Here is a 57,671-nt window from a genome sequence, read left to right as displayed (position 1 = left end):
TGGAGCTGGAAGTCCAGGTGCGCAGCAAGATCGAGAAAAAACTCACCGGTTTCCAGAACTATCTCAACAGCATCATCGACTCGATGCCCTCGGCGCTGATCGCCCTGGATGAACAGCTCTATGTCACCCAGTGGAACCAGGAAGCCACCGCACTTTCCGGCACGCGCCTGGATGAAGCGCTGAACCAGCCGATCTACCTCGCTTTCCAGCCGCTCAAACCCTACCTGCCGCAGATCAAGGCCACGGTCGAGCAACACACGGTGGAGCGCATCGAGCGTGTCACCTGGGTCAAGGACGATGAATCCAAGCATTACGCCCTGACGTTCTATCCACTGATGGGCGGCGCCGGGCGCGGTGTGGTGATCCGGATCGATGACATCACCCAGCGCCTGTCCCTGGAAGAAATGATGGTGCAGTCGGAGAAGATGCTCTCCGTCGGCGGCCTTGCTGCGGGTATGGCCCATGAAATCAACAACCCGCTGGGGGCGATCCTGCATAACGTGCAGAACATCCGCCGCCGGCTGTCCCCCGACCTGCCCAAAAACCTGGAACACGCCGAACAAGTGGGCATCGAACTGCAGACGGTCAACCGTTACCTGCAAAGCCGCGAAGTCCCACAATTGCTCGACGGTATCCAGCAGGCCGGCGCGCGGGCGGCGAAAATCGTCACCCACATGCTCAGTTTCAGCCGGCGCAGCAATCGGCAGATGGCACCGTGTGATTTGCCGGCGCTGATCGACCAGGCGGTGGAAATCGCCGGCAACGACTTTGACCTGGCGATCGGCTTCGACTTCAAGGGCCAGGCGATCATCCGCCAGTTCGACCCGCAGCTCGGCCCGGTGCCCGGCACCGCCAACGAGTTGGAACAGGTGCTGCTCAACCTGCTGAAAAACGCGGCGCAGGCCATTCACCAGCGCGAAGACGACCGCGAGCCGGGGCGCATCATCCTGCGCACCCGCCTCAACCCGCCCTGGGCGGAGATCCAGGTCGAAGACAACGGCATCGGCATGAGCGAGAACGTGCGCAAACGCACCTTCGAGCCATTCTTCACCACCAAGGAAATCGGCCAGGGCACCGGGCTGGGGTTGTCGGTGTCGTACTTCATCATCACCAATAACCACAAAGGGCAGATGGAAGTGCATTCCACCCTGGGCCAAGGCACCTGCTTCACGTTGCGCCTGCCCCTGGCCGGCAGCCAATTGTCCCCCGCTGAACTTACCCAACTGGAGCACTGATCATGGGCTTTCGCCTGTCGAAGATTTACACCCGTACCGGCGACCAGGGTGAAACCGGGCTCGGCGACGGTCGCCGCGTGCCCAAGGACCACCCGCGGGTGGAAGCCATCGGCGAAGTCGACACGTTGAACAGTCAGCTGGGCTTGTTGCTGGCCGGCCTTGAAGAGCAAAGCGGCAAGCATCCGCATCTGAAGGATGTGATCGAAGTGCTGACGCCTTGCCAGCATCGTCTGTTCGACCTCGGCGGCGAGCTGGCGATGCCGGTGTACAAAGCGCTGAACGCGGCGGAGGTGAATCGGCTGGAGGCAGCGATTGATCGCTGGAACGAAGAGGTCGGGGCGCTGGAGAACTTCATCTTGCCCGGTGGCTCAGCGCTGATCGCCCAGGCCCACGTGTGCCGCAGCGCAGCACGCAGTGCCGAGCGCCGCTGTCAGCACCTGAATGCGGTTGAACCGTTGGAGGGGGTGGCTTTGGCGTATATCAACCGGCTGTCGGATTTGCTGTTTGTCGCGGCGCGGGTGATTGCCAAGCGCCAGGGTGTGGCGGAGATTTTGTGGCAGGCGGCGGCCAAACCCCACTGATTATCAGGTGTCTGGTCTGGCGCCATCGCGGGCAAGCCCACTCCCACATTTGGATTTGTGAACACCTTCCAATGTGGGAGTGGGCTTGCCCGCGATGAGGCCAGCAAACGCTAGATCAATCTTGCGGCCAGAACGCCCGAATCCCTGCCACACCTTGGGCGCCGGCATCCCATGCCTGCTCGCGCTCAGCAGGCCCAACGCCACCCAACAGATACACCGGCTTGCTGAACCCGCGGATCAGCTCTGCCGCCTGTTCCCAACCCAACGGTTGGGCATCGGGATGGGTCTGGGTCGGCTGCACCGGCGACAGCGTGACAAAATCCACGTCCATCAATTCCGCCAGCGCCAGTTCCTCGGCGTTATGGCAAGACGCCGCCAACCAGCGATCCTTCGGCAGCGGTCGGCCCTTGCTTGCGTATTTGCGCAGTTGTGCCGAGGTCATGTGCCAACCGGCTGCGGGAAAATCCCCCAGCCATTCGAACGGGCCCTTGAGCATCAGTTGCGCCTTGCCGGCACACAGGCCCACGGCGTCTACCGCCAGGTCACGGTACTTGGGGTCGTAACCGTTAGGGGCGCGCAGTTGCACCAGCTTGATGCCGCCCGCGATGGCTTTCTGGATACCGCGCAACAGCGGCGCGGTTTCCAGCTCGCCCGGTGTGATCAGGTAGTCGCCGGGCAACCGTGCGGCGGCAACGATCGGCGCATTGGCCGCCGGGAACTCATAGTTGAGCAGGTCACGCGCCGCGACCCATTCCAGGGGTTGACCTTCGGCGCCGTGTGGCTCGCCGGTAAAGGCCGAGACTTCCCAGACATCCAGCAACACCTGCTTATCCGGGTAATCATGCTGCACCTTGATCAACGGTCGCGCCGTGGTGACCTGGATGCCCAGCTCTTCCTGCAACTCGCGGGACAGCGCCGTGGCGACCGACTCGTCGGTCTCCACCTTGCCGCCGGGAAACTCCCAGAGGCCGCCCTGATGTTGGGTATCGGCGCGGCGCGCCAGCAGGATTCTGCCGTCGACGCCGCGGATCACCGCTGCTGCTACATGCACTCGTTTCACCGCGTTTATCCTCCGGGCTTCAGGTACGGTATTCCGCGTTGATCTTCACGTACTCGTGGGACAGGTCCGTGGTCCAGATGGTTTCGCTGCACTCGCCGCGACCCAGCTCGATGCGGATGGTGATTTCTTCCTGCTGCATCACCGCCGAACCCTGGGCTTCGGTGTAGCTCTCGGCGCGGGCGCCACGGCTGGCGATGCACACGTCACCGAGGAACACGTCGATCTTGCTCACGTCTAGGTCCGGCACGCCGGCACGGCCGACGGCGGCGAGGATACGGCCCCAGTTCGGGTCGGAGGCGAACAACGCGGTCTTGATCAGCGGCGAGTGCGCCACGGTGTAACCGACATCCAGGCATTCCTGGTGGTTGCCGCCGCCGTTGACTTCAACCGTGACGAACTTGGTGGCGCCCTCGCCGTCACGCACGATGGCCTGGGCCACATCCATGCACACTTCGAACACCGCTTGCTTCAACGCGGCGAACAGCGGGCCGCTGGTGGAGGTGATTTCGGGCAGGTTGGCCTGGCCGGTGGCGATCAGCATGCAGCAATCGTTGGTGGAGGTGTCGCCGTCGATGGTGATGCGGTTGAACGACTTGTTGGCGCCGTCCAGCATCAAGCGCTGCAGCACGTCGCGGGAGACTTTGGCGTCGGTGGCGATGTAGCCAAGCATGGTGGCCATGTTCGGGCGGATCATGCCCGCGCCCTTGCTGATGCCGGTGACGGTGATGGTCACGCCGTCATGTACAAACTGACGGCTCGCGCCCTTGGGCAAGGTGTCGGTGGTCATGATGCCGGTGGCGGCGGCCGCCCAGTTATCCACAGACAGGTCATCCAGCGCGGCTTGCAGGGCGCCTTCGATTTTTTCCACCGGCAGCGGCTCACCGATCACACCGGTGGAGTACGGCAGCACCTGGCTGGCGTCGACGCCGGCCAGTTGTGCCAGTTTGGCGCAGGTCCGCGCGGCGGCGACCAGGCCAGGCTCGCCGGTGCCGGCGTTGGCATTGCCGGTGTTGGTCAGCAGGTAACGAATCGGACCGGCCACGCGCTGCTTGGCCAGGATCACCGGCGCGGCGCAGAAGGCGTTGAGGGTGAACACACCGGCGACGGTCGAGCCTTCAGCACAGCGCATCACCACGACATCCTTGCGCCCCGGGCGTTTGATGCCGGCCGAAGCGATACCGAGTTCAAAACCGGCAACCGGGTGCAATGTGGGCAAAGGACCAAGACCAACAGCCATGAATGCGCTCCTTAAAAATAGATGATGTCTGTGCCGTCGCGTTCGACGGTGGGAATTAATGGCAAAACGCCGCGACGGCTGATGCCGGTCGCGGCGCGGGGTGTTGCAGCGTCAGGCGAAAATCTTAGTTGATTTCGCCGTGGCAGTGTTTGAACTTCTTGCCCGAACCGCACCAGCACAGCTCGTTACGGCCCAGCTTCTGCTCGTTGCGCACCGGAGTTTGAGCCAGGGCCACATCGACCTCTTCGCCCAAGACCTCAGGCGCCTCAAGACCTGGCGCTTCCTCATGCTGGAACTGCATGCGCGCCGCCAGTGCCTCGGCTTCCTCACGCAGGCGCGCTTCTTCCTCGACCGGGTCTTCGCGACGCACCTGAACGTGGGACAGCACGCGAATCGAATCGCGCTTGATCGAATCCAGCAGTTCGGAGAACAGCGTGAACGACTCGCGCTTGTACTCCTGCTTCGGGTTCTTCTGGGCGTAGCCACGCAAGTGGATACCGTGACGCAGGTGATCCATGGTCGACAGGTGGTCTTTCCACAGGTCGTCCAGCACGCGCAGTACGATTTGTTTCTCGAAGGTGCGCAGCGCTTCGGCACTCGCCTGCTCTTCTTTCTCGTTGTACGCGGCCAACAGCTCGGTCATCAGCTTCTCGCGCAGGGTTTCTTCGTACAGGTGATCGTCTTCGTCCAGCCACTGCTGAACCGGCAAGTCGACACCGAAGTCGCTCTTCAACGCGGCTTCCAGGCCGGCAACATCCCACTGCTCTGGCAGGGACTGTGGCGGAATATGCGCGCTGACGGTGGCGTTGAGCACGTCCTGACGGAAATCGGCGATGGTCTCGCCAATGTTGTCGGCGGCCAGCAACGTGTTACGCATGTGATAGATCACTTTACGCTGTTCGTTGTTGACGTCATCGAACTCGAGCAGTTGCTTACGAATGTCGAAGTTGCGGCCTTCGACCTTGCGCTGGGCCTTCTCGATGGCGTTGGTCACCATGCGGTGCTCGATCGCTTCACCGGACTGCATGCCCAGGGCTTTCATGAAGTTCTTCACCCGATCCGAGGCGAAGATACGCATCAGGCTGTCTTCCAGGGACAAGTAGAAACGGCTGGAACCGGCGTCACCCTGACGACCGGCACGCCCACGCAACTGGTTGTCGATACGGCGCGATTCGTGACGCTCGGACGCGATCACCTGCAGGCCGCCGGACTCCAGCACCGCCTGGTGGCGTTTCTGCCAGTCGGCTTTGATCTGGGCGATCTGCTCGGGAGTCGGGTTGTCCAGGGAAGCCACTTCCACTTCCCAGTTGCCGCCCAACAGGATGTCGGTACCACGACCGGCCATGTTGGTAGCGATGGTCAGCGCGCCGGGGCGACCGGCCTGGGCGATGATCTCGGCTTCTTTTTCGTGGAACTTGGCGTTGAGGACCTTGTGCTCGATGCCTTCCTTGTTGAGCAGGTTGGACACGTGCTCAGACGTTTCGATCGTCGCGGTACCCACCAGGATCGGACGCCCCTGGGCCATGCCGTCCTTGATGTCGTTGATGATCGCCGCGTATTTCTCTTCGGCGGTCAGGAACACCAGGTCGTTGAAGTCTTTACGCGCCAGCGGCTTGTTCGGCGGGATGACCACAACCGACAGACCGTAGATCTGGTGGAATTCGAACGCTTCGGTGTCGGCCGTACCGGTCATGCCGGACAGTTTGTTGTACAGACGGAAGTAGTTCTGGAAGGTGGTGGAAGCCAACGTCTGGCTTTCGGCCTGGATGTTGAGCACTTCCTTGGCTTCGATGGCCTGGTGCAGGCCCTCGGACAGACGACGACCCGGCATGGTACGCCCGGTGTGTTCGTCAACCAGAACGACCTGGCCGTCCTGGACGATGTATTCGACGTTGCGATGGAACAGCTTGTGCGCGCGCAGGCCGGCATACACATGGGTCAGCAGGCCCAGGTTGTGGGCCGAGTACAGGCTTTCGCCCTCGGCCAGCAGGCCGATCTGGGTCAGCATGTCTTCGACGAACTGGTGACCGGCTTCGTTGAGTTCGACCTGACGGGTCTTCTCGTCGATGGTGAAGTGACCTTCTTTGGTCACCACGCCTTCCACTTCCTCGATGTGCTGCTCCAGGCGCGGGATCAACTTGTTGATCTCGGTGTACAGGCGCGAGCTGTCTTCGGCCTGGCCGGAGATGATCAGCGGGGTACGGGCTTCGTCGATGAGGATGGAGTCGACTTCGTCGATCACGGCAAAGTTGAGTTCGCGCTGGAATTTTTCTTCCATGCTGAACGCCATGTTGTCGCGCAGGTAGTCGAAACCGAATTCGTTGTTGGTGCCGTAGGTGATGTCGGCAGCGTAGGCCGCACGCTTCTCTTCCGGCGGCTGGAACGGCGTCACGACGCCGACGGTCAGGCCGAGGAATTCATACAGCGGGCGCATCCAGTTGGCGTCACGGCGGGCCAGGTAGTCGTTCACCGTCACAACGTGCACGCCCTTGCCGGACAGCGCGTTGAGGTAAACACCCAGGGTCGCCACCAGGGTCTTGCCTTCACCGGTACGCATTTCGGCAATCATGCCTTCATGCAAGGTCATGCCGCCGATCAGCTGGACGTCGAAGTGGCGCATGCCCATGACACGCTTACCGGCTTCACGGGCGACCGCGAAGGCTTCGGGAAGCAACTTGTCGAGGGTTTCACCTTTGGCTATGCGGGCCTTGAACTCTTCGGTCTTGGCGCGCAATTGCTCGTCCGAAAGGGCAACCATCTGCTCTTCGAAGGCATTGACCAGCTGCACCGTCTTGAGCATGCGTTTGACTTCGCGCTCATTCTTGCTTCCAAAAAGTTTCTTTAACAAAGGCGCAAACATATCGGCAGGTTCTTCCACACATAGGGATGGAGGGCGCACCGTGAGTGGCCCGAGCGGCCCTCACGGGCGCATGCGAACGCGCATTCTACCCGGAATCGTGGGTGAGGAAAGTGGCGTTGTTCCCCAATGCAGGCATGAGCCCGTGAGAGGGCCCATTTAAAATAAGGGCTTTTACCGGAACTTCAACCCATGGAGTGCATTGATTTCGCAGATAAAGCCCCGCCAATGCATTGCCTGGGGGTCCACAGGCGCTTTCTGCTAAGATGGCGGCTCTGTTACTTAAGGTGTCTGATCATGGCGTTTCGCCCTCTTACAGCCCGCGCGCCCAGCGTGTTGCTTCGCGAAGCCAAGCCGTTGAAAGCCATCTTCAGCCATGCGCAACGCCTGGGCCACCTGCAACGCCTGGTTGAAAGCCAATTGCAACCGGCAGCGCGGGAACATTGCCATGTCGCCTCGTGGCGCGAGGGCAACCTGCTGCTTATTGTCACAGACGGCCATTGGGCGACACGCTTGCGCTATCAGCAAAAACGCTTGCAGCGACAATTGATGGCGTTTGACGAATTTGCCAGCCTGACGCGTATCCAATTCAAGGTGCAACCGCCGACCGTTCCGCAAGGCGCGGCGGGGCACACCATGGATTTATCGGCGAATGCGGCCGAAACCATTCAGGCAACGGCCGACGGCATCAGCGATCCGGGTTTACGCGCGGCGCTGGAACGCCTCGCCGCGCACGCCAAGCCCAAAGCCTGATCGGCTATCTACGCTTGCTGCCGCCCAGCAACGACCCCAGCAAGCCCCGCACCAATTGGCGCCCCACCTGATTGGCGGCCTGTTGCATGGCTGACTTGAGCGCCTTGCCAGCCGCAGTCCCGAGGAATGCCCCGGCTCTGTCGGTAAAGCTCGGTTCTTCGCTCACCGGCTTGGCTTCTTCGGCTTCGGCCGGGCCCAACGCCTTGCGCGCCATCAGCACTTCATAGGCCGATTCGCGGTCAATCGGCTTGTCATAGCGGCCCTGCAACGGCGAACTGGCAATCAGGGCGGCGCGTTCGGCGTCGCTGAGCGGGCCGATCCGCGATTGCGGTGGCGCGACCAACACGCGCTGGACGACTTCCGGCGTGCCCTTTTCCTGCAAAGTGCCCACCAGTGCTTCACCAGTGCCCAGCTCTGTCAGGACCGACAACGCATCAAATGTCGGATTGGGCCGAAAACCGTCCGCCACCGCGCGCAGTGATTTCTGCTCTTTGGTGGTGAATGCGCGCAGGCCATGCTGGATACGCAAGCCAAGTTGCGCCAACACGCTGTCAGGCAAGTCCCCGGGCGATTGCGTGACGAAATACACACCCACGCCTTTCGAGCGAATCAACCGCACCACCTGTTCGAGGCGGTCCTGCAAGGCCTTGGGCGTATCGGCAAACAATAAGTGCGCTTCGTCGAAAAACAGCGCCAGCAGCGGTTTATCGGCATCGCCGCGTTCGGGCAACTGCTCGAACAGTTCAGCCAGCAGCCATAAAAGGAAGGTTGCGTACACCTTGGGGGCTTCGTGAACCAGGCGGCTGGCGTCGAGCAGGTGGATACGCCCGCGACCATCGCTGGCGGGGTGCAAAATATCCTCGAGCTGCAGCGCCGGCTCGCCGAACAACGCTTCCGCGCCCTGCTGCTCCAACACCGCCAGGCGCCGCAACAGCGCCTGGCTGGAGCCGGTGGTCATCAGCGCCGCATCTTCACCCAGCAGTTCCGGGTGGTAGCGCAAGTGATTGAGCAGCGCCTTGAGGTCCTTCAAATCCAGCAGTAACAGGCCTTCGCGGTCCGCCACCTTGAAGGCGGCATACAACGCTGACTGCTGGCTGTCGGTGAGCTCCAGCAGGCTGCCGAGCAGCAACGGCCCCATTTCACTGATGGTGGTACGCAATGGATGACCGGACTGACCGTGAATATCCCACAGCGTGACCGGATACGCCTTGGCCGTGTAATTCAGGAAAGGCATGCCGGCGATGCGCTCGGCCACCTTGCCCTGGGGGTTGGCCGCAGCGCCGAGACCACAAAGGTCGCCCTTGATATCCGCGGCGAATACCGCCACGCCCGCATCGCTGAACGCTTCTGCCAGGCGTTGCAGGGTGACGGTCTTGCCAGTGCCCGTGGCACCGGCAACCAACCCGTGACGATTGGCCAGGCGCATGGCCTGGGCGATGGGCTGGCCATCAAGGCCGGCGCCGATAAGGAGTTGCGTGGAGTCAGGCATTTCGTCACCTATGGTTAATCTTTCGTGCCGCAAGGTCGATACACATCAATGTAAGACCCACAAAGTCTAAAAACAGATCAGACAGCTCCTACAGGGACCTCACAGGGCTATCGCCAGAAATATCACACCTTTTTTGACGCTACCATTCTGCGCATCCTATAAGGACGCATTTTGGATATTAAGACCTTAGCGGACCCTTCAGGCCATGAATAAAAACCTGCGTTTCAGCCACAAAATCCTGCTTGCTGCCTCCCTTATCGTCATCGCCGCCTTCGCGCTGTTTACGCTTTATAACGACTACCTGCAACGCAACGCAATTCGCGAAGATCTCAACAATTACCTGCATGAAATGGGTGATGTCACTGCCAGCAACATTCAAACCTGGCTCACCGGGCGCATTGTCCTGGTGGAAAACGCGGCACAAAATATTGCGATCAATCCCGACCCCAAGGTGGTCGCCAGCCTGCTGGAACAGAAAGCCCTGACCTCCTCGTTCATGGCAACCTACGTGGGCGACAGCCAGGGCGCGTTCACTATCCGCCCCGACACCAAGATGCCGGACGGTTTCGACCCACGCGTTCGTCCTTGGTACAAAGGCGCCCAGAGCAGCAATGGTTCGACCCTGACCGAACCCTATATCGATGCCGCGACGGGGCAATTGATCATTTCCATCGCGACCCCCAGCGCCCAGGGCAGCCAGAGCATCGGCGTGGTCGGCGGCGACCTGAGCCTGCAAACCCTGGTGGACAACATCGGCGCGCTGAACTTCGGCGGCATGGGCTATGCGTTCCTGGTCAGCGCCGACGGCAAGGTGCTGGTACACCCGGACAAAAACCTGGTGATGAAAACCCTGGCCGACGTCTACCCGAAACACACGCCGAAGATCAGCGGCGACTTCAGTGAAGTCGAGGCCAACGGCAAGGACAACATCGTGACCTTTACACCGATCAAGGGCCTGCCGTCGGTGAACTGGTACCTCGGTATTTCCGTGGATAAAGCCACCTCCTTCGCCATGCTCAGCGAATTCCGCACCTCGGCGATCATCGCCACGATCATTGCCGTGGTAATCATCATCGCCTTGCTCGGCATGCTGATCCGAGTGCTGATGCAACCGCTGCACGTGATGACTCGCGCCATGCAGGACATCGCCGATGGCGAGGGCGACCTGACCCGTCGCCTGAGCATCCAGAATCACGACGAATTCGGCATCCTGGGTAATGCGTTCAACCGCTTCGTGGAGCGGATTCATACGTCGATCCGCGAAGTGTCCTCGGCCACCGGGCAGGTCAATGAAGTCGCCCTGCGGGTGGTCAGCGCGTCCAACTCGTCGATGATCAACTCCGACGAGCAGGCCAACCGCACCAACAGCGTCGCCGCGGCCATCAACCAATTGGGGGCCGCCGCCCAGGAAATCGCGCGTAACGCCGCACAAGCCTCGAACCAGGCCAGCGATGCGCGGCACTTGGCCGAAGACGGTCAGCAGGTGGTTGAACGCAATATCAAGGCAATGACCCAGTTGTCCGCGATGATCAGCGCTTCCAGCAGCAACATCGAAGCACTTAACAGCAAAACGGTGAATATCGGGCAAATCCTCGAAGTGATCACCAGCATCTCTCAGCAAACCAACCTGCTGGCGCTCAACGCCGCCATCGAGGCGGCGCGCGCCGGGGAAGCCGGACGTGGGTTTGCGGTGGTGGCCGACGAAGTGCGTAACCTGGCGCACCGCACCCAGGAATCGGCACAACAGGTGCAAACGATGATCGAGGAGCTGCAAGTCGGCGCCCGGGATTCGGTCAGTACCATGAGCGAAAGCCAGCGCCACAGCCTCGACAGCGTGGAAATCGCCAACCTGGCCGGCGAACGCTTGAACAGCGTGACCCAGCGCATCGGCGAGATCGATGGGATGAACCAGTCGGTCGCCACCGCCACCGAGGAGCAGACCTCGGTGGTCGAGTCGATCAACATGGACATCACCGAAATCAACACGCTCAATCAAGAAGGCGTGGAAAACCTGCAATCGACCCTGCGCGCCTGCGCCGACCTGGAACAGCAGGCGGCACGGCTGAAGCATCTGGTGGGCAGTTTCCGTATCTGACTGACACCACAGAACCTTGTGGGAGCACAGGTCCGCCTTGCGCCCACATTGACCTTTATCAACTTGAGCGCGCGCGCCCCCAATTCCGATCGAACATCTATCATTACCTCAGGTCCACGTAAGGAGAGCTACGGATCGGAGGAATGTTCATCGTGCATATCGCGGACATCACCATGTTCTACGCCCCCGCCAGCGGTGGCGTACGCACTTATCTCGACGCCAAGCACCGGCGTCTGACGCTCAAACCCGGCATTCGCCACAGCCTGTTGGTCCCCGGCGCACACTTGAGCGAACGGGATGGGATATTCAAGGTGCCGGCCCCCGCCCTCCCCTTCGGCAAGGGCTACCGCTTCCCCCTTCGGCTCGCGCCTTGGCGAAATGTCCTGCACGATTTACAGCCCGATCTGATCGAAGTCGGCGACCCGTACCTGACCGCCTGGGCGGCGCTGGATGCACGACGCCAACTGGATGTGCCCGTCATTGGTTTTTATCACTCGGATCTGCCGCTGCTGGTGAGTAACCGCATGGGGTCGTGGTTTACCCCGAACGCTGAAGCCTACGTCAGCAAACTCTATGGGAATTTCGACCGGGTACTGGCGCCCAGCCAAGTGATGGCTGACAAGCTCATCGGGCTTGGGGTGAATAATGTCTTCGTGCAGCCGCTGGGGGTCGACCTGCAAACGTTCTGCCCGGACGTCCGCGACCCGGGCTTGCGCGCCGAACTGGGGATCGGCGCGGATACCCGGCTGCTGATCTTCGCCGGGCGCGGTTCCAAGGAAAAAAACCTGCCGCTGCTGCTCAACTGCATGAAACGCCTGGGGGACAACTACCACTTGCTGCTGGTGGGCTCCGGCATGCCGGCCAGCGTGCCGGACAACGTCACCGTGATCGATGGGTTCCGCCCCGCCCAGCATGTCGCCCGGCTGATGGCCAGCGCCGACGCGCTGCTGCATGGCGGCGATCAGGAAACCTTCGGCCTGGTAATACTGGAGGCCATGGCCTGCGGCATACCGGTGGTCGCCGTGGCGGCCGGCGCATTTACCGAGATCATTGACGAGCGCTGCGGCCTGCTGTGTACGCCCAATAATCCACGAGCCATGGCCGATGCGGTGCGCGAGCTGTTCGGTGCCGACAGCCGTCGCCTGGGCGCGCAGGCTCGGCGTCATGTCGAACAGCATTACGCCTGGGAGACGGTCGTCGACAGCCTGTTGACGCACTATTATGCGGTGCTGGGCAGCCACAAGCCGATGCTTGCCCATGGATGAGCGCTCGGTGCTGCTGGTGCTGCACGATGTAGCGCCGCAGACCTGGGCCGACTACCGCCCATTCGTCGCAGCCGTCGACGCGTTGGGCGGCGTGCCCATCACCTGGCTGGTGGTGCCGGAGTTTCATCATCATGAAGCCCTGACCGCCCATGACGACTTTCGCCGCCTGCTGGACAGCCGCGTGGCCAAGGGCGATGAGCTGACCTTGCACGGCTACTACCATTGCGACGACCAACCGGCTCCGCGCACCCCTAAAGCCTGGTTCATGCGGCGCCTGTATACCCATGAGGGTGAGTTCTACCAACTGCGCCAGGATCAGGCGCTGCAGCGTATCAGCGATGGCATCGAGGTATTCCGTCGCTACGACTGGCCGCTGCAAGGCTTTGTCGCTCCCGCCTGGCTGATGAGCCGCGGCACCCGCCAGGCACTGCGCCAATTGCCGCTGACCTACACCAGCGACCCGCAACATCTGTACCGGCTACCCGACTTCACGCCGGTCAACGCCCCGGGGCTGGTGTGGAGTGCGCGCAGTGCCTGGCGCCGAGGTCTGTCCAAGTGTCTCAGCGACCGACGGGAACAGCGCTGGCAGGCGGCCCCGGTGATTCGCCTGGGACTGCACCCGGTGGACATGCGCCACGAATTTTCCCGCCGCTACTGGCTTGAAACCCTACAACGCCTGCTCAACGCCGGACGCACACCACTGACCAAGGCCGCTTGGCTGGCCACCCAGCCATGAGCCGGGTGATCTGGCTGCTGCTGGGCCTGCTGCTGGCGCTGGCGATCCCCGTGTGGCTGGGAGGTGGCGAAACCGTTACGCGCCTGAAGCAATTCCCGCTGCCCCAACTGTCGCTGATGTTCGGCATGATTATCCTGTGCTGGCTGATCAACAGCGTGCGTATCCGCTTATTACTGGGCGAGCAACGCGGCCAACTGGGGCGACTCAACAGCCTGGGCGTGGTGATATCGACCGAATTCGCCATGTGCGCCACGCCCGGAGGTAGCGGCGGGCCACTGACACTGATGGTCCTGCTGGCGCGCAACGGCATACGTCCGGCCCACGGCAGCGCGGTGTTCGCCATGGATCAGTTGAGCGACTTGCTGTTTTTTTTCTGCGCACTGCTGGGGATCGCGTTGTACGCAGTGTTCCACAGCCTCAGCCCACGCCTGGAGTGGCTGTTGGGGCTCAGTGCGGCATCGATGGTGGGCGCAGTGTTAAGCGCTGTGCTGCTGGTGCGCTTTCATCGCCGCCTGATACGCCTGAGCGGCACCTTGCTCCAGCGATGCAAGGTAAGCACCGCGACTCGCCGGCGCTGGGCGCGCAAAGTGTTGCGCTTCCTGGCGGCATTTACCCAAACGCTGAAATTGCCGTGGCGCACCCTGTCCGCCGTGTTTGCCTTGACCAGCCTGCATTGGATACTGCGCTACAGCGTGCTTTACCTTGCGGTACAAGGGTTGGGAGGCGATGTGCAGTGGGCCTGGAGTTTCCTGATCCAGATGCTGTCGCTGACGGCGGGCCAGTTCAGCCTTATGCCCGGCGGGGCCGGTGCGGCGGAGTTGACGTCAGCGGCCTTGCTGGCGCCCTGGCTGGGCAAATCCAGCGCAGCGGCGGCGATTCTGATCTGGCGGGCGGTGACCTACTATTTCTATCTGCTGGCCGGTGGGCCGGTGTTTCTGCTGATGCTCGGCAGGCCGCTGCTCAAGCGTCTGTTTCAGGGGACGCCGGCCGTTTCTGCAACTCGTCCCACAATTGGGCTGCCCCAGGAAAGTCAGTACCATCCTCGGCCTCCAGCTCATCCGGGTCATAGCGACTCAGACACCCCTCGCCCAACGTAGCGGGCGCCCTGGACGTAGCTTTATCGAGTGGATCGGTCATGGGCTTGTCCTGCTGGGCAGATCAATGAAAAAAGGCCTGGGACGATTTAACGCCCAGGCCCTTCACTCTTCAATCAAAACGCGTTGATCAGAACACGACTGTTTTGTTGCCGTGTACCAGCACGCGGTCTTCCAAGTGATAGCGCAGGCCACGGGCCAGGACCATTTTCTCGACGTCACGGCCGAAGCGCACCATGTCGTCAATGCTGTCGCTGTGGCTGACACGCACCACGTCCTGCTCGATGATCGGGCCGGCGTCCAGTTCTTCGGTGACGTAATGGCACGTTGCGCCAATCAACTTCACGCCACGCAGGGAAGCCTGGTGGTACGGTTTGGCACCGACAAACGACGGCAGGAAGCTGTGGTGAATGTTGATCACCTTGCCGGCGTATTCGCGGCAGAGTTCCGGCGGCAGGATCTGCATGTAGCGCGCCAGCACCACGACGTCGGTTTCATGCTGCTTGACCAGGCGGGACACCTCGGCGAACGCCGGTTCCTTGTCCTGCGGGTTGACCGGCACATGGTAGTACGGGATGCCATGCCACTCGACCATGCTACGCAGGTCGTCATGGTTGGAGATCACGCAGGCGATCTCACAGTCCAGCTCGTCGCTGTGCCAGCGGTGCAGCAAGTCCGCCAGGCAGTGCGATTCACGGCTGGCCATCAACACCACACGTTTTTTCTGCTCGGTATCGCTGATGTGCCAGATCATCGAAAACTCTTCGGCGATCGGCGCAAACGCCTCGCGAAACGCCTCAAGGCCAAAGGGCAGCGTATCGGCACGGATTTCGTGGCGCATGAAGAACCAACCGCTGAGATTGTCCGAGTGATGGCTCGCCTCGGTGATCCAGCCGTTGTGGGAGGCCAGAAAGTTACTGACTTTGGCAACGATGCCAACCCGGTCCGGGCAAGCGATCACCAGCCGAAAAGTGTGCATTAGGGGAAAACTCCAGAACTTCGCAAAGGCGGTCATTCTAGCGATTACGCAGAAAAACTGCAGTATCCGTTGACGCTTATTCTGCCCTCGCCTTGACCACACCCCTTAATAACGTAGGGTTTTACCACCGCTATATGCATGTGCATCGGCACGCTCAGGCAGTTAGCGAAAATTAAGCAGGTAGTCTTTGCCCATACCCGCTACTAATTAACTCGTTTGCATAGATTTGCCACAAACATTCAAAGTAATTCACATAAATGTTCCCTTAAATGTTTACTTGGGGAAATAGCCTGACTATTATTGGGCCACTATCCCTGTCAATCAGCGCTCTACATAAGGTAGTCCACATGTCCCTGATCAACGAATACCGTGCCACCGAAGAAGCTATCAAAGAGCTGCAAGCCCGTTTGAAGAATCTGTCCCAAGACGACAAACTGCAAACCGAGCTGGAATTCGAAGGCAAACTGCGTACCCTGATGGGTGAATACTCCAAATCCCTGCGTGACATCATCGCGCTGCTGGATCCAGAGTCTAAAGTTAAAGCACCGCGCGGCGCAGTGAAAACTACCGGCACCAAGCGTGCCCGCAAGGTCAAGCAATACAAAAACCCGCACAACGGCGAAGTGATTGAAACCAAAGGCGGCAACCACAAGACGCTGAAAGAGTGGAAAGCCAAGTGGGGCGGTGACGTGGTTGAAGGCTGGGCTACCCTGCTGGGCTAAGCCTCGCCAGGCTCTTGCCTGATACGCGACAGACGAAAAACGCCAGCTTGCTGGCGTTTTTTATTGTCTGAATAATCTGCAATTGCCTGATTACAGATTGAACCGAACGGCTAAAGAGTCAGCATACTCCTGCCATTGATCCAGCACCTGACGCTGAAACGGCGTGGCACTAACAGCCAATTCAATACGAGCACGTTTAAATGCCTCCAAGGTATTGGGTGCCCCCCATTCGCCATCTGACAAGCGTTGCTGACAGAAAAGTTTCCAGCGTTGTTGCTCCTCGCTGTTCAAGGTTGCAGGAAAGTTGCGCGCACGGTAGCGAAATAATAATTCCGGCAAACGCTGATCATCAAAGGGCCACTGCTGCCGCGCCAATTGCGCCGGCTCTGCCGCGCGGACTTGTTCGCACAAACGACGGTCGCGGTCACCGATAAAACCATCATAGAGCTGCTGCTCCGGGTCCGAACTCGGTGCAAAATCTTCCTCGGCATAAATCTCCGCCAACTTGTCGCGCCAAACTTCCTGTGCGTCAGTTAGCCGCAGCGCCCGCGCCTGATAAGCGTCCATATCCAATTGCAGTCGTTCACGGTCTTGCGCCCGCAGCACATTCAATGGCGCCACCACCGGGCAGCGGTTGATATGCAACAACTTGAGCGGTACCGGTAACTCGCCTGCGGCCAGGTCATCACGACGGGTGTAGAGGCGCTGACGCAAGGTATTGGCGTCGAGGTCCAGCAGCCCTTGCGGATCAAGGCCCAGGTCACAGACGATCAATGCGTTGCGATTGCGCGGGTGCCAGGCCAGGGGCAGTACGACGCCGAGGAAATGGCGCTCGGCCGAAAAACGCCCGGAGATATGCACCATCGGTTGCAGCAGCCGCACCTGGTCCATCACCCGTTGCTTGCTGCGCAATTGGAATAGCCAGTCGTACAACCTGGGCTGTTTTTCACGGACCAATCGGGCCAGGGCAATGGTCGCGCGCACGTCGGACAACGCATCGTGGGCCTGGCCATGGGCGATCCCGTTGGCCTCGGTCAAACGCTCCAACTTGAGGGTGACACGCCCATCCTGCTCGGGCCAGACGATTCCCTCCGGGCGCAGCGCGTAGGCGGTACGCATCACATCGATCAAGTCCCAGCGGCTGTTCCCGCCCTGCCATTCACGCGCGTAGGGGTCGAAGAAATTGCGATAGAGACTGTAACGGGTCATTTCATCGTCAAACCGCAGGGTGTTGTAACCCACCCCACAGGTACCGGGGGCCGCCAGTTCAGCATGCACCCGCGTCATGAAATCGGCTTCGGCCAAGCCCTTTTCCGCCAGCATGCGCGGGGTGATGCCGGTGATCGCACAGGCTGCCGGATGGGGCAGGATATCGTCGCTGGGTTGGCAATACAGGTTGACCGGCGGGCCAACCTCGTTGAGGTCGACATCGGTGCGAATACCGGCGACCTGGAGGGGACGATCGCTGCGCGGGTTGATGCCGGTGGTTTCATAGTCGTACCAGAAAAGAGTGGTCACGGGCTATTCCTGTGCTGAAGATCGACAAAGTCTAGGCGCTGGAAGGTGCCTGAGGCCAGCGCCAGATCAACTGTATAAACATCCAGCAAAACCTTGAATGGTTGCTTCCATCGCCGACACTGCTAGCATCCGTGTCTTCCAACCGCTCTGCGCTGCCAAGGATCGCGATGCCATCAGCTCCATTGGATACCCGTTACCAGATCGAGACCCCAGAGGGCATCGACCTGCCCTTGCGCCCGGCCGGCCTGCTGCCACGTGCGCTGGCCTTCGCCTTCGACCTGGGCGTGCGCGGGTTGCTCATGGGCATCCTGCTGGTTCCGTTGGCCCTGCTCGGCAACATCGGCATAGGGCTGGGCTCGTTGCTGCTGTTCCTGGTCAGTTGGTGGTACATGGTGCTGTTTGAAGTACTCAACCAGGGCTGCTCGCCGGGCAAGCAGGTCATGGGGATGCGCGTGGTACAGGATGACGGCACGCCCATCGGCTGGTCGGCCTCACTCATCCGCAACCTGCTGCGCTTTGTCGATATGCTGCCGTTCGGCTACTTTCTCGGCGCCATCAGTTGCCTGCAGCACCCTAACTTCAAACGGCTCGGTGATCTGGCGGCCGGCACGCTGGTGGTCTACCGCGAACTGCCATTGGCACGCCCCAAGGTGCCGCAGGCCCCTGCCCTGCGCCTGCCATTTGCCCTGGACCTGAGCGAACAGCGCGCCATCCTCAATTTCGCCGAGCGCCAGGGCGAACTGTCCGCCGAGCGAGTACAGGAACTGGCCTCGATCCTCGCCACGCCCCTGCAGGTGTCCCCGGCTCGCGCTGTCGAGCAGCTCAACGGCGTGGCCCGTGGCTTGCTGGGGCCGACATGAAACAGAGCCTGTTCGAAAGCCGTCATCAGCCCCAATGGCAAGCATTCGCCGAACAACTGACGCAGTTGGAACAAGGCAAGGCCAAGGCCGCTGAGCTGGCTGATTTCCCTCATCAGTATCGACGCCTGTGCCAGCACCTGGCCATGGCCCAGGAGCGCGGCTACAGCAGTTACCTGGTGGACCCGCTGCAACAACTGGCCCTGCGCGGCCACCAACAGCTGTATCGCCACCGCAGTCAATTGGGTGCGAACGTATTGGCTTTCCTGCTGGCCGGTTTCCCCCGGCTGGTGCGTGAACAGTGGCGCTTCGTGCTGATCGCCAGCCTGCTGTTCTTCGGCAGCCTGGTGGGTATTGCACTGCTGGTGTACCTGTTTCCCGAACTGATCTACAGCGTCGTCAGCCCCCAGCAGGTGGCCGAGATGCATAGCATGTACGACCCGGACGCCAGTCGCCTGGGCCGCGTCGCCGAACGTGCATCCAGTGAAGACTGGATGATGTTCGGCTACTACGTGATGCACAACATCGGCATCGCCTTCCAGACCTTTGCCGCGGGCTTGCTGTTCGGCCTGGGCAGCGTGTTCTTTCTGATATTCAACGGCCTGATCATCGGTGCGATCTCCGGGCACCTCACTGAAATCGGCTACGGCCAGACCTTCTGGTCGTTTGTCATCGGCCACGGTGCCTTCGAACTCAGCGCAATTGCCCTGGCTGGCGCGGCAGGCTTGCAGTTGGGCTGGGCGTTGATTGCTCCGGGGCACCTGACACGCGGTGAATCCCTGCGGCTGGCGGCACGTAAAAGCGTGCAGATGCTCTGCGGCGTCATGCTGTTCCTGCTGATCGCTGCATTTATCGAAGCCTACTGGTCTTCCACCACCGCGATCGCGCCTTGGGTCAAATACCTGGTGGGCGCGGGGCTCTGGCTACTGGTGGCCGCCTACCTGACCCTTGCCGGACGGACTCGCCATGCGCCTGAGTGATGCCAGCGTAGTGATTCGCCCGCGAACATCATGGGAAGCCATGGACCTGGGCGTGTTAATGGCCCAGGAACATCGACTGCTGTTGATGGCCAGTTGGGCGCTGGTGAGCCTGCCGATATTCATCGCGCTTAGCGTTCTGTTGTGGCAATACCCGTCCACGGCCTTGTTTGTGTTCTGGTGGTTGAAGCCGGCCTTCGACCGGCTGCCCCTGTATATCCTGTCCAAGGCCCTGTTTGGCGAGACGCCCAGCCTGAAACAGGCCGTGCGTCACTGGCCGCGCCTGCTCAAGGGCCAACTCCTGGCCAGCCTGACCTGGCGGCGACTGAGCCTGAGCCGCAGCTTTTTGATGCCGGTCAGTCAACTCGAGGGCCTGGATGGTCAGGCGCGCCAAAAACGCCTGGGCGTGCTGCAGCAACACAACGCCGGCACAGCGCGCTGGTTGACCACGCTCGGTGTACACCTGGAAATCGGCCTGTGGTTCGGCTGCATGGCGCTGTTCTATCTGTTCATCCCCCAGCAGGTTGAACTGGATTGGGACTGGCAACGGCTGGCCCTGGCAACCGGCCCGGAGGGGTTGTGGCTGGAACACCTGAGCAACGCTTTCTACGCGCTGGTCCTGGTGTTCTGGGAACCGATCTACGTCGCCTGTGGTTTCAGCCTCTACCTCAACCGTCGCACCGTGCTGGAAGCGTGGGACCTTGAGCTGGTTTTTCGCCGCCTGCGCCAGCGCCTGAGCAGCGCGGCCCCGTTACTACTGCTGGTGATCGGGCTGATGCTGCTGCCGCTGGGCCGACCCGCGATGGCCGATGACTCGCCCCCCACCCGGCAAGTCACCCCCCAATCCGCCAGCCAATCGATCAAGGCGCTGCTGGACAAGCCTCCGTTCAAAAATCCGGAAACCGTCACGCGCTATCGCTTTGCTGACGAAAAACCCAACACCAAGCCCCAGGCACGCGGTGAGGGCAAACTACCGGCCTGGCTGCAAGCACTGCTGGACAACTTCAACAGCGACGCCTTCAAGCACCTCGCCCAAGGCCTGGAGGTGCTGCTGTGGAGTCTGTTGGCGGGCGGCGTGGCGTTGCTCGCCTGGCGTTATCGCGAGTGGCTGCGCACCTTTGTCAGCCGGCGCGGGCCACGCCAACCCAAGCTCGCCAAACCGACACCCACCCAACTGTTCGGCCTGGAGCTGGGCGCCGAAACCCTGCCCGATGACATTGCCAGCGCCGCCGAGCGACTATGGCCCAACCACCCCAGGGAAGCCCTGGGCCTGTTGTATCGCGGGCTGCTCAGCCGGTTACTGCACGACTTCAACCTGCCACTGAAAACCGCCGACACCGAAGGCCAGGTCCTGGAACGCGTTCAACGCTTGCAACAACCACAATTGCTGGCATTCAGCGACGAATTGACCCGGCACTGGCAAAACCTCGCCTACGGGCACCGCCTTCCGCCCGCGGTGGTACAGCAGCAGTTGTGCAACGATTGGCGCACCCTGTTCAGCTCGGGAGTCGCCCGATGAAGCGGCCATTGCTGTGGGTGGGGTTGCTGCTTGCTTGCCTGCTGGGGGCGGGCGGCCTGTATGTGTGGCACAAGGCAATTCCTTATGACGAAGTGGTGGATCGCGGCCCTTCACCCGAAGCATTGGGCAATCCCTACCTGGCGGCCGAACACTTTCTGCGCCAGCAAGGCCTGGCGGTGGAACGTGCCAGCGGCCTTGAACGGCTCTCCGATCTGCCCCCCAAAGACCGCAGCCTGTTGCTGCTGGGCGAACGCGACAACATGACCCCGCGCCAGGTGGATCAACTGCTGGACTGGGCAAAGTCCGGTGGCCACCTGCTGGTGGTGGCCGAAGCGCTGTGGGATGAAGAAACCGCTAAAAGCGGCGACCTGCTGCTCGACAGCCTGCATATCCAGCAGACCTTGAGCGACGAATCCGAGCAACCCGCTCCGGCACGCAAACAGAAAAAACCGGACCTGACCAAGCTCTATGTCGACAATGAAACCGCACCGGCGTATTTCAGCTTCGATACCGACTTCAATCTCACCGACCCCAAGCACCTGGCCCAGTTTTCCGCCAACAGCGCCAGGTCCAGCCACCTGATGCAACTCAATCTCGGGCAAGGCCGTGTGACAGTCGTCACCGACAGCGACTTATGGAAAACCCCGGGAATCGGCCAACACGATAACGCCTGGCTGCTGTGGTACCTCAACCAGGGCACCGACGTGAGCCTGCTGTTCAACAGCGACGTGGACGACCTGTTCACCTTGTTGATGCGCTATTTCCCCCAGGCGCTGGTGGCGCTCGCCGCGCTGATCGCCCTGGCGCTCTGGCAGGCCGGCATGCGCCAAGGCCCGATCCAGGCGCCAGCGCCCAGAGCACGCCGACAACTGCAGGAACACTTGCAGGCCAGCGCCGACTTCCTGCTGCGCCGCAGCGGCCAGGGCACCCTGTTGCACGCCTTGCAGCGCGATATCCTGCGCGCCGCAAGGCGGCGCCACCCTGGCTTTGAACACCTAAACACCGCAGACCAGTGGCAGGTGCTTGAACACCTGACGCGCCAACCCTCTCACGTGATCAGCCAGGCCCTTGGCCCACTTGCGGCAAAACGGCTTTCCAGCGCCGATTTCAGCCGCCAAGTGGCGTGCCTGCAAACGCTCAGGAATGCACTATGACCCCGCGTTCTGTGACGAAGGTGCGTGGTACAACGCCAGCAAGAGGGCGCTGCGCCTCGACTCTGAGGTTCAGCGCCTCGTGAGATCCACACCCAGAGTGAGAACCAACCTGGAGTGCCTGATCCGTCGCCTGATTGCCCCGGCCGAGTCTCTGGACGCACAAACCCCGGCAGACCTCAAAGGCCGTATTTGGTTATATCGCATTTGTGCGGCAAGACTGTCGGTCGAGTTTCGTCGTTGAATCCAAACACGTTAACTAAAGCGACAAGTAAGCCCGCCTGTTTAGAAGATATTCAACGGGTACTCAGTAATCAGACGCGTCTGCACCAAATGCCCCCCGGTAGAAGCATCGCCATCGTGCCAGGCCTCCCGCAGGTGAACAGTCAGTTTCTTGGCCGGGCCACTCTGTACGACGTATTTCACTTCGGCGTCGGTTTCGTGTTCCTGGTCGTTGGCGCCATAGGCCCCGGCGTAGGCCGAGTTACTGGCAGTATGCGTACCGTCGATGCCAGAACCGCGAATATGACGAGCCATGAAGCTCAGGCCCGGGACGCCAAAGGAACTCATGTCCAAGTCATAGCGCATCTGCCAGGACTTCTCGCCCGGGCCGTTGAAGTCGGAGTACTGCACCGAATCAGCGAGGTTGATCGAGTTACCGTAGCGGCCGGCACCGACACCGGCGTTGGTCTCCCCAAAGCCGACATAGTCGAACGGCTCGTCACCATGGATCTTCTGTCCGGCCAGGGTGAAGGTGTGCGCGCCCAGGGTGTAGGCAGCCGCCAGCGAGGCTGCAGTGGTGTCGATGGTACCGGCCTTGGCGCTGCCGTCGTCCAGTGTGCGATAGAGGTTGAAATCCAGTGCGACGGATTGGTCAACGGCCAATGGATGAACAAGGTTCAAGTTGACGTAGTACTGGTTCCAAACGTCTTCCAGGCGCGCTCCGTACAGCGACGCGGTGAATTCCTTACTGAACTGGTACTTGCCACCCGCGAAGCTGGCCGACGCCGCTTCCACACCCGCATAGCTGGCGAGAATGTCGCCGCTGCGCGACGTGGTGGTGTTACCGGTACCGGCGGTGTAATGACCGGCCTCCAGGTTCAGGCCCGTGATTTCATGACTGTCGATCTGGAAGCCCGATGCCGTCTGTGGCATCAGGTAGTTATCAGCGGTGGCAAACACCGGCGACGTGGGCTGCAAGTCGCCGACCTTGAGCGTGGTATTGGAAACACGGAACTTGACGTCACCGCCGGCCTTCGCGAGGCCGTGATCCGGATGGCCATTGGCATCGGATGGAATGTTCGGGCCTCCGGCACGGTCGGTGCTCCCGTCGATGCGCAACGCCAGGTCGGCAAACGCATCAATGCCGACGCCGATGGTGCCTTGGGTGAAGCCTGAGCTGAAGGTCGCCATCAGCGCTTGACTCCAGTCACGGGTGTGGGTGCCGCTGCCGTTCTGGTTCCAGAACATGTTGCGATTCAGAATATTTAAACTGCTGTCCGCGACAAACCCCTTGGAATCGGACTGATCGCTGGCATAGCTCATGGCCGGCAAGGCAAATGCCAGCGCCACGGCCAAGGTATTGAGTTGAAGTGCCGATTGGTGTTTTTTCATTATTTTTGCTCCAGTGCACGATGTCGTGTTGGAGCATTAAGGCGATAGCCCAGACGATCAACAAATGAAACCAGATGAATATTCTGATATTAAACTTGGCGGCTAAACAAGCCAGCTTGTTACTCGAGAGCGGCTGCTTTTGCCCAACGCTGTTGAAAAAGTGGCTCTCCTGCCGCCCTATAACGAGCTGCCCGTTGCAGCCGGAGAGGCGAGAGAGCGTCTTATTGAGGTTTACAAAGCATAGCCAGTCTGTAGTGTCTTCTCTTGAGCGGCCACACTTCCATTGCCCTTGGCATCAGGGGATGATCCGGAAGGCAGTGCCACTGGCGCCTGGAGGCATCCCTCCAAACCGAAGCGGGTCATTATGGCCGACGCGTCGTCTGTCGAGCGCCCAAAGTCGGGGACTATCATGGAATGAAAGTTGTGCATATCGACCTGATTCCATTCATCCGGCCCATAAAAACCCAACAATAGTTAGATTAGGTAAGTATCTGATTTATGGATAATACAACCAATGTAACAATGAATAAGGCTCCGGAAATCATCAGCGAATTTCCAACACCCACTGCCCTGACCACCGAAACCCTGCAACACGCCAGCCGCCAAGCCCAGGCGTTGCGTGTTGAGCTGCGCAAGGCGGTGATTGGCCAGGACCAGGTGATCGACGACGTCCTCACCGCCTTGATCGCCGGCGGCCACGTGCTGCTTGAAGGCGTACCCGGCCTGGGCAAGACCTTGTTGGTTCGGGCCCTGGCCCGTTGCTTCGGCGGCGACTTCGCGCGCATCCAGTTCACGCCGGACCTGATGCCCAGCGATGTCACCGGGCACGCCGTGTACGACCTGCACACCGAGCAGTTCAAGCTGCGCAAGGGGCCGTTGTTTACCCACCTGTTGCTGGCCGACGAGATCAACCGCGCGCCAGCCAAGACCCAGGCCGCCTTGCTCGAGGCCATGCAGGAGCGCCAAGTGACCCTTGAGGGCGAAGCGCTGCCCATCGGCCAACCGTTCATGGTGCTGGCCACCCAGAACCCCATCGAGCAGGAAGGCACCTACCCGCTGCCCGAGGCCGAACTGGACCGTTTCATGCTCAAGGTGCGGATGGACTACCCCGACTCCCAACAAGAGCTGGAGATGGTTCGCGAAGTCACGCGCTCATCCCGGGCCGACATGCTCGACGTACAACCCCTGCGCACCGTGCTGCAAGCCGAGGACGTGTTGCAACTGCAACAGATCGCCAGCGAACTGGCGCTGGATGAGCAAGTGCTCGACTACGCCGTGCGCCTGGCACGGGCCACCCGCAGTTGGCCGGGGCTGACCATCGGTGCCGGCCCACGCGCATCCATTGCCCTGGTGCGCGGCGCCCGTGCCCGCGCCTTGCTGCGCGGGGGCGAGTTCGTCACCCCGGACGACATCAAGGGCTGCGCCCTGGCGGTGCTGCGTCATCGCGTTCGCATCGCCCCCGAGCTGGATATCGACGGACTGGAAGTGGACCAGGTCCTCCAGCAACTGCTGGACCAGATTTCGGCACCTCGGCAATGACCCATCCATGAAGCCGACCCGTCTGCTGTTGATCTGGCTCGGCGTGCTGCTGGGCCTGAATATATTGCTGGGCGCCGCACAGGCGTTGCAGCTCCCAGTGCCCGACAGCCTGCATTCGGTGGCCTGGGGTCTGCTGCTGGCGCTGTTGTTGCTGGCGCTATTGGACGCGATGCGCCTGCGCCGTCGTCCGTCCGCGCGAGTACAACGGCAGATGCCCGGCAGCCTGGCATTGGGGCGCTGGGGCGAAGTACGCCTGACGCTTGAACACGATTACCCACAACCGCTGACGGTGCAGGTGTTCGATCACGTCCCCGACGGCCTGAGCCTGGAACACATGCCGCAGTCGATCGAACTGCGCCCCGGCGAACGCAGCGAACTGGGCTATCGGCTGCGCCCCCTGCGGCGTGGGCACTTCAGTTTCAGTCGCTGCGAGCTGCACCTGCCCAGCCCCTTGGGGTTGTGGTCCGCTCGGCGCAGTATTGAGGTCAGCGATGCCACCCGGGTCTATCCGGATTTCGCCCGCCTGTATGGCGCGCAGCTCTTGGGTGTGGATAACTGGCTGAGCCAGTTGGGCGTGCGTCAACGCCAGCGCCGGGGGTTGGGGCTGGAGTTTCATCAACTGCGCGAGTTTCGCGAGGGCGACAGCCTGCGGCAGATCGACTGGAAAGCCACCGCACGCCAACGCACGCCGATCGCCCGGGAATACCAGGACGAACGCGACCAGCAGATCGTGTTCATGCTCGATTGTGGTCGGCGCATGCGCAGCCAGGACGCAGAGCTGTCCCACTTCGATCACGCGCTCAATGCCTGCCTGCTGCTCAGTTATGTTGCCTTGCGCCAGGGCGATGCCGTCGGCCTATGCACCTTTGCCTGCGACCAGCCGCGCTACCTGGCGCCCGTCAAGGGCACCGGGCAGTTGAATCTGTTGCTCAACACCGTCTACGACCTCGACACCACGCGACGCGCGGCCGACTACGAAGCCGCGGCCAACCAGTTGCTGGCTCGGCAGAAACGCCGGGCGCTGGTGATCGTGGTGAGTAACCTGCGGGATGAGGACGATGAGGCACTGCTGACCGCGGTCAAACGCATCAGCCGGCAACACCGGGTACTGGTCGCCAGCCTGCGCGAAGAAGTACTCGACCAACTGCGCCTTTCGCCGGTGCAAACCCTGCCCGAAGCGCTGGCCTACAGCGGCACCGTCGACTACCTCAATCAACGCGACGAACTGCATGACCGCCTGAACGCCCATGGGTTGTCGGTACTGGATACGCGCCCCTCGGAGTTGGGCGCCGCTCTGGTGACACGTTACCTGGGCTGGAAAAAAGCCGGCGTTCTGTGAAAACAGCGCACACCCCGGCTTGGGTCGCTACACCCAAGCCGGGGCGACTACGCGCTATGTCTAAGCGGACGCCTGTAAGGGGTCAAAGCTGAAATACTGCAGCAAGGCATTGATCAGTTGGCCGTATTCGACAGGCGCCTCAGCCACGCTGAAACCCGAGTCGTAATGCTGGGGATTGATGTCCTCGTGACTCCATAAACAGGTCGCGGTGAAATCAACTGCCTGGAAATCACCGTCGACCGTGGGAATCTTCAAGCGCAGCTCGAACGCCACGTCGACCATCATCGGCAATTGACTGATCAACATCAGTCCTTCTGCAGATACGTTACCCAAGTAACCAATGGGCTTATCCGTAAGCCGGTTGAACACTTGCAGGAAACAAGACAATTGATGCCGCTCAATTCGTCGGTCGGTAAACATGATGATATCGCCATCCATTGGCCATAACTCTGGCCGCGCCAGTGATTCGGAACGGGCTAAACACCCCCGCTCTCCCTGGAGATCGGTGTGACAACAGCTAGCGCTTTGCCACTCTACAGCCTGCCAATCCCAAGTGTTCCATCCGCTTGGACACAAACTTGTACAAACGGACATTCAAAGAATAGCTTAAGACTGGCAACGGGCCAGCTATGCAACGATAAATAGCATCACAACGACGCCGGACGTGGCTGCGCAACGCTCGCCCCGGAGTAGTGCCCCAGTTGTTGCAGGGTGTCGAGACGCGCACGGGCCCGATAGGCGTACTCGCTGGACGGGTACTGGTTGATGATGAACTGATAGGTTTGCACCGCGTCGACGAACAGCTTCTGTCGCTCCAAACACTGCCCGCGCAACATCGAGACCTCCGGCTGCACATAGCGCCGGGTGCGACTTTCCCGGTCGACCTGGGACAATTCCAGGGTCACGCGCTCGCAGTCACCAACCCCGTACGCACGGTAGGCGTTGTTCAAATGGTGGTCCATCGACCAGCGGGTACAGCCGACAACACTGACGGCCAGGGCAGCAATGAGCAAAATTCGCATGAGGGTTCTCCTGTCTTGTGCAGTGTATCGACCCCTCGTCAAAAATCTTCAAGGTTGTTCAGCTATTCAACCGGAGCGAAAAGCGAATCGCCGATAAGTAGTGCAAACGAACAATGACTACAACCAAAGAGCATAGTAGCCTTCCTCAGCGCTTGAACTCAGGAGTCTGTGCATGTCCGTCCGTCGTACCAAAATCGTCGCCACCCTTGGCCCGGCCAGTAACTCGCCGGAAGTCCTCGAACAGCTGATTCTGGCTGGTTTGGACGTTGCCCGTCTGAACTTCTCCCACGGCACCCCGGACGAGCACAAGGCTCGCGCCAAGCTGGTGCGTGACCTGGCCGCCAAACACGGTCGCTTCGTCGCATTGCTGGGTGACCTGCAAGGCCCGAAAATCCGCATCGCCAGATTCACCGACAAACGGATCGAGCTGAAGATCGGTGACACGTTCACCTTCTCCACCAGCCACCCGCTGACCGACGGCAACCAGCACGTCGTGGGTATCGACTACCCGGACCTGGTCAAGGATTGCGGCGTCGGCGACGAACTGCTGCTGGACGACGGCCGCGTGGTCATGCGAGTCGACACCGCCAGCGTCACCGAACTGAACTGCACCGTGCTCATCGGCGGCCCGCTGTCGGATCACAAAGGCATCAACCGTCGCGGTGGTGGCCTGACGGCGCCGGCCCTGACTGAAAAAGACAAGGCCGACATCAAGCTCGCCGCCGAAATGGAAGTGGACTACCTCGCGGTGTCCTTCCCACGCGACGCTGCCGACATGGAATACGCGCGCAAACTGCGCGACGAAGCCGGTGGTACTGCCTGGCTGGTGGCGAAGATCGAACGCGCCGAAGCCGTGGCCGATGACGAAACCCTCGACGGCCTGATCAAGGCGTCCGACGCGGTGATGGTTGCCCGTGGCGACCTGGGCGTGGAAATCGGTGATGCCGAGCTGATCGGTATCCAGAAAAAAATCATCCTGCACGCACGCCGCCACAATAAAGCAGTGATCGTGGCGACCCAGATGATGGAGTCGATGATCCAGAACCCGATGCCGACCCGCGCCGAAGTGTCCGACGTGGCCAACGCCGTGCTCGACTACACCGACGCCGTGATGCTCTCGGCTGAAAGTGCCGCTGGCCCGTACCCGCTGGAAGCCGTCCAGGCCATGGCGCGTATCTGCATCGGTGCCGAAAAGCACCCGACCAGCAAGACCTCCAGCCACCGCATCGGCAAAGTGTTCGAAAGCTGCGACCAGAGCATCGCCCTTGCCGCCATGTACACCGCCAACCACTTCCCTGGCGTCAAAGCGATCATCGCCCTGACCGAAAGTGGCTACACGCCGTTGATCATGTCGCGTATCCGTTCCTCGATACCGATCTACGCGTTCTCCCCGCACCGCGAAACCCAGGCCCGCGCGGCGTTGTTCCGTGGTGTCTACACCGTACCGTTCGACCCGGCGTCGTTGCCGCCTGAGCAAGTCAGCCAGGCTGCCATCGACGAACTGCTCAAGCGTGGCGTGGTGGAGAAAGGCGACTGGGTCATCCTGACCAAGGGCGACAGCTACCACACCATCGGCGGCACCAACGGCATGAAGATCCTGCACGTTGGCGACCCAATGGTCTGAGTGATCTGCTGAAAAAACAAAGCCCCGCCCTGTGAATGGCGGGGCTTTTTGCTTTGCGGCTCACGGTAATGGGCTTGCCTGTGGAAACGTCGTCAGCACCCGCTGATCGACCTGGGCAGGAACACATCAGCCAACAGTTGATTGCGCGGCAGCCCCGCCAGGAACAGGCGCTTGGAGAACGCCTCGACGCTGGCCGGATGCCCGCAGAGCAAGGCCAGTGTTTGCCGGGAAACCAGCCGCAGTTGCGCCAAGGCCGGGGTCAACTGCGCCGCCGTCCACAGCTCCACCGTCAGGTTCGGATGGCGCTCGGCCAGCGCTGCCAGGGGCTCGGCCAAGTAGTGACCGCTGGCATCGTGGGCCAGGTGAATCAAGCGGATCGCGCCTTGGTGGTCCTGGCGCAACGCCTCACGCAACACGCCCCACAACGGGCCCAGGCCGGTGCCGGACGCCAACAGCCACAGTGGCCGGGTTTGCCAGTCGGGGTCGTACTGCAAAGCGCCGCCGCGCAGTTCGCCCAGGCGCAGACGGTCACCGACGCGCAACTGTCGAGCGGCATCGCTGAACGCGCCGGGCTGACGGCAGTCGAGATGAAACTCCAGGAACGGATCTTCCTCGGGCAGGCTGGCCAAGGAATACGGGCGCGCCACCGGCCCCGCCCACAACACCAGATGCTGCCCGGCCCGGTAGCGCAGGCCGCGCTCCGGTTGCAGGCGCAGGCGCAGCACATGCGTGCTCAACCACTCCACGCCGACCACCGCGGCCGGCACGCCGTCACGGCTCGGGTCAAACGCTTCGACGTGCAGGTCCGCCACCACCCGGCACTGGCAGGCCAGGCGCCAGCCGCTCTCGCGTTGCGCCGGGCTGAGGGCGTCGGGCTGCTGATCCTCGACCTCGCCCCGGCAATGCACCAGGCACGCATGGCAACTGCCGGCGCGGCAACTGTAGGGCACGGCAACGCCGGCCTGGTTCAGGGCATCCAACAGGTTGCTGCCGGTGGAGACCGACCAGTGGCGTTCGCCGACGTACAGTTCAGGCATACAAGGTCTCGGATCAAAAAAGCCTACACAGGGAATCACGCCCGGCAGAGTTTGACCATAGTCGGGTGTATCGGCCACCGTGCCGGGTTATACTGCCGCGCCTTTTTAGCGTCGCGCCAGCATCACTCGGCGTGCCTTGGAAAGGTGGTTTCAGCCGACCGATACACCCCACTGAAGCCACCTTTATTGAATGTTCCCTTATAGAGGAGCGCGACTCATGACCGTGATCAAGCAAGACGACCTGATTCAGAGCGTTGCCGACGCCCTGCAATTCATTTCCTACTACCACCCCGTTGACTTCATCCAGGCAATGCACGAAGCCTACCTGCGCGAAGAATCGCCGGCAGCCCGTGACTCCATCGCCCAGATCCTGATCAACTCGCGCATGTGTGCCACCGGCCACCGCCCGATCTGCCAGGACACCGGTATCGTCACCGTGTTCGTGCGCGTAGGCATGGACGTGCGCTGGGACGGCGCCACCATGGGCCTGGACGACATGATCAACGAAGGCGTGCGTCGCGCCTACAACCTGCCGGAAAACGTCCTGCGTGCTTCGATCCTCGCCGACCCGGCGGGCGCGCGTAAAAACACCAAGGACAACACCCCGGCGGTGATCCACTACTCCATCGTCCCGGGTAACACCGTGGAAGTGGACGTGGCCGCCAAGGGCGGTGGTTCCGAGAACAAGTCGAAAATGGCCATGCTCAACCCGTCCGATTCGATCGTCGACTGGGTGCTCAAGACCGTTCCGACCATGGGCGCCGGCTGGTGCCCACCGGGCATGCTCGGCATCGGTATCGGCGGCACCGCCGAGAAAGCCGCCGTGATGGCCAAGGAAGTGTTGATGGAGTCCATCGACATCCACGAGCTGAAAAAGCGTGGCCCTTCCAACCGTATCGAAGAGATGCGCCTGGAGCTGTTCGAGAAGGTCAACCAACTGGGCATCGGCGCCCAGGGCCTGGGTGGCCTGACCACCGTGCTCGACGTGAAGATCATGGATTACCCGACCCACGCCGCCTCCCTGCCGGTGTGCATGATCCCCAACTGCGCCGCCACCCGTCACGCGCACTTCGTGCTCGACGGTTCGGGCCCGGCATCGCTGGAAGCGCCACCGCTGGACGCCTACCCGGAAATCGTCTGGGAAGCCGGCCCATCGGCCCGTCGCGTCAACCTCGACACCCTGACCCCGGAAGACGTGCAGAGCTGGAAGCCGGGCGAAACCGTGTTGCTCAACGGCAAGATGCTGACTGGTCGCGACGCGGCGCACAAGCGCATGGTCGAGATGCTGAACAGGGGCGAAACCCTGCCGGTGGACCTCAAGGGTCGCTTCATCTACTACGTCGGCCCGGTTGATCCGGTGCGCGACGAAGTGGTTGGCCCTGCCGGCCCGACCACCGCGACGCGGATGGACAAGTTCACCCGTCAGATCCTCGAACAAACCGGCCTGCTGGGCATGATCGGCAAATCCGAACGCGGCCCGACCGCCATCGAAGCGATCAAGGACTACAAGGCCGTGTACCTGATGGCCGTAGGCGGTGCTGCTTACCTGGTGGCGCAAGCCATCAAGAAGTCGCGCGTGGTGGCTTTCGCCGAACTGGGCATGGAAGCGATCTACGAGTTCGAAGTGAAAGACATGCCGGTCACCGTTGCGGTGGACAGCAAAGGCGAATCCGTCCACATCACCGGTCCTGCCATCTGGCAGAAAAAGATCAGTGAAAGCCTGGCGGTAGAAGTGCAGTAAGCGCTTCTTCGCACCGATAAAGGCGACTGCGGCTACACAGCCCAGTCGCCTTTTTTATCGCGCATGCTATGGTGCTCCCCCCTAATTGCAGCTGTTCATCTCCGTATGATCGCGATCCCTCGCCCCCTGCGCCTGACGTTCTACTCCCTGTTGATCATCGCCGGTGCGGTGCTGGCCGCTGCCCTGGCCACCCGCCATGCCGAACGCCAGGCCCTGGTGGACGATGCCGCCCGTGCCAATCAGCAATTAGCGCTGTACGCCAACTCGCTGCACACCCTGATCGAACGCTACCGCGCCCTGCCCGCCGTGCTGGCACTGGACTCGGAAATGATCAGCGCGTTGAAAGGCCCGCTGGATGCCGCGACCCAGGACCTGCTCAACCGTAAACTGGAACGTATCAACAGCGCCGCGCAGTCCTCCACATTGGAACTGATGGACCGCACCGGCCTGGCCGTGGCCGCGAGCAACTGGAAGCTGCCGAGCAGTTACGTCGGGCACAATTATGCGTTCCGGCCTTATTTCAGGCAGACCCTGAGCCAGGGCACCGGGCGCTTTTATGCGGTCGGGGTGACCACCGGCGTGCCGGGGTATTTCCTATCCAGCGCGGTGCTCGATGAACACGAGCAGTTCCTCGGCGCGATGGTGGTCAAACTGGAGTTCCCCGAACTCGAGCGCGAATGGGCCCAGGGCAACGACCTGCTGCTGGTCAGCGATGCACGCGGCATTGTGTTTATCGCCAACCAGCCGGGCTGGCGTTATCGCAACCTGCGCCCGCTGTCGGCCAGCGACCTCGCCGAACTCACGGCCACCCGCCAGTACGACAAGAAACAGCTGCAATCTCTGGAGACCCAGACCCTGCAACGTTTCGACGAAAACAGCCACCTGATGCGCGTCAACGGCCCCGACGGCAACGCCCGGTACATCTGGGAATCCCTGCCGCTGAAGGGCGAAGGCTGGACCTTGCACCTGCTGCGCAAACCCCAGTTCGCCTTCGAAGACCAACGCAACGCCGGCCTCGCCGCCGCCGGTTCGTGGCTGGCGCTGGTGTTCCTGGTGCTGTTCCTGACCCAGCGCTGGCGCCTGGCCCGTATGCGCCAGCGCAGCCGCGAAGAGCTCGAACAGCTTGTCGAGGAGCGCACTCAGGCCCTGCGCACGGCCCAGGATGGTTTGGTGCAATCGGCCAAGCTGGCGGCGCTGGGGCAGATGTCTGCCGCCCTCGCCCATGAAATCAACCAGCCGCTGACCGCACAGCGCATGCAATTGGCGACCCTGCGCCTGCTGCTCGACCATGGCCGCGTGGAAGATGCCTACAAGGCGCTCACACCACTGGACGACATGCTCACCCGCATGGCCGCGCTGACCGGCCACCTCAAGACCTTCGCCCGCAAAAGCCCCAGCGGCCTGCGCGAGCGCCTCGACCTGGCCAGTGTGGTCGACCAGGCCCTGCAACTGCTCGACGCGCGCCTGCGCGATGAAGGCATCGGCACCGTGCTGGACCTGACCCGCCCCGCCTGGGTCCGTGGCGACGCGATCCGCCTGGAACAAGTACTGATCAACCTGTTGCGCAATGCCCTCGACGCCATGGCCAACAAGCCGCGCAAACGCCTGGAAATCCGCCTGCACGCCGATGAGCAACTGTGGCAACTGACCGTCAGCGACAGCGGCGGCGGCATCGCCGAAGAACACCTGAACAGCGTGTTCGACCCGTTCTTCACCACCAAGCCCGTGGGTGATGGACTCGGCTTGGGGCTGGCGGTGTCCTACGCTATCGTGCATGAACTGGGTGGACGCCTGTGCGTCGCTAACCGTGGCGACGGCGCGGTATTTACCCTGACCCTGCCTATCGCGCTGGAGACGCCGGAGCTATGTTGAATGCGGTGATTGTGGTCGATGACGAAGCCAGCATTCGCACAGCCGTTGAGCAATGGTTGAGCCTGTCGGGATTTGACGTGCAGTTGTTCAGTCGCGCCGAGGCCTGCCTGGCGCAACTGCCCAAGGACTTTCCCGGGGTGGTGTTGAGCGACGTGCGTATGCCCGGCCTCAGCGGTCTGGAACTGCTGGCCGAAGTGCGGCGGCGCGACGCCGACTTACCGGTGATCCTGCTGACCGGCCACGGCGATGTGCCGATGGCCGTCGAGGCCATGCGCGACGGGGCCTACGACTTCCTGGAAAAACCCTTCAGCCCCGAAGCCCTGCTCAACAGCCTGCGTCGCGCCCTCGATAAACGTGGGCTGATCCTGGAAAACCGCCGCCTGCATCAACAGGCCGATCATCGGACACAACTGGAAAACAGCCTGTTGGGCGTGTCCCGCAGCATGCAGAACCTGCGCCGCCAGGTGCTCGACCTGGCGACGTTGCCGGTCAATGTGCTGATCCGCGGCGAGACCGGCAGCGGCAAGGAACTGGTCGCCCGCTGCCTGCACGACTTCGGCCCGCGGGCGAAGAAAGCCTTTGTCGCGCTCAATTGCGCGGCAATCCCCGAGCAGCTGTTTGAAGCCGAGCTGTTCGGCCACGAGAGCGGCGCGTTTACCGGCGCTCAGGGCAAGCGTATCGGCAAGCTGGAATACGCCCACGGCGGCACGCTGTTTCTGGATGAAATCGAAAGCATGCCCCTGGCCCAGCAAGTCAAATTGCTGCGGGTGTTGCAGGAGCAGAAGTTGGAGCGCCTGGGCTCCAATCAGAGCATCCACGTCGATCTGCGCATCATCGCTGCGACCAAACCGGACCTGTTGGAAGAAGCCCGCGCCGGACGTTTTCGCGAAGACCTGGCCTATCGGCTGAACGTCGCACAACTGCGCCTGCCGCCCCTGCGCGAGCGCCGTGAAGATATACCGCTGCTGTTCGATCACTTTGCGCAAAGCGCCGCCGAACGCCTGGGCCGCAGCGTTGAACCGCTGAGTGGCGCGCAACTGGGGCGCCTGCTCAGCCATGACTGGCCGGGCAACGTGCGCGAACTGGCCAACGTCGCCGAACGCCAGGTGCTGGGGCTGGGCGAACCGGAGCCCGAAGGCATCGAGGCAGGGCAATCATTGGCGGCGCAACAGGAAGCCTTCGAGGCCCACTGCCTGAAAGCCGCACTGACCCGACACAAAGGCGATATCAAGGCGGTACTGGCCGAACTGCAACTGCCCCGGCGCACCTTCAACGAGAAAATGCAGCGGCATGGGTTGGTGCGCGAGATGTTTCTCTAGGGCGTTCTTTGTGGTGTTTTCAAAGACGCCATCGCGGGCACGCCATAAGCGGATTTCCGCTCACCAACCCCAGAACCATCGGCGGCTTTCCGCTCAAAAAAAGCTGCAAACCCTTCTAGATAGGGCCTTCCCCCACCTGGCACAGCTCCTGCTATAGCCCCAGTCAGGCTGTGCTCAGGCACGCTCCATAAAAACAACTATCTGAAGGTTCCTTCAATGGATAACTCCAATACTTTGCCTCTGGGGTCGGCGGCTGCGCCGGCGAAAGAACGCACCACCACCAGCCGCATCAAATCGATCTTCAGCGGATCGGTCGGCAACATGGTCGAGTGGTACGACTGGTACGTCTATGCGGCGTTCTCGCTGTACTTCGCCAAAGCCTTCTTCCCGAAAGGCGACACCACCGCCCAACTGCTCAACACCGCTGCGATCTTCGCCGTGGGCTTCCTGATGCGCCCGATCGGCGGCTGGCTGATGGGCCTGTATGCCGACCGCGCCGGTCGCAAGGCCGCGTTGATGGCCTCGGTGCTGCTGATGTGCTTCGGCTCGCTGATCATCGCCCTGAGCCCGGGTTATGAAACCATCGGCGTCGGCGCACCGATCCTGCTGGTGTTCGCCCGTCTGCTGCAAGGCTTGTCGGTGGGTGGCGAATACGGCACCTCGGCCACTTACCTGAGTGAAATGGCGACCAAGGAGCGTCGCGGTTTCTTCTCCAGCTTCCAGTACGTGACCCTGATCTCCGGCCAGCTCATAGCCCTGGCGGTGCTGATCGTGCTGCAACAAGTGCTCACCACCGAGCAACTGTACGATTGGGGCTGGCGTATCCCGTTCGCCATCGGCGCCCTGTGTGCAGTGGTCGCGCTGTACCTGCGTCGCGGCATGGAAGAAACCGAGTCGTTCACCAAGAAGGAAAAAGCCAAGGAAAGCGCAATGCGTACCTTGATGCGCCACCCCAAGGAACTGATGACCGTGGTCGGCCTGACCATGGGCGGCACCCTGGCCTTCTACACCTACACCACCTACATGCAGAAGTACCTGGTGAACACCGTCGGCATGAGCATTTCCGACTCCACCACCATCTCGGCGGCGACGCTGTTTCTGTTCATGTGCCTGCAACCCCTGGTCGGTACGCTGTCGGACAAAGTCGGCCGCCGTCCGATCCTGATCGCCTTCGGCATTCTCGGCACGCTGTTCACCGTACCGATCCTGACCACCCTGCACACCATCCAGACCTGGTGGGGCGCGTTCTTCCTGATCATGGCGGCGCTGATCATCGTCAGCGGCTACACCTCGATCAACGCGGTGGTGAAGGCTGAGCTGTTCCCCACCGAAATCCGCGCGCTGGGCGTGGGCCTGCCGTATGCGCTGACCGTATCGATCTTCGGCGGCACCGCTGAATACATCGCGCTGTGGTTCAAGAGCATCGGCATGGAAACCGGCTACTACTGGTACGTGACCGCATGTATCGCAGTGTCGTTGGTGGTCTACGTGACCATGAAAGACACCCGCAAGCACTCGCGGATCACCACGAACTAACCGCCGAACGCAGTCACGAATGTGGGAGGGGGCTTGCTCCCGATCGCGGTGTATCAGTCAACTTGTCTCAAGCTGACCCACCGCCATCGGGAGCAAGCCCCCTCTCACAGGTGGAGTCAGGACAACTCTGGGCCGACTTATAGGGGGTGTCGACCGCGCGCGCAGACTGAACGGGACGCTGTGAAAAATAGGTGGGCGCTGAATGAAAATTCCATAGGGCCGATGGAAATTCGCCGCCATGGCTTGCACTATGACGGCCTCCCAGAAAAGCGCAGCAGGAACCCAGCCATGTCTGACGACAGCTACTACTATGAACCCGCCAAGGGCCACGGCCTGCCCCATGACCCGTTCAACGCCATCGTCGGCCCGCGACCGATCGGTTGGATTTCGTCCCACGACAGTGAGGGCCACCTGAACCTGGCGCCCTACAGTTTCTTCAATGCGTTCAACTACATTCCGCCGATCATTGGGTTTTCCAGTGTCGGGCGCAAAGACAGCCTGAACAACATCGAACAGACCGGCGAGTTTGTCTGGAACCTGGCCACCCGTCCGTTGGCCGAGCAGATGAACCAGAGCTGTGCCGCCGTGCCGCCGCAGGTGAATGAGTTCGAGTTGTCCGGCCTGACGCCGGTGGCCTCGAAGATCGTCGGCGTGCCGCGGGTGGGCGAGAGCCCGGTGGCGTTCGAGTGCAAGGTCACGCAGATCATTCAGCTGCAGCGTGCCGACCATGTGCTGGTACCCAGTTGGCTGGTGCTGGGCGAGGTGGTCGCGGTGCATATTGCCAAGTGGTTGCTCAAGGATGGGATCTACGACACCGCCGCCGCCGAGCCGATCCTGCGTGGCGGCGGCCCGGCGGATTACTTCCAACTGGGCCCCGAGGCGCTGTTCAAAATGTATCGCCCAGGCGCCACCCAAGCCTGACTGCAATGCAATAAAAAATGTGGGAGGGGGCTTGCCCCCGATAGCGGTGTTTCAGCTACAGATAGGCTAACTGACACACCTCCATCGGGGGCAAGCCCCCTCCCACATTAGATCAGCGGCGTGCGTTAGTTTGTGGCAGTTGCCCAGGTCAACTGACCTTCTGCGTCGACGTCGGTCAACAACTCAAGGTGCAGCGTCGCCGCATCATCGGCATCGGATGCCGTCTTGAACTTCTGTCCATCCAGGATCTTGTGAAACTGCGGTGCGCCCATGCCATCGAGTGCCTTGACGGCGACGGCGGCGCTGTAGCCCCCTTCGCCCGGTACTACGGCGGAAACGGCTTCGTGGTGGGCAAATTGTTTACGTGCCATGTTGCAGGTCCTGGCCAATGGAAAGTCGGCCATTCTAAACCCTAACCGGCGAGTTGCAGGTACTCGCCGTAAGCATTGGCGGCGGATGCATCGGTGAAGGTCTGGAAGTCCATGCTGCGCACGACTGCGTCGTTCAACAGCTCGGTGAAGATCATCAGGGCTGGCGAGTTGAAGTAGGCACTCATCGCCTGCTCGCTGCTCCAGAGGCCCGAGACCAGCCAGACATCGGGGTCGACCTGGGAATGCTGCAACGAAAATTGCAGGCAACCCTGAGCCTGACGGCCCGGTTCGATCAAACTGCTCAAACGAGCACCGAGTTCGGTGCTGCAGCCGCTACGGGCGCGGATAAAGGCCATATGGCTCGCGGGAATGGGGGTGGACATGTTCGACTCTCCCGTTGAGAAGTGATGCTCGGCAAGCACTGTGAGGGTGTGTTGCCACAGGATCAAAGATAACGGCGCAGGTCGAGGCGCGGTTAGTCGATTCCTGCCGGCTTATTGCACAATCCTGCGAAAAGCGTAGACAGGACGATTGCCCGCCGGTTTTATTCCACCGGCAAACGCCTTGTTTCAGGGACGTGACAGCCGCCGCGCTTGCCTGATTCACGCAGCTTCGCAGGATCAGGCAAGGATCGTGCAGAATCGACATAACACGGTTTGCACCGCCACCGCTAAGCTGAGCCCATCAAAGAAGCCTGCAGAGGACGCCCTATGTCGTCGCCCGAACCTAAGCCTGTGCCCCTCGATGCCGAGATGGAAAAACAGCGCGCCGAACTGGCCAGCATCGTGCGTCGGCATACCTGGGAAGACGGCTCCTACGGTACGGCGATCACGTCACTGTTCCTGAACCGCCACAACACCCCGCGCGACTTCAGCCCGGTGCTGGTGGAGCCCGCCTTGTGCATCCTGGCCAATGGCCGCAAGGAAGTGCGCCTGGCCGATGAAATCTTCGCCTATGACCCGCTCAATTACCTGGTGTTTTCGGTGTCGATGCCCGTGGCCGGGCGGATCATCGATGCCACCGAGCAAGACCCCAACCTGTCGATCCGCATCAACATCGACCCGGCGCAGCTCACCGCCCTGATCGCAGAAGCCGGGCCGATGGGCGTGCCATCGCGCCCGACTGCGCGTGGGATGTACGTCGACCGCCTCGACAACCAACTGCTCGACGCCGTACTGCGCTTGACGCGCTTGCTCGATTCGCCCAAAGACATTGCGATGCTGGCGCCGTTGATCAGCCGTGAAATTCTCTACCGCTTGTTACGTGGGCCGCAGGGCTATCGGCTGTATGAAATTGCCGTAGCCAACAGTCAGAGTCATCGGGTCAGCCAGGCGATCAAATGGCTCAATGGCAACTACGAACAACCGCTGCGCATCGATGACCTGGCCAGGGAAGTGAACCTGAGCGTCTCGACCTTGCACCACCGCTTCAAGGCCATCACCGCGATGAGCCCGCTGCAATACCAGAAGCAGTTGCGCTTGCAGGAGGCGCGGCGGCTGATGCTTGCCGAAGGTCTGGAAGCCTCCGCGGCGGGGTATCGGGTGGGGTATGAAAGCCCGTCGCAGTTCAGCCGCGAATACAGCCGGCTGTTTGGTGCGCCGCCGCTGCGGGATTTGGCCAGGTTGCGTCAGAGCGTGTGATTCACTGCCGATCAGATGTGGGAGGGGTGGTTCGACTTGCTCCCGATGGCAGTGAGTCAGCTAAAGATAAGCTGACTGTTGCACCGCTATCGGGAGCAAGCTCCCTCCCACATTTGATCGGCGGCGCTGCTTAGTCGAGGGTTCGGGGCAGTTGCAGGGTGACCCGCAAACCACCCTCGCGCAAATTCTGCAAACTCACTTCGCCGCCATGGCTGTGCGCTATGTTGCGCGCGATGCCCAGGCCCAGGCCGTAGCCCTGCTGCTGGCCGGCGAGGCGGAAGTGCGGTTCGAAGACTTGCTCCAGGCGCTGTTCCGGCACGCCGGGGCCTTCGTCGTCGACGTGCAGGATGAACTCCGCGCCATCGTCCTCGATATGCAAATGGGCGTTCTGCCCGTATTTCAATGCGTTATCGATCAGGTTGCCGATGCAGCGCTTGAGCGCCAGCGGCTTGCCCGGGTACGGCGCCAACGCGCGCCCATGCTGGGTCACGCGGCCGTTGCCGTTGGGCGCCAGGTACGGTTCCACCAGGCAGTCGAGCACATGGTTGAGGTCCACCGGCTCGATGTTTTCGTGGATGTCGGTGTCTTTCACGCATTGCAGCGCGCCTTTGACCAGCAACTCCAACTCGTCCAGGTCGCGGCCGAATTTGGTTTGCAGGTTTTCATCTTCAAGCAATTCAACCCGCAGGCGCAGGCGTGTGATCGGTGTGCGCAAGTCGTGGGAAATTGCACTGAACAACTGGCTGCGTTCGGTGAGGTAACGGCTGATGCGCTCGCGCATGGCATTGAAGGCGCGCCCCACTTCGACCACTTCACTGCCGCCGCCTTCGGCCACCGGCTCCACGTCGGCGCCCAGCGACATGTCCCGCGCCGCCCGCGCCAGGCGCTTGAGCGGCCGGCTCTGCCAGTGGACCAACAGGCCGATGAACAGCAGCAAAAAGCCGCTGGTCAGCACGATAAACCACACTTGCTGCGACGGCAGGCCTTGTTCTTCAAGGCTGGTGTACGGCTCGGGCAACAGCGAGGCGATGTACAGCCATTCGCCGGGGGCGAGTTGGATCTGGGTGACCAGCACGGGCGGGTTCACCGGTTCCAGGGTCAGCGCGTAATGCGCCCAGGAGCGTGGCAGCTCATCGAGTTTCAACCCGGCATTGAAGATGCGCAGGTCTTCGGCGCTGACGAATTCCACCGAGATATGCACATCGGCGCCCAAGGTCTGGCGCAACACTTCATCGACCGCCTTGAGCACCGCTTGCTTGCGCGGGGTCTGCGGCAAGATCGCCATGTCCAGCGGGCGGTCGTTGAGCGTCACCACAAACCGTGTGCCGCCCATGCTGCGCAATTGGTCGAGGACCAACGGGCGGTAAGCCACCGGCAACGAACGGAAATAGCTCACGCTGGCGGTCATCGAATGCGCCAGGCTGCGGGCGCTGGTGACCAGGCCTTCGAGCTGGGTGGCGCGCAATTGCGAGACCCAGATCACGCTGGACAGCGCCTGGGCGAACAGCACCGCGAGCAGCGTCAGCAGGAGCATGCGCCCGAGCAGCGAGCGCGGCACCGGGAAGCGGCGGCGACGTTCGCTCAGGTGTTCAGTGGACACTACCGGCAACCACGCTGGCTGCCAGTTGATAACCGCTGCCGCGCACGGTGCGGATCAGCCTCGGCGGTTTTTCCGTGTCGCGCAGGCGTTGGCGCAGACGGCTGACGGCCATGTCGACGATCCGGTCGAGCGGCATCAGGTCGCGGCCACGGGTGGCGTTGCCGATGGTGTCGCGGTCGAGGATCTGTTGCGGGTGGTCGAGAAACAGCTTGAGCAGGGCAAAGTCGGCCCCGGAGAGGATCACCTCTTCACCGTCGACGTGAAACAGTCGGTGGCTGATCGTGTCCAGGCGCCATTCATCGAACACCAACACCTCGCCATTGCCGCCGCGCTCCTGGCCGAACTGGCAGCGGCGCAACAGTGCCTTGATCCGCGCCTGCAACTCGCGGGGGCTGAAAGGCTTGCCGATGTAGTCGTCGGCGCCCAGCTCCAGGCCGATCACACGGTCGGCTTCGTCGGAACTGGCGGTGAGCATGATGATCGGCACCTGCGCCTGGCGCGGGTGCTGGCGAATCCAGCGACACAGGCTGAAGCCGTCTTCGTCCGGCAACATCACATCGAGGATGACCAGGTCGCACGGCGCCTCGTCCATCGCCTGACGGAACCCCGCACCGTCCGGCACGCCACGCACCTGGAAACCGGCGCGACTGAGGTAGGTTTGCAGCAATTCGCGGATTTCCTGGTCGTCGTCGACGAGGAGAATCGATTTACTGATTACGCTCACGGGGTCCTCCTTGTTGTTATGGCCAAACTTGAGTCATCTGTTGTTCATCAGGGCCTCATCGGGGGCAAGCCCCCTCCCACATTTGGAATGCATTCCAAGTGTGGGAGGGGGCTTGCCCCCGATGGCGCGATCACTGCCTACGCGAATGCCTGTTCAAGCGCCACACCCGCCCCGGTCAACCCGGAATACGGCGCCGTCACCAGCCATACCGGAATGCCCTTGAAGTAGTCGCTCATGCAGCCTTTGTCACTGAAGCTCTTGGCAAAATCGCTGTGGATAAAGAAGTCGGCAAACCGCGGAATCACCCCGCCGACGATATACACACCGCCCCGTGCGCCGGTGGTCAGGACGTTGTTACCGGCTACGCGGCCCAGCCAGATACTGAACTGGTTCAACACTTCCATCGCCACCGGGTCGCCGGCCAGGCCTGCCGCCGTGATCGCTTCCGGCGTATCCAGCACCGGCGAGTGACCATCCACCGCACAGATCGCCCGATACACCCGTGGCAAACCTGCACCACTCAAGGCGCTTTCGGCGCTGACATGGCCGATCTCATTGTAAATGTGCTGCCACAGCTGGGCTTCCCGCGGGCTGCTCAGGGGCAGGTCGACATGGCCGCCCTCCCCCGGCAACGCGACCCAACGGCCGCCGCCCAGGTCGAGCAAGGTGCCGACGCCCAGGCCGGTGCCCGGACCGATCACCACCGCCGGGCGCAACGGTTCCGGCGTGCCAGGGCAGACCACGCGGAATTCGTCAGGCTTCAAGCGGGTCATGCCCAGGGCCATGGCCGAGAAGTCATTGACCAGCAGCAGTTCATCCACCTGCAAGGTGTTGCAAAACGCAGTCTTACTCAGGCGCCAGTGGTTGTTGGTGAATTTAAATTCATCACCGCTCACCGGCCCGGCCACCGACAGGCACACCGCGCCGATGTCGCCGATCGCCAGGCCTTCTTCCTTGAGGTAGACCTTGATCGCGTCCTCAGGGCTTTTATGATCCGCGGTGGCCTGCACCCGGATCGAATGCAGTGCCTGATCCCGCCACAACGCAAACCGGGCGTTGGTACCGCCAATATCACCGACCAGCGCAAGCTTCACTTAAGCGTCTCCAAGGCACAGGTAAAGGCGCTGGCGCCTTGCTCTGCGGAGCTTGCGGCCAAGCGCATAAATGCAAACAGCTCGCGACCGGCCCCCACGTTATTGCCCAACAGGCCCGTGGCAGGTGTGCGCGCTGCAAATTCTTCGGCGTCCACCTTAAGCTCCAAGGTGCCTTTGACACCATCCACACGAATGATATCGCCATCGCGCACCCGTGCCAGCGGCCCGCCGCTCTGGGCTTCGGGGTTGACATGGATCGCGGCGGGGATCTTACCCGACGCGCCGGACATGCGCCCGTCCGTTACCAGCGCCACTTTGAAGCCACGGTCCTGCAACACGCCAAGGAACGGCGTCATCTTGTGCAATTCGGGCATGCCGTTGGAGCGCGGCCCCTGGAAGCGCATCACCGCGACAAAGTCTTTTTCCAACTGGCCGGCCTTGAACGCATCGGCCAGATCTTGCTGGTCCTGGAACACCACGGCCGGGGCTTCGACGACCTGGTGCTCGGGGGCCACGGCGGAGACTTTCATCACGCCACGGCCGAGGTTGCCTTGCATCACGCGCAAGCCACCTTCGGGCGAGAACGCACGGGCCACCGGGCGCAGGATGGCTTCGTCGAGGCTTTCGATCGGGCCGTCGCGCCAGATCAGTTCGCCGTCGACCAGGAACGGTTCCTGGATGTAGCGGCTCAGGCCTTTGCCGGCCACGGTGTTGACGTCTTCGTGAAGCAGGCCGGCTTCGAGCAGTTCGCGGATCAGGAACGACATGCCGCCCGCCGCCTGGAAGTGGTTGATGTCGGCCTTGCCGTTTGGATAGACGTGGGACAGGGTCGGCACCACCTCGGAGAGGTCGGCCATGTCTTGCCAGGTCAGGATGATCCCCGCCGACATGGCGATGGCCGGCATGTGCAGGGTGTGGTTGGTGGAACCGCCGGTGGCGTTGAGCGCGACGATGGCGTTGACGATGGATTTTTCGTCGACGATCTCGCCGATCGGCGTGAAGTTGCCGTTGGCCTTGGTCAGGCGCGTGACCTGATGCGCGGCTTCGCGGGTCAGCGCGTCACGCAGCGGCGTGTATGGGTTGACGAACGAGGCGCCGGGCAAATGCAGGCCCATCACTTCCATCAGCAACTGGTTGGTATTGGCGGTGCCATAGAAGGTGCAGGTGCCGGGGCTGTGGTAGGACTTCATCTCCGACTCCAGCAGCTCTTCGCGGCTGGCCTTGCCTTCGGCGTAGCGCTGGCGCACGTCGGCCTTCTGCTTGTTGGAGATGCCCGACGGCATTGGCCCGCCAGGAACGAAGATCATCGGCAGATGGCCGTAGCGCAGGGCGCCCATCATCAGGCCGGGGACGATCTTGTCGCAGATGCCCAACATCAGCGCAGCGTCGAACATGTTGTGGGACAGCGCTACCGCCGTGGACATGGCGATGACTTCACGGCTGAGCAGGCTCAGCTCCATGCCCGGTTCGCCTTGGGTCACGCCGTCGCACATGGCAGGCGTGCCGCCAGCGAACTGGCCGACCGAGCCGACTTCGCGCAGGGCTTTTTTGATCTGGTCCGGGAAATGTTCATACGGCTGGTGCGCCGAGAGCATGTCGTTATATGACGAAACAATTGCCACGTTGGCGGCATTCATCATACGCAGACTATTTTTATCTTCGGTGCCGCAACCGGCCACGCCGTGGGCAAAGTTGGCGCATTGCAGCTTGCCGCGCATCGGGCCGTCGCTGGCGGCGCCGCGAATGAGCGCAAGGTAAGCCTCACGGGTTGCACGACTGCGGGCGATAAGCCGTTCGGTGACCTCAAGAACGCGGGGATGCATGTGTAGAACTCCAGGCTAACGGATGTGGCGACCTGAGTGTCTATGCTGATCAAACGCCCGCGGCACATGGGATGGCAGAGAGTCGTTTGGATCATCGGACCAGTTGATTCAGGTCACTCGTTGTAGATTGAACAAAATATTGCCACTAAAAAGGCTTGTTTTCTATTTTTATGCGAATAATCTTGTAATTCTTACAACAAATCGACGACAGGCACTCTCCAATGACTCTTCGAATCGCAATCAATGGTTTTGGCCGTATCGGCCGCAATGTCCTGCGCGCACTGTATACCCAAGGCTATCGCCAGGATTTGCAGATCGTCGCGATCAATGACTTGGGCGACAGCTCGATCAATGCCCACCTGCTCAAATACGACACCGTCCACGGTACTTTCGATGCAGAGGTCGCACACGATCAGGAAAGCCTGACCGTCAATGGTGACCGGATCGCCGTCAGCGCCATTCGCAACCCGGCCGACCTGCCCTGGGCTGCGCACAATATCGACGTGGTGTTCGAATGCACCGGCCTGTTCACCGACCGGGCCAAGGCTGCTGCCCATATTAGCGCCGGCGCGCGCAAGGTGATCATCTCTGCCCCGGCCAAAGGCGCGGATGCCACCGTGGTCTACGGGGTAAATCATGACATTTTGCGTCAATCTCACCAGATCATCTCCAACGCTTCCTGCACCACCAACTGCCTGGCGCCCGTGGCCCAGGTGCTGCACCGCGAGCTGGGCATCGAAAGCGGCCTGATGACCACCATCCATGCCTACACCAACGACCAGAACCTGACCGACGTCTACCACACCGACCCCTACCGCGCGCGCTCGGCCACCCAGAACATGATCCCGAGCAAGACCGGCGCCGCCGAAGCGGTCGGCCTGGTGCTGCCGGAACTGGCGGGTAAGCTGACCGGCATGGCCGTGCGGGTGCCGGTGATCAACGTATCGCTGGTGGACCTGACCGTGCAGTTGAAGAAAGACGCTACTGCCGAGGAAGTCAACGCGCTGCTCAAGGAAGCCAGCCAGCACTCGAAGATCCTCGGCTACAACACCCTGCCGCTGGTTTCCAGTGACTTCAACCACAACCCGCTGTCGTCGATCTTCGACGCCAACCACACCAAGTCCAGCGGCAAACTGCTGAAAGTGCTGGCCTGGTACGACAACGAGTGGGGTTTCTCCAACCGCATGCTGGACAACTGCCTGGCGCTCTGCAACGCCGAATAATCTTTTGTGGGAGGGGCGGTTCGACGGTTCGACTTGCTCCCGATGGCGGTGTATCAGTCATGCATGTGTTGACTGACATTCCGTAATCGGGAGCAAGCCCCTCCCACATTTGATCGGTAGAGGCCCAGAGAAACAGCCACTTGCCATTTGTGCTGATGATACGCATTATCATTAACTACAAATCGGTCCGGTATCGCTGTGAGCCAATCTCGCTTCAACCAAGTCTTTCTCACCCAACGGGTGATTCTGCTACGCACCTTGCAGCGGATGGTGAACAACCACAGCACCGCCGAGGACCTGTTGCAGGAAACCTACCTGCGCGTGACCCGGGCCCTGGGCGAGCGGCCGATCGATCACCTCGAACCCTTCGTCTACCAGACCGCGCGCAACCTCGCGCTGGATCACTTGCGTTCACGCAGGATACAGGCGCGCACACTGCAGGAAGATGTCCCGCTGGACGTCCTGCAAAGCGTCGCCGCCCCCATCAGCACGCCCGAAGACGCGACCCAGGCCGAGCAACTGCTTGAGCACCTGAGCATCAGCCTCGGCCAATTGAGTGCCCGCCAGCAACGGATTTTCATCCTCAGCCGCCTGCATGGTTGCAGCTACCAGGAGATTGCCGATCAATTGGAAGTGTCCTTGAGCACGGTGCAAAAGGAACTGAAATTGATCATGGCCATCTGTGTAGGTGTGGCCGAACGGCTGGATCAGCCTTAAGCTTCACCCGACAGAAATGTCGACCCAGGCTGTAGGAAAGATAAATAGAACGTGGCGAAGACCCGAGGCACACCGTGACCGACCCGAATAAACTGCGCCCCCATGCGCTGGCTCATGAGGTGTTGCAAGACCCGGCGATGGACCAGGCCCTCGACTGGCTGATCGCCTTGCAGTGCCCGCAACCCGGGCAGCAGGCCGCGTTCGAAGCCTGGCTGGCCGGCGACCCGGCGCGCGTCCAGGCCTTCGGCAAAGCCCAGGCCGCCTGGGGCGGGGCGCCCGTCCACAGCGCCGCCGTCGCGCTGGCCGCACCGCGCAAACCCGGGGCCTGGCGCCGTATCAAACCGCATTGGAAACCACTGGCCACCGCCGCCGTGTTGATGCTCGGGCTGTTCAGCTTCAGCAACCTGCCGGTACGCCTGCAAGCTGACCACCTCACCGTGGTGGGTGAGCGCCAGCGCCTGCAATTGGATGAGGGCTCGAACGTCCTGTTGAACACCGATTCGGCGTTCTCCAGCACCACCCGGGATCACCAGCGCATCGCCCGCCTCTACCAAGGCGAAGCGTTTTTCGAGGTAACGCCCAACCGCGGCCTGCCCCTGGAAGTCGACGCCGGCCCGGTGCGCGCCAGCGTGCGCGACACCGCATTCGCCGTGCGCTACCTCAACGGCGAAGCGCAGGTGCAGGTGCAGCGCGGCGACGTCGACCTGAGCAACACCTTCGACGATGCCCGCGTGCGCCTGAGCGCTGGGCAAAGCATCCGCATCGGTCCCAAGGGCTTCGGTCAACCCGCCAGGCTCGACGCCAACAAGGACCTGGCCTGGGTCCAGGGCCGGCTGATCTTCGAAAACCGCCCGATGAGCGAAGTGCTCGCCGAATTGCGTCGCTACTACCCCGGCTGGATCGTCAACACCAACGACCAACTCGCCAGCGTCGCCGTCACCGGCAACTACCGCCTCGACCAACCGTTGGACGTAGTGCGTTCCCTGGCCCACATCACCTCGGCCAAGCTCTCTGAATACCCGGCCTTGGTGATCTTGAACTAAATGAGAATTATTTTTACTCGATAGATCTCGGCTGTACGTCTCGTCTTAGCCAATGCAACTGATTCCTATTTGAACCAGTGCGCAACTATAAGACTCGTACTTCCGGAGCGCTCTCGATGTCCTCTCGTTTCAATCGCCGGTCTTCTTCACCCGTGCTGTCCTTGCTGACCGCCGCCCTCCTGCTGGCCGGTACCCCGCTGACGGCCGCCGCCGCCGAACCGACCGCCCGCAGCCACGGCAACTACAGCTTCAGCATCGAACAGCAGCCACTGGTTTCGGCACTCAATGCCTTCACCGCCGTGACCGGCTGGCAAGTCGGCCTGCCGGCGGAGCTGGGCCAGGGCGTGTCGTCCCCTGGCGTGCGCGGTGCGCTGTCGCCGGAAAAAGCCCTGGAGCGCTTGTTGGTGGGGACCAACCTGGGCTACCGCAAACTCGGCAACAGCAACATCGTCCTGGAAAAGCGCGCTGCCGGCGGTGTCCTCAACCTGCAACAGGTGACCATCAGCGCCACCCGTAACGAGCAGGACGTCAACAGCGTACCGAACACTGTCAGCGTGCATGATCGCCAAACGCTGGACCGCCAGAACGTCAACACGATCCGCGAGCTGGTGCGTTACGAGCCGGGCGTCTCGGTCGGTGGCGCCGGCACCCGTGCCGGCAATGCGGGCTACAACATTCGCGGTATCGACGGCGACCGCATCCTCACCCAGGTCGATGGCGTGGAAGTGCCGGACAACTTCTTCAACGGCCCCTACGCCAAGACCCGTCGCAACTACGTCGACCCGGAAATCGTCAAGCGCGTGGAAATCCTGCGCGGCCCGGCGTCGGCCCTGTACGGCAGCAGCGCCATCGGCGGCGCGGTGAGCTATTTCACCCTCGACCCGGACGACATCATCAAGCCCGGCCAGGACGTCGGCGCCCGCCTCAAGACCGGCTACAGCTCCGCCGACGAGAGCTGGCTGACCTCCGCCACCGTCGCCGGCCGCGTACAGGACGTCGACGGTTTGCTGCACCTGAGCCAGCGCAACGGCCATGAAACCGAAGCCTACGACGGCAACAACGCCACCGGCCTGGCCCGCACCGGCGCCAACCCCGAGGAGGCGCGCACCACCAACGTGTTGGCCAAACTGGGCTGGAACTATGGCGATGACAACCGTCTGGGCCTGACTTACGAGAAGTACAAGGACGATCGCGACGTCAACCTGAAGAATGCCGTGGGTGGCCCGTTCGTCGGTGGTCAAGGTTTCAATCTCTACCGTGACCGCCGGGGCAACGACACCATCACCCGCGAACGTTTTGGCCTGGAAAACACCTTTGCCTTCGACTCGCCCGTGACCGATCGCATCAAGACCAGTCTCAATTACCAGATCGCCAAGACCGACCAGAGCACCGCAGAAATCTACCAGGCCGGCCGTCGGGTATTGCGCACCCGCGACACGCTTTACGAAGAAAAACAGTGGGTATTCGATGCCCAGCTGGACAAGGCATTCAGCCTCGGCGAAACCGATCACCAAGTGACCTACGGCACCACGCTCAAGCAGCAGAAAGTCACCGGCTCCCGCGAGGGCGCGGCCACTTGCCTTGCCGTCGGCGCCGGTTGCACAGCCATTGGCGCGCCCAGCCCAACGGCCAGCGACAGCGTGAAGAAGGCCAGCGACTTCCCCGACCCGACCATCAACACCTATTCGCTGTTTGCCCAGGACCAGATCGCCTGGGACAAATGGACCTTCCTGCCCAGCCTGCGTTATGACTACACCCAGCTCAAACCCAAGCTGACCCAAGCGTTCCTCAGTACCGTCAACCCAACCGGCCAATACCCGGTGAGCGACAAGGAAAAAACCTGGCACCGTGTCACCCCCAAGTTTGGCCTGACGTATGCCCTGACCGATCACTACACCCTGTTTGGCCAATACGCCGAAGGCTTCCGCACGCCCTCGGCCAAGGCGCTGTACGGACGCTTTGAAAACCTGAACCTGGGCTACACCGTCGAGCCCAACCCCGACCTCAAGCCGGAAACCAGCAAAGGCATCGAAACCGGGATTCGCGGCAAGTTCGCCGCAGGCTCCTTCGACATCGCGGTGTTTTACAACAAGTACCGCGATTTTATCGACGAAGACAATGCGGTCGTCGGCGGCACCGTCGAACAGTTCCAGGCCGTCAATATCAAGCGCGCAACCATCAAGGGCGCGGAAGCCAAGGGCCGCTTGAACCTCGACGCCTTCGGGGCGCCTCAGGGCCTGTATACCCAGGGGTCGATTGCCTACGCCTACGGGCGCAACGACGACAGCGGCGAGCCACTGAACAGCGTCAACCCACTCAAAGGCGTATTCGGCCTGGGTTACGAACAGGACAACTACGGTGGCCTGCTGAGCTGGACCCTGGTGAAGAAACAAGACCGTGTCGACAGCAAGACCTTCTTCGCGCCCGACGGCGACAGCGCCAACGGCCCGTTCAAGACCCCAGGCTTCGGCATCCTCGACCTGACCGGCTTCTATAAAGTCACCCGCGACGTGACCCTCAACGCCGGCCTCTACAACCTGACCGACAAGAAGTACTGGAACTGGGATGACGTGCGCAGCTACGACAGCGTCGGCGAAGCCGGTGTCACCGGCCCGGCCAACCTCGACCGCCTGACCCAGCCCGGTCGCAACTTTGCGATCAATGTGATCTGGGACATCTGATCAATCCGCCTCGCCTCGCCGGAATCAATCACCGGCGAGGTGAGGATTTTTTACTGTGCCGCGTCTTCTTGTTCGTCTAGTTACTAACCGCCCAGCCATGCCTCAGGGCAACACGGCGCTCCCTTCACAAGGACTTTGTCATGACCGCTTCGCCTTCCGCAGAACGCCCAAGCCTGCGCTCCCAGCGCCTGAACCAGATCACCAGCGAGCCGCACACCCGGCTCGATGCGCTGGTCAAGGCGCACGCGCCGTTTGAAACCCAGCCCAACTTCGCGCGCTTCGTGGTGGCGCAGTACCTGTTCCAATCGGAACTGGTGGCGCTGTACAACGATGCCGCGCTGATCAAGATCGTCCCCGACCTGGCCGAGCGCTGCCGCGCCGACGCCGCCAGGCTGGACCTGGCCGACCTGGACACTGACGTGCCGGCCGCCGTCCCCGGCGCCGTGCAGAACCCGAGCCAAGCCGAAGCCCTGGGCTGGTTGTTCGTCTCCGAAGGCTCCAAGCTGGGCGCGGCGTTCCTGATCAAGCGCGCCGTGGCCCTGGGCCTGAGCGAAACCTTCGGCGCCCGCCACCTCGGCGAGCCGGCCGGCGGCCGCGCCGACGGCTGGAAGCGCTTCACCCGCACCCTCGACGGCCTGGAATTCAGCGCCGAAGAAGAAGCCGATGTGGAAAAAGGTGCGCTCAATGCGTTTATGCGCTTCACGGTGTTGCTCGAACAGGCATACGCTACCGCCCCTGAACTGGCCTGATATTCGATTGAAATGCGTATTCGGTGGGAGGGGCGGTGCGACGATTCGACTTGCTCCCGATAGGGATGGGTCAGCCATGAAAGTGGTGGCTGACACGCCCCCCCACACTTGGATCTCATGCCAAGCTGAATAATTGTTTTCCCCGACTTGCACACACCCATGACCGGCAAATCCCCATCCACCTCGAGAATCGCCCGGCTCCTCTTCGGCCTGCTGGCCTACGTCAGCCTGGGTATCGGGTTGGTGGCGATTGTCGTGCCGGGTTTGCCCACCACCGAATTCATCCTGCTGGCTGCCTGGGCCGCCACCAAAAGCTCGCCGCGCCTCAGCGCCTGGCTGGAAAACCACCGCCTGTTCGGGCCGATCCTGTTCAACTGGCGCAACGGCAAGATCATTGCGCGCCGCGCCAAAATCAGCGCCACCGTCAGCATGCTGCTCTGTGCCCTACTGATGCTGCTGACGCTCGATCACGGCTGGCCGATCTACCTGACCATCGCCGGAATGAGCCTGGGCAACCTGTGGATATGGTCCCGCCCGGAACGGCTTGCACGCCCCGTATAACGCGGGATGTAGGCGTTTTCCTACCGTTCATCGCCTCCCTCTCATGAAACCCCTGGCTACGCCGATGCTCCGGATAAGGCGCCGAATGGACTTGGCCCAGCTCGCATACCAACAAGCCCATCCGTGAGTGAACCTATGTTCGATACCCTCTCCATCCGCTTGAAAATCTTGCTGCTGTCCGGCCTCTGCCTGCTGGGAGTGATTGCGCTGGTGGTCGGCATGAATATTTACAATACCGCGCAGAACAATGCGCTGGTCAGCGACTCAAGCTCACGGATGCTCACCGCCAGTGTGCAACAACTGCTGCAAGCCAAGGCTGCCGAACAGGCGGTGCAACTGCAGCGAACCTTCGGCGACAGCCTGGTGGCGCTGACCGCCCTCGCCGACCAGGTCAAAGACCTGCGCACCCTGGCCGCCAAGCGCTCCCTCGAACCCGGCGCGCTGCGTGAAGAACTCAACCAGAGCCTGAAAACCGCGTTTGAACGCAACAGCAAGGTGCTGGGGATCTGGATGTCGTTCGAGCCCAATGCGCTGGATGGCAAGGACAGTGAGTTTATCGACGACAAGGCGCGTGTCTCCAACGATAAAGGCCGTTTCTCCAGCTACTGGAGCCGCGCCGGCGGCGAAGACTTGAACACCATCATGGTCGAAGAGGACCTGAACAAAACCACCCTCAACCTCAACGGCACCCCCTACAACATCTGGTACACCTGCCCACGGGACACCCGTCGCGCTTGCCTGCTGGACCCGTATGAAGACACGGTGGGCGGCAAGACTGTATTGATGACCACCATCGCCCTGCCGTTGCTGGTAGACGGCAAACTCATCGGCGTCCTGGGCGTCGACATTGCCCTCAATGCCTTGCAAGCCAGCACCGATGTTGCACAGAAAGACCTGTTCAACGGTATGGCGCAGTTGGAGATTATCTCCAGCACCGGTTTGATCGCCGCCTACAGTGGCGAACCGGCCAAGGTCGGCAAGAACCTGATCGACACCCTGGGCGCCGAAGGCAAAGAGATCGTGCAACTGCTGGGCAGCGACAACCGCACGATTCTCGAACAGGAAAACACCATTCGCGCGGTGTACCCGCTCAAACCGCTTGCCGACGCCAAGTCCTGGGGCATAGTGATCAAGCTGCCCAAGGCCGTACTGCTGGCCGACAACGTCAAGCTGCAAGCCGTACTCGACAAGGCCCAGGCCAGCGGCACGCTCAAGGCCTTGCTGGTCGCGGCCGTCGCCGCATTGCTCGGCCTGCTGCTGGTCTGGCTGACCGCCACCGGCGTGACCCGGCCGATCAACAGCGTGGCCGCCATGCTCAAGGACATCGCCAGCGGCGACGGCGACCTCACCCAGCGCCTGGCCTACTCCAAGAAAGACGAGCTGGGCGAACTGGTGACCTGGTTCAACCGTTTCCTCGACAAGCTGCAACCGACCATCGCGCAGATCAAGCAAAGCATCAGCGAAGCCCGTGGCACGGCGGACCAGTCTTCGGCCATTGCACGCCAGACCAGCGAAGGCATGCAGGTGCAGTTCCGCGAGATCGACCAGGTGGCCACGGCGTCCAATGAAATGAGCGCCACCGCCCATGACGTCGCCAACAGCGCCTCCAACGCCGCCAGCGCGGCGCGCGGGGCCGATCAGTCGGCACGCGAAGGCATGTCGATCATCGAGCAGAGCACCCGCGATATCACCACCCTCGCCGACGAAGTCAGCAAGGCCGTGAGCGAAGTCGAAGCACTGGCCGTCAACAGCGAGCAGATCGGTTCAGTGCTGGAAGTGATCCGCAGCATTGCCGAGCAGACCAACCTGCTGGCGCTCAACGCCGCCATCGAAGCGGCACGCGCCGGGGAAAGCGGGCGCGGGTTTGCGGTAGTGGCCGACGAAGTACGCAACCTGGCCAAGCGCACCCAGGATTCGGTGGAGGAAATCCGCCAGGTGATCGAACGCATCCAGAGCGGTACCCGTGGCGTGGTGGCGACCATGCATTCGAGCCAACAGCAGGCCCAGAGCAATGCCGGGCAGATCCATCAGGCCGTGCAGGCGTTGGGCAAGATCAGCGACGCAGTGACGGTGATCAGCGACATGAACCTGCAGATCGCCAGCGCCGCCGAACAACAGAGCGCAGTGGCCGAAGAGGTCAACCGCAATGTGTCGGCGATCCGCACCGTGACCGAAACCCTCACCGGCCAGGCCACCGAGTCGGCGGCAATTAGCAGCCAACTCAATGCACTGGCCAGCCAGCAGATGAAACTGATGGATCAGTTCAGGGTGTAAACAACACTGTAGGAGCGAGCTTGCTCGCGAAGAACGTCAACGATCACGCGTGCATCCTGAATGAACGCGGTGTCCTTGAGTTTTTCGCGAGCAAGCTCGCTCCTACAGGCCGGTCCAGGCCGTGACAAACGCCGCCACATCCTCTTTCGGCGCAGTACGCGGCGGGTTCTGCGGGGTGCCCAGGTAGAGGAAGCCAATGACTTCCTCGCCCTCTTTCAGTCCCAGCCCCTTGGCCACATGGGCCGAGTAGGACAAGTCCCCGGTGCGCCACACCGCGCCAATCCCCTGGGCATAGGCCGCCAGCAGGATGCCATGGGCGGCACAAGCCGCCGCCAGCAGTTGCTCGGATTTCGGCACCTTGAAGTGTTCCTGCAGGCGGGCAATCACCACTACGACCAGCGGCGCGCGCAACGGGCCGTTCTGGGCCTTGTCGAGGACGGCCTGCGGCGCGTCGGGGTCTTGCAGGCGGGCGGCTTCGACCAGCAACGTGCCCATCTGCTCACGGGCCGCGCCTTCCACGGTGAGGAACCGCCAAGGACGCAACTGGCCGTGGTCGGGCGCACGCATGGCCGCGGCGAACAGCACATCACGCTGCTCCTGGGTCGGTGCCGGTTCCAGCAGGCGCGGCACGGAAACACGGTTGAGCAAAGCGTCGAGAGCCTGCATTGGCCACCTCCAGAAAAAAATGTGCGGTCATTCTAGCGGGAATGGACCGGGATGCCATCAAACGATAATTGCTCTTATTCAAACCGCCCCGCCCTGTTAGACTTTGCGACCTTATTTTCCGCCTTTGCTCAGGAAACTCGATGCTCCGTTCGCTTCTTCGCCTGTCTGCAGGACTGATGGCCATGAGCCTGGTTGCCTGCGATGACGCCCCCCGGTTTACCCAGGCTGAGCCGGGGGAAGCGCGGGCCGGCGGGGCAACGACGGTGAACAAACACGGCCAGAACGCCTTTTCCCTGCCCTCGGCCAACCTGTCGCCAACCCGCCGCCTGGATTTCAGCGTCGGCAACAGTTTCTTTCGCAGCCCCTGGGTGATCGCGCCTTCCACCACCACCGCGCGCGACGGCCTGGGGCCGCTGTTCAACACCAATGCCTGCCAGAACTGCCATATCAAGGACGGCCGTGGCCACCCGCCACTGGCCGACGCGCAGAACGCCGTGTCGATGCTGGTGCGCCTGTCGATCCCGGATGCGCCGCCGTATGCCAAGCTCATCGAGCAACTCGGCGTAGTGCCCGAGCCGGTCTACGGTGGGCAGTTGCAGGACATGGCCGTACCCGGCGTGGCGCCGGAGGGCAAGGTGCGCGTCGACTACACGCCGGTCAACGTCACGTTCACGGACGGCAGCGTCGTCGAACTGCGCAAGCCCAACCTGCAGATCACCCAACTCGGTTACGGCCCGATGCACCCGGACACGCGCTTCTCCGCACGCATCGCCCCGCCGATGATCGGCCTGGGCCTGCTCGAAGCGATTGCCGACGCAGATATCCTGCGCAACACCGACCCGAAGACCGCCGACAAAGACGCCATCGTCGGCCGCGCGAACTGGGTCTGGGATGACGCCCGGCAAAAAACCGTGCTCGGACGCTTCGGCTGGAAAGCCGGGCAACCCAACCTCAATCAACAGAACGTTCACGCGTTTTCGGGGGATATGGGCCTCACCACGTCGCTGAGACCCGTCGATGACTGCACCGACGCCCAGGTCGCCTGCAAACAGGCGCCCAACGGCAATGGCCCCGATGGCGAGCCGGAAGTCAGCGATAACATCCTGCGCCTGGTGCTGTTCTATACCCGCAACCTGGCGGTGCCCGTGCGCCGCAACGTCGACGCACCACAGGTGCTGGCCGGGAAGAACCTGTTCTACCAGGCCGGTTGCCAGGGGTGTCATACGCCGTCGTTCACCACGGCGGCCAATGCTGCCGAACCTGAACTGGCCAACCAGGTGATTCGCCCCTTCAGCGACCTGCTGTTGCATGACATGGGCGACGGCCTGGCCGACCACCGCACCGAATTCAAGGCCAGTGGCCGCGACTGGCGCACGCCACCGTTGTGGGGCATCGGCCTGACGCAAACCGTCAGTGGCCACACCCAGTTCTTGCATGACGGCCGCGCCCGCAACCTGCTGGAAGCCGTGCTCTGGCACGGCGGTGAAGCACAAGCGGCGCAGCAGCATGTGTTGTCCTTCAATGCCGAGCAGCGCGCTGCACTGCTGGCGTTCCTGAACTCTTTATAAGCTTCGCCCCACTTACAGAAGGGAGCTCGACATGTTCCGTCCCAAGTTGTTGTTCACCAGCCTGGCCGCCCTCGCGCTCGGTGCCTGCTCGCCGCAAGACCCACAAGCGGTGACCTCGGCCGCTATCGCCAAGCAAGTGATCTTGCCGACCTACAGCCGCTGGGTGGAAGCCGACCGTCAACTGGCCGTCAGCGCCCTGGCGTACTGCCAGGGCAAGGAAAGCCTGGACACCGCTCGCGCCGACTTCCTTCACGCCCAAAAAGCCTGGGCCGAACTGCAACCGCTGCTGATCGGCCCGCTGGCCGAGGGTAACCGTTCGTGGCAGGTGCAGTTCTGGCCGGACAAGAAAAACCTGGTGGGTCGCCAGGTCGAGCAACTGGTCGCCGCCCAGCCGCAGATCGATGCGGCCGCCCTGGCCAAATCCAGCGTGGTGGTGCAGGGCCTGTCGGCCTATGAATACATCCTCTACGACGCCAAGACCGATATCGCCGACGCCGCGCAGAAAGCCCGCTACTGCCCGCTGCTGACGGCCATCGGCGAGCGCCAGAAAGCCCTGGCCGAAGAGATCCTGGCCAGTTGGAACAGCACCGACGGCATGCTCGCGCAGATGAGCAAGTTTCCCAACCAGCGCTACGCTGATTCCCACGAGGCCATTGCCGACCTGCTGCGCGTACAAGTGACCGCACTGGACACCCTGAAGAAAAAACTCGGCACGCCGATGGGTCGCCAGACCAAGGGCATCCCGCAGCCGTTCCAGGCCGACGCGTGGCGCAGCCAGTCGTCGCTGCGAAGCCTGGAAGCCAGCCTTGCCGCGGCCCAGACCGTGTGGGTCGGCGTCGACAACAAAGGCCTGCGTGGCTTGTTGCCGGCCGATCAAAAGGCCCTGGCCGAGAAGATCGACGCCGCCTATGCCGCGTCCCTGAAACTGTTCGCCAGCAACCAGCGCACCCTCAACGAATTGCTCGGCGATGACGCCGGACGCCAGCAGCTCAACGATCTCTACGACAGCCTCAACGTCGTCCACCGCCTGCACGAAGGCGAGCTGGCCAAGGCGCTGGGCATCCAACTGGGCTTCAACGCCAACGACGGTGACTGATGATGCTCAGGCGACAGGCTTTGGCCATTGGCAGCGCGTTGCTCGGCGCACTCACGCTGGGCGGCTGGACGTTGTTCAAGCAGAAAGACAAGGGCCCGCTGCTGCTGTCGGCGCGGGATGATGCAGACGGCAAACACTATGCTGTCGGTTAT

Annotated in this window: 48 protein-coding genes and 2 pseudogenes (2 of these 50 running past the window's edge); 33 read left to right on the top strand and 17 right to left on the bottom strand. The window is 61.9% G+C overall.

What is annotated here, in order from left to right; genetic code table 11:
* A protein-coding gene (locus C5F70_RS00520; RefSeq protein ID WP_104902564.1) for an ATP-binding protein crosses the window boundary here: on the top strand, positions 1-1,235 show its 3' portion. The gene continues 802 nt to the left of window position 1, outside the view; 1,235 of the gene's 2,037 nt are visible here — the last part of the coding sequence; its start codon lies off the left edge, out of view; its stop codon occupies positions 1,233-1,235.
* Positions 1,236-1,237: 2 nt separating this feature from the next.
* Complete coding sequence (locus C5F70_RS00515; protein ID WP_017847112.1) at positions 1,238-1,816, top strand: cob(I)yrinic acid a,c-diamide adenosyltransferase; 579 nt, start codon at positions 1,238-1,240, stop codon at positions 1,814-1,816.
* A gap of 115 nt (positions 1,817-1,931) precedes the next feature.
* On the opposite strand, the gene C5F70_RS00510 is transcribed toward C5F70_RS00515, so the two are convergent.
* The 3 genes from C5F70_RS00510 to secA all read right to left on the bottom strand — a co-directional run bounded on the left by C5F70_RS00510 (position 1,932) and on the right by secA (position 6,973).
* Entirely contained in the window at positions 1,932-2,876 is a 945-nt protein-coding gene (locus C5F70_RS00510; RefSeq protein WP_026140047.1) for a Nudix family hydrolase, read from the bottom strand.
* Positions 2,877-2,895: 19 nt separating this feature from the next.
* On the bottom strand, positions 2,896-4,113 hold the full coding sequence (argJ, locus tag C5F70_RS00505; RefSeq protein WP_026140046.1) for a bifunctional glutamate N-acetyltransferase/amino-acid acetyltransferase ArgJ: 1,218 nt from the start codon (positions 4,111-4,113) through the stop codon (positions 2,896-2,898).
* Positions 4,114-4,237: 124 nt separating this feature from the next.
* Positions 4,238-6,973: a preprotein translocase subunit SecA gene (gene secA, locus C5F70_RS00500; RefSeq protein ID WP_017847109.1), complete on the bottom strand. Its 2,736-nt coding sequence runs from the start codon at positions 6,971-6,973 to the stop codon at positions 4,238-4,240.
* A 294-nt stretch (positions 6,974-7,267) separates the two neighbouring features.
* Between secA and C5F70_RS00495 the strand changes: the two genes are divergently transcribed.
* Positions 7,268-7,723 (top strand): DUF721 domain-containing protein, encoded by a 456-nt coding sequence (locus C5F70_RS00495; protein WP_017847108.1) that lies wholly within the window; start codon positions 7,268-7,270, stop codon positions 7,721-7,723.
* Between the two features lie 4 nt (positions 7,724-7,727).
* Here C5F70_RS00495 and C5F70_RS00490 read toward each other — a convergent pair whose 3' ends face one another.
* On the bottom strand, positions 7,728-9,212 hold the full coding sequence (locus C5F70_RS00490; protein WP_017847107.1) for a helicase HerA-like domain-containing protein: 1,485 nt from the start codon (positions 9,210-9,212) through the stop codon (positions 7,728-7,730).
* A gap of 205 nt (positions 9,213-9,417) precedes the next feature.
* On the opposite strand from C5F70_RS00490, the pseudogene C5F70_RS31390 reads away from it, so the two are divergent.
* From C5F70_RS31390 to C5F70_RS00470, 5 genes and pseudogenes are all read left to right on the top strand, one after another.
* A pseudogene (locus C5F70_RS31390) lies at positions 9,418-10,401 on the top strand (cache and HAMP domain-containing protein); the annotation flags it as partial.
* Positions 10,402-10,542: 141 nt separating this feature from the next.
* Positions 10,543-11,307, top strand: a complete 765-nt coding sequence (locus tag C5F70_RS31385; RefSeq protein WP_370737559.1) for a methyl-accepting chemotaxis protein — start codon at positions 10,543-10,545, stop codon at positions 11,305-11,307.
* Positions 11,308-11,450: 143 nt separating this feature from the next.
* Positions 11,451-12,572, top strand: a complete 1,122-nt coding sequence (locus C5F70_RS00480; RefSeq protein ID WP_017847105.1) for a glycosyltransferase family 1 protein — start codon at positions 11,451-11,453, stop codon at positions 12,570-12,572.
* Entirely contained in the window at positions 12,565-13,308 is a 744-nt protein-coding gene (locus tag C5F70_RS00475; protein WP_104902563.1) for a DUF2334 domain-containing protein, read from the top strand. Before C5F70_RS00480 ends, C5F70_RS00475 begins: the two co-directional genes overlap by 8 nt.
* The gene (locus tag C5F70_RS00470) at positions 13,305-14,405 is read left to right on the top strand and encodes a lysylphosphatidylglycerol synthase transmembrane domain-containing protein (RefSeq protein WP_104902562.1); all 1,101 of its coding nucleotides are present in this window, start codon (positions 13,305-13,307) and stop codon (positions 14,403-14,405) included. Before C5F70_RS00475 ends, C5F70_RS00470 begins: the two co-directional genes overlap by 4 nt.
* Positions 14,406-14,532: 127 nt before the next feature.
* Here C5F70_RS00470 and purU read toward each other — a convergent pair whose 3' ends face one another.
* Positions 14,533-15,381 (bottom strand): formyltetrahydrofolate deformylase, encoded by an 849-nt coding sequence (gene purU, locus C5F70_RS00465; RefSeq protein ID WP_017847102.1) that lies wholly within the window; start codon positions 15,379-15,381, stop codon positions 14,533-14,535.
* A 347-nt stretch (positions 15,382-15,728) separates the two neighbouring features.
* On the opposite strand from purU, the gene mvaT reads away from it, so the two are divergent.
* Positions 15,729-16,103 carry a histone-like nucleoid-structuring protein MvaT gene (gene mvaT, locus C5F70_RS00460; protein ID WP_005790963.1) on the top strand — a complete coding sequence of 125 codons (375 nt, stop codon included), beginning with the start codon at positions 15,729-15,731 and terminating at the stop codon, positions 16,101-16,103.
* Positions 16,104-16,193: 90 nt separating this feature from the next.
* Here the strand turns inward: mvaT and sbcB are convergent, their stop codons facing one another.
* Positions 16,194-17,621, bottom strand: coding sequence for an exodeoxyribonuclease I (gene sbcB, locus C5F70_RS00455; protein ID WP_017846069.1), 1,428 nt, complete (start codon positions 17,619-17,621; stop codon positions 16,194-16,196).
* A gap of 167 nt (positions 17,622-17,788) precedes the next feature.
* On the opposite strand from sbcB, the gene C5F70_RS00450 reads away from it, so the two are divergent.
* Genes C5F70_RS00450 through C5F70_RS00435 form a run of 4 tightly spaced genes read left to right on the top strand, consistent with a single transcriptional unit; the run spans position 17,789 to position 22,128 of the window.
* On the top strand, positions 17,789-18,481 hold the full coding sequence (locus tag C5F70_RS00450; protein WP_026139913.1) for an RDD family protein: 693 nt from the start codon (positions 17,789-17,791) through the stop codon (positions 18,479-18,481).
* Complete coding sequence (locus tag C5F70_RS00445) at positions 18,478-19,458, top strand: stage II sporulation protein M (protein ID WP_017846071.1); 981 nt, start codon at positions 18,478-18,480, stop codon at positions 19,456-19,458. Before C5F70_RS00450 ends, C5F70_RS00445 begins: the two co-directional genes overlap by 4 nt.
* Positions 19,445-20,974 carry a DUF4129 domain-containing protein gene (locus C5F70_RS00440; RefSeq protein WP_104902561.1) on the top strand — a complete coding sequence of 510 codons (1,530 nt, stop codon included), beginning with the start codon at positions 19,445-19,447 and terminating at the stop codon, positions 20,972-20,974. Before C5F70_RS00445 ends, C5F70_RS00440 begins: the two co-directional genes overlap by 14 nt.
* Positions 20,971-22,128 carry a DUF4350 domain-containing protein gene (locus tag C5F70_RS00435; protein WP_104902560.1) on the top strand — a complete coding sequence of 386 codons (1,158 nt, stop codon included), beginning with the start codon at positions 20,971-20,973 and terminating at the stop codon, positions 22,126-22,128. The genes C5F70_RS00440 and C5F70_RS00435 overlap by 4 nt, the downstream gene beginning before the upstream one ends.
* 282 nt (positions 22,129-22,410) lie before the next feature.
* Here the strand turns inward: C5F70_RS00435 and C5F70_RS00430 are convergent, their stop codons facing one another.
* Positions 22,411-23,739 carry an OprD family porin gene (locus C5F70_RS00430; RefSeq protein WP_017846074.1) on the bottom strand — a complete coding sequence of 443 codons (1,329 nt, stop codon included), beginning with the start codon at positions 23,737-23,739 and terminating at the stop codon, positions 22,411-22,413.
* A gap of 498 nt (positions 23,740-24,237) precedes the next feature.
* Between C5F70_RS00430 and C5F70_RS00420 the strand changes: the two genes are divergently transcribed.
* Complete coding sequence (locus C5F70_RS00420; protein WP_186354534.1) at positions 24,238-25,278, top strand: MoxR family ATPase; 1,041 nt, start codon at positions 24,238-24,240, stop codon at positions 25,276-25,278.
* A gap of 7 nt (positions 25,279-25,285) precedes the next feature.
* A complete protein-coding gene (locus C5F70_RS00415) occupies positions 25,286-26,617 on the top strand; it encodes a DUF58 domain-containing protein (RefSeq protein WP_104902558.1) in 1,332 nt (443 codons plus the stop codon).
* A 60-nt stretch (positions 26,618-26,677) separates the two neighbouring features.
* On the opposite strand, the gene C5F70_RS00410 is transcribed toward C5F70_RS00415, so the two are convergent.
* Together C5F70_RS00410 and C5F70_RS00405 are read right to left on the bottom strand one after the other, a co-directional pair.
* On the bottom strand, positions 26,678-27,037 hold the full coding sequence (locus tag C5F70_RS00410; RefSeq protein ID WP_026139915.1) for a PilZ domain-containing protein: 360 nt from the start codon (positions 27,035-27,037) through the stop codon (positions 26,678-26,680).
* A 227-nt stretch (positions 27,038-27,264) separates the two neighbouring features.
* Positions 27,265-27,639 carry a tol-pal system YbgF family protein gene (locus tag C5F70_RS00405; RefSeq protein WP_017139782.1) on the bottom strand — a complete coding sequence of 125 codons (375 nt, stop codon included), beginning with the start codon at positions 27,637-27,639 and terminating at the stop codon, positions 27,265-27,267.
* A 172-nt stretch (positions 27,640-27,811) separates the two neighbouring features.
* Here C5F70_RS00405 and pyk point away from each other — a divergent pair, with 172 nt between their 5' ends.
* Positions 27,812-29,263, top strand: coding sequence for a pyruvate kinase (gene pyk, locus C5F70_RS00400; protein ID WP_104902557.1), 1,452 nt, complete (start codon positions 27,812-27,814; stop codon positions 29,261-29,263).
* 92 nt (positions 29,264-29,355) lie between these two features.
* On the opposite strand, the gene C5F70_RS00395 is transcribed toward pyk, so the two are convergent.
* Positions 29,356-30,300 (bottom strand): iron-sulfur-binding ferredoxin reductase, encoded by a 945-nt coding sequence (locus tag C5F70_RS00395; protein ID WP_104902556.1) that lies wholly within the window; start codon positions 30,298-30,300, stop codon positions 29,356-29,358.
* A gap of 217 nt (positions 30,301-30,517) precedes the next feature.
* Between C5F70_RS00395 and C5F70_RS00390 the strand changes: the two genes are divergently transcribed.
* From C5F70_RS00390 to C5F70_RS00370, 5 genes are all read left to right on the top strand, one after another.
* A complete protein-coding gene (locus tag C5F70_RS00390) occupies positions 30,518-32,041 on the top strand; it encodes a fumarate hydratase (RefSeq protein ID WP_017846082.1) in 1,524 nt (507 codons plus the stop codon).
* A 105-nt stretch (positions 32,042-32,146) separates the two neighbouring features.
* Positions 32,147-33,913 carry an ATP-binding protein gene (locus C5F70_RS00385; protein WP_046490035.1) on the top strand — a complete coding sequence of 589 codons (1,767 nt, stop codon included), beginning with the start codon at positions 32,147-32,149 and terminating at the stop codon, positions 33,911-33,913.
* Positions 33,907-35,232, top strand: coding sequence for a sigma-54 dependent transcriptional regulator (locus tag C5F70_RS00380; protein WP_017846084.1), 1,326 nt, complete (start codon positions 33,907-33,909; stop codon positions 35,230-35,232). Before C5F70_RS00385 ends, C5F70_RS00380 begins: the two co-directional genes overlap by 7 nt.
* A 216-nt stretch (positions 35,233-35,448) precedes the next feature.
* Positions 35,449-36,768, top strand: a complete 1,320-nt coding sequence (locus C5F70_RS00375; protein WP_017846085.1) for an MFS transporter — start codon at positions 35,449-35,451, stop codon at positions 36,766-36,768.
* A gap of 288 nt (positions 36,769-37,056) precedes the next feature.
* A complete protein-coding gene (locus tag C5F70_RS00370; RefSeq protein ID WP_046490032.1) occupies positions 37,057-37,689 on the top strand; it encodes a flavin reductase family protein in 633 nt (210 codons plus the stop codon).
* Positions 37,690-37,814: 125 nt separating this feature from the next.
* Here the strand turns inward: C5F70_RS00370 and C5F70_RS00365 are convergent, their stop codons facing one another.
* Together C5F70_RS00365 and C5F70_RS00360 are read right to left on the bottom strand one after the other, a co-directional pair.
* A complete protein-coding gene (locus tag C5F70_RS00365) occupies positions 37,815-38,060 on the bottom strand; it encodes a hypothetical protein (RefSeq protein WP_017846087.1) in 246 nt (81 codons plus the stop codon).
* A 41-nt stretch (positions 38,061-38,101) separates the two neighbouring features.
* Complete coding sequence (locus tag C5F70_RS00360; RefSeq protein ID WP_017846088.1) at positions 38,102-38,443, bottom strand: antibiotic biosynthesis monooxygenase family protein; 342 nt, start codon at positions 38,441-38,443, stop codon at positions 38,102-38,104.
* 327 nt (positions 38,444-38,770) lie between these two features.
* Between C5F70_RS00360 and C5F70_RS00355 the strand changes: the two genes are divergently transcribed.
* On the top strand, positions 38,771-39,700 hold the full coding sequence (locus C5F70_RS00355; protein ID WP_017846089.1) for an AraC family transcriptional regulator: 930 nt from the start codon (positions 38,771-38,773) through the stop codon (positions 39,698-39,700).
* A 130-nt stretch (positions 39,701-39,830) separates the two neighbouring features.
* Here the strand turns inward: C5F70_RS00355 and C5F70_RS00350 are convergent, their stop codons facing one another.
* From C5F70_RS00350 to edd, 4 genes are all read right to left on the bottom strand, one after another.
* Positions 39,831-41,258: an ATP-binding protein gene (locus C5F70_RS00350; protein ID WP_162231530.1), complete on the bottom strand. Its 1,428-nt coding sequence runs from the start codon at positions 41,256-41,258 to the stop codon at positions 39,831-39,833.
* A gap of 31 nt (positions 41,259-41,289) precedes the next feature.
* A complete protein-coding gene (locus C5F70_RS00345) occupies positions 41,290-42,024 on the bottom strand; it encodes a response regulator (RefSeq protein ID WP_017846091.1) in 735 nt (244 codons plus the stop codon).
* 137 nt (positions 42,025-42,161) lie between these two features.
* Positions 42,162-43,118: a glucokinase gene (locus C5F70_RS00340; protein WP_102617327.1), complete on the bottom strand. Its 957-nt coding sequence runs from the start codon at positions 43,116-43,118 to the stop codon at positions 42,162-42,164.
* Complete coding sequence (gene edd / locus C5F70_RS00335) at positions 43,115-44,941, bottom strand: phosphogluconate dehydratase (protein ID WP_017846093.1); 1,827 nt, start codon at positions 44,939-44,941, stop codon at positions 43,115-43,117. The genes C5F70_RS00340 and edd overlap by 4 nt, the downstream gene beginning before the upstream one ends.
* A 221-nt stretch (positions 44,942-45,162) precedes the next feature.
* On the opposite strand from edd, the gene gap reads away from it, so the two are divergent.
* The 8 genes and pseudogenes from gap (at position 45,163) to C5F70_RS31375 (ending at position 54,189) form a co-directional block, all read left to right on the top strand.
* Positions 45,163-46,164, top strand: coding sequence for a type I glyceraldehyde-3-phosphate dehydrogenase (gene gap / locus C5F70_RS00330; protein ID WP_046490029.1), 1,002 nt, complete (start codon positions 45,163-45,165; stop codon positions 46,162-46,164).
* A gap of 198 nt (positions 46,165-46,362) precedes the next feature.
* Positions 46,363-46,881 (top strand): RNA polymerase sigma factor, encoded by a 519-nt coding sequence (locus C5F70_RS00325; RefSeq protein WP_017846095.1) that lies wholly within the window; start codon positions 46,363-46,365, stop codon positions 46,879-46,881.
* A 74-nt stretch (positions 46,882-46,955) separates the two neighbouring features.
* On the top strand, positions 46,956-47,924 hold the full coding sequence (locus C5F70_RS00320; protein ID WP_017846096.1) for a FecR domain-containing protein: 969 nt from the start codon (positions 46,956-46,958) through the stop codon (positions 47,922-47,924).
* Positions 47,925-48,040: 116 nt separating this feature from the next.
* Positions 48,041-50,605: a TonB-dependent receptor gene (locus tag C5F70_RS00315; protein ID WP_104902555.1), complete on the top strand. Its 2,565-nt coding sequence runs from the start codon at positions 48,041-48,043 to the stop codon at positions 50,603-50,605.
* 140 nt (positions 50,606-50,745) lie between these two features.
* Positions 50,746-51,354, top strand: a complete 609-nt coding sequence (locus C5F70_RS00310; protein ID WP_046382224.1) for a biliverdin-producing heme oxygenase — start codon at positions 50,746-50,748, stop codon at positions 51,352-51,354.
* 159 nt (positions 51,355-51,513) lie between these two features.
* Positions 51,514-51,915 carry a YbaN family protein gene (locus C5F70_RS00305; protein ID WP_057004547.1) on the top strand — a complete coding sequence of 134 codons (402 nt, stop codon included), beginning with the start codon at positions 51,514-51,516 and terminating at the stop codon, positions 51,913-51,915.
* Between the two features lie 135 nt (positions 51,916-52,050).
* A pseudogene (locus tag C5F70_RS31380) lies at positions 52,051-53,283 on the top strand (cache domain-containing protein); the annotation flags it as partial.
* A gap of 150 nt (positions 53,284-53,433) precedes the next feature.
* Positions 53,434-54,189, top strand: coding sequence for a methyl-accepting chemotaxis protein (locus tag C5F70_RS31375; RefSeq protein WP_371918417.1), 756 nt, complete (start codon positions 53,434-53,436; stop codon positions 54,187-54,189).
* 102 nt (positions 54,190-54,291) lie between these two features.
* Here C5F70_RS31375 and C5F70_RS00295 read toward each other — a convergent pair whose 3' ends face one another.
* Entirely contained in the window at positions 54,292-54,855 is a 564-nt protein-coding gene (locus C5F70_RS00295; RefSeq protein WP_017846101.1) for an NAD(P)H nitroreductase, read from the bottom strand.
* A gap of 140 nt (positions 54,856-54,995) precedes the next feature.
* Here C5F70_RS00295 and C5F70_RS00290 point away from each other — a divergent pair, with 140 nt between their 5' ends.
* The 3 genes in view from C5F70_RS00290 to C5F70_RS00280 are tightly spaced (at most 31 nt apart) and all read left to right on the top strand, a layout consistent with a single transcriptional unit that may run on beyond the window.
* Complete coding sequence (locus C5F70_RS00290) at positions 54,996-56,423, top strand: di-heme oxidoredictase family protein (protein ID WP_104902553.1); 1,428 nt, start codon at positions 54,996-54,998, stop codon at positions 56,421-56,423.
* Positions 56,424-56,454: 31 nt separating this feature from the next.
* Entirely contained in the window at positions 56,455-57,519 is a 1,065-nt protein-coding gene (locus C5F70_RS00285; RefSeq protein ID WP_017846103.1) for an imelysin family protein, read from the top strand.
* A gap of 2 nt (positions 57,520-57,521) precedes the next feature.
* A protein-coding gene (locus tag C5F70_RS00280) for a DUF1513 domain-containing protein (protein ID WP_104904518.1) crosses the window boundary here: on the top strand, positions 57,522-57,671 show its 5' end (the start). 948 nt of this gene lie beyond the right edge of the window; 150 of the gene's 1,098 nt are visible here — the first part of the coding sequence; the start codon lies at positions 57,522-57,524; the stop codon falls past the right edge of the window.

It is taken from the genome of Pseudomonas sp. LH1G9 (genome assembly GCF_002949975.1).
GTDB classification, from domain to species: Bacteria; Pseudomonadota; Gammaproteobacteria; order Pseudomonadales; family Pseudomonadaceae; genus Aquipseudomonas; species Aquipseudomonas veronii.
This window is presented reverse-complemented; position numbering and strand designations above follow the sequence as displayed.

Bases quoted from the DNA above. Each gene is read 5' to 3' on its own strand.
- C5F70_RS00380 (WP_017846084.1), top strand. From the start codon at position 33,907: ATGTTGAATGCGGTGATTGTGGTCGATGACGAAGCCAGCATTCGCACA.
- C5F70_RS00355 (WP_017846089.1), top strand. From the start codon at position 38,771: ATGTCGTCGCCCGAACCTAAGCCTGTGCCCCTCGATGCCGAGATGGAA.
- C5F70_RS00435 (WP_104902560.1), top strand. From the start codon at position 20,971: ATGAAGCGGCCATTGCTGTGGGTGGGGTTGCTGCTTGCTTGCCTGCTG.
- C5F70_RS00440 (WP_104902561.1), top strand. From the start codon at position 19,445: ATGCGCCTGAGTGATGCCAGCGTAGTGATTCGCCCGCGAACATCATGG.
- C5F70_RS00450 (WP_026139913.1), top strand. From the start codon at position 17,789: ATGCCATCAGCTCCATTGGATACCCGTTACCAGATCGAGACCCCAGAG.
- C5F70_RS00295 (WP_017846101.1), bottom strand. From the start codon at position 54,855: ATGCAGGCTCTCGACGCTTTGCTCAACCGTGTTTCCGTGCCGCGCCTG.
- C5F70_RS00315 (WP_104902555.1), top strand. From the start codon at position 48,041: ATGTCCTCTCGTTTCAATCGCCGGTCTTCTTCACCCGTGCTGTCCTTG.
- C5F70_RS00405 (WP_017139782.1), bottom strand. From the start codon at position 27,639: ATGCGAATTTTGCTCATTGCTGCCCTGGCCGTCAGTGTTGTCGGCTGT.
- C5F70_RS00370 (WP_046490032.1), top strand. From the start codon at position 37,057: ATGTCTGACGACAGCTACTACTATGAACCCGCCAAGGGCCACGGCCTG.
- C5F70_RS00470 (WP_104902562.1), top strand. From the start codon at position 13,305: ATGAGCCGGGTGATCTGGCTGCTGCTGGGCCTGCTGCTGGCGCTGGCG.
- gap (WP_046490029.1), top strand. From the start codon at position 45,163: ATGACTCTTCGAATCGCAATCAATGGTTTTGGCCGTATCGGCCGCAAT.
- C5F70_RS00495 (WP_017847108.1), top strand. From the start codon at position 7,268: ATGGCGTTTCGCCCTCTTACAGCCCGCGCGCCCAGCGTGTTGCTTCGC.
- C5F70_RS00360 (WP_017846088.1), bottom strand. From the start codon at position 38,443: ATGTCCACCCCCATTCCCGCGAGCCATATGGCCTTTATCCGCGCCCGT.
- argJ (WP_026140046.1), bottom strand. From the start codon at position 4,113: ATGGCTGTTGGTCTTGGTCCTTTGCCCACATTGCACCCGGTTGCCGGT.
- C5F70_RS00430 (WP_017846074.1), bottom strand. From the start codon at position 23,739: ATGAAAAAACACCAATCGGCACTTCAACTCAATACCTTGGCCGTGGCG.
- C5F70_RS00445 (WP_017846071.1), top strand. From the start codon at position 18,478: ATGAAACAGAGCCTGTTCGAAAGCCGTCATCAGCCCCAATGGCAAGCA.
- C5F70_RS00490 (WP_017847107.1), bottom strand. From the start codon at position 9,212: ATGCCTGACTCCACGCAACTCCTTATCGGCGCCGGCCTTGATGGCCAG.
- C5F70_RS00410 (WP_026139915.1), bottom strand. From the start codon at position 27,037: ATGTTTACCGACCGACGAATTGAGCGGCATCAATTGTCTTGTTTCCTG.
- C5F70_RS00415 (WP_104902558.1), top strand. From the start codon at position 25,286: ATGAAGCCGACCCGTCTGCTGTTGATCTGGCTCGGCGTGCTGCTGGGC.
- C5F70_RS00420 (WP_186354534.1), top strand. From the start codon at position 24,238: ATGGATAATACAACCAATGTAACAATGAATAAGGCTCCGGAAATCATC.
- C5F70_RS00395 (WP_104902556.1), bottom strand. From the start codon at position 30,300: ATGCCTGAACTGTACGTCGGCGAACGCCACTGGTCGGTCTCCACCGGC.
- C5F70_RS00310 (WP_046382224.1), top strand. From the start codon at position 50,746: ATGACCGCTTCGCCTTCCGCAGAACGCCCAAGCCTGCGCTCCCAGCGC.
- C5F70_RS00515 (WP_017847112.1), top strand. From the start codon at position 1,238: ATGGGCTTTCGCCTGTCGAAGATTTACACCCGTACCGGCGACCAGGGT.
- C5F70_RS00290 (WP_104902553.1), top strand. From the start codon at position 54,996: ATGCTCCGTTCGCTTCTTCGCCTGTCTGCAGGACTGATGGCCATGAGC.
- C5F70_RS00285 (WP_017846103.1), top strand. From the start codon at position 56,455: ATGTTCCGTCCCAAGTTGTTGTTCACCAGCCTGGCCGCCCTCGCGCTC.
- C5F70_RS31375 (WP_371918417.1), top strand. From the start codon at position 53,434: ATGCAGGTGCAGTTCCGCGAGATCGACCAGGTGGCCACGGCGTCCAAT.
- C5F70_RS00365 (WP_017846087.1), bottom strand. From the start codon at position 38,060: ATGGCACGTAAACAATTTGCCCACCACGAAGCCGTTTCCGCCGTAGTA.
- C5F70_RS00385 (WP_046490035.1), top strand. From the start codon at position 32,147: ATGATCGCGATCCCTCGCCCCCTGCGCCTGACGTTCTACTCCCTGTTG.
- C5F70_RS31385 (WP_370737559.1), top strand. From the start codon at position 10,543: ATGATCAACTCCGACGAGCAGGCCAACCGCACCAACAGCGTCGCCGCG.
- pyk (WP_104902557.1), top strand. From the start codon at position 27,812: ATGTCCGTCCGTCGTACCAAAATCGTCGCCACCCTTGGCCCGGCCAGT.
- edd (WP_017846093.1), bottom strand. From the start codon at position 44,941: ATGCATCCCCGCGTTCTTGAGGTCACCGAACGGCTTATCGCCCGCAGT.
- C5F70_RS00375 (WP_017846085.1), top strand. From the start codon at position 35,449: ATGGATAACTCCAATACTTTGCCTCTGGGGTCGGCGGCTGCGCCGGCG.
- C5F70_RS00305 (WP_057004547.1), top strand. From the start codon at position 51,514: ATGACCGGCAAATCCCCATCCACCTCGAGAATCGCCCGGCTCCTCTTC.
- C5F70_RS00390 (WP_017846082.1), top strand. From the start codon at position 30,518: ATGACCGTGATCAAGCAAGACGACCTGATTCAGAGCGTTGCCGACGCC.
- mvaT (WP_005790963.1), top strand. From the start codon at position 15,729: ATGTCCCTGATCAACGAATACCGTGCCACCGAAGAAGCTATCAAAGAG.
- secA (WP_017847109.1), bottom strand. From the start codon at position 6,973: ATGTTTGCGCCTTTGTTAAAGAAACTTTTTGGAAGCAAGAATGAGCGC.
- C5F70_RS00475 (WP_104902563.1), top strand. From the start codon at position 12,565: ATGGATGAGCGCTCGGTGCTGCTGGTGCTGCACGATGTAGCGCCGCAG.
- C5F70_RS00480 (WP_017847105.1), top strand. From the start codon at position 11,451: ATGTTCATCGTGCATATCGCGGACATCACCATGTTCTACGCCCCCGCC.
- purU (WP_017847102.1), bottom strand. From the start codon at position 15,381: ATGCACACTTTTCGGCTGGTGATCGCTTGCCCGGACCGGGTTGGCATC.